Genomic DNA, 57,671 nt, shown 5'->3' on the forward strand with positions numbered 1-57,671 from the left:
GCTGTTTGCGCTTCAGTTCCCAGGCCATCTGACCTTCTTCGTGGGGCAGGATCATGAATTCGCCCTGGGCAACCTGTTTGAAGATGCACTCGGCAATATCGGCAGCGGTAATGGGTGATTTTTCCAGTAGCCTGCCGATCTGCTCTTTCATCGCCGGGGTCGGCCCACGGAAGGAGTCCAGCAGGTTGGTCTGAAAGAACGACGGACAGACGACATGCACGCTGACACCCTGATCACGCAACTCGACCAGCAGGCTTTCGGAAAGCGCTACAACGCCCGCCTTGGCAACGTTGTAGTTGCTCATGGCCGGTGCCTGCATCAGCGCCGCCATCGAGGCGATGTTGATGATCTTGCCCTTGCTCGCCTGCAGCATCGGCAGGAATGCCTTGCAGCCCTTGACCACCCCCATAAGATTGATCGCGATCTGCCAGTCCCAGTCTTCCAGTGACAACTCGTTGAAGAAACCACCGGATGCCACGCCCGCGTTGTTGACGATTACGTCGATACCGCCAAAGCGCTCTTCGCACGCCTGGGCGAATGCGGTGAGCTGGCTGTAATCACGAACATCGCAGCGCTGGACGAAGCCGTCACCGCCCGCCTCGCGTACGCTCTTGAGGGTCTCCTGCAGACCGGCATCATTGATATCGGACAACGCCAGCCGCCAGCCTTCGCGTGCCCAGCGCAGTGCCATTTCACGGCCCAGCCCTGAGCCGGCGCCAGTAATCATGATGCGGTTATGCATAGCCGAATGCCTTGTGAGGTGCAGGAGTCGCTTGAGTGTAAACACAGCCGAAGCAATGTAACTCCACCATCAAGGCGCTGAATGACTGGAGCAAACCTGCGGCCTCAAGGGCGCTTGAGCCGGCTCAGGCAGCGCACAAGCAAAGCACTATAAACGGACACATTGACCAGCACGACGATACCGCCGAGCCAAAGCTGTATATCCGGCGTAAGCCCTGCGGGGTAGATCAGAGGTATCAGGTAATGCTCGACGAAACCGCCGTCATAACCCTGCTCTCCGGCACGGCTGCGCAGCGCGTTTTCCAACGGCGTCAATGGGCAATAGAGATGCAGGAATTCGACTGCAGCCCCCCACGCAATGGCCGGGATATGCAGCACCGCCAACCAGGGTCTTCTCAGCACCAGCAGACCGCCGAACAACACGAACAGAATAAAAGCCAGGTGGAATACAACCACTGCATCTGCGCCCATTCGATACACCATCTGCACCGCCTCCAGCGGGTATTCGCTTCATCGGGGCACGAAGTAGCCCGGATACCCAATCGGTTTTTTAGTTCAACTCTTTTTAAGACCGTTTAGTCTGAAAAATGGCAAATAACCCGAATATATTGTCGGAAAAAATCACACTAAGCCTATGATTTTGATGATTTTTAAAATGTGTAAGGTTTTATTTAAAATACCCCGAACCTTTCCCGAAAGAGCGCAGTCGGATACGTCAAGCTGATCTACTTCATACCCTGTGGTATGGAAAGCTGAATGGCATTTTATTTACCTGGATTTCAAAGAAGGAACTCATCCCATGGGCATCGGCACTATTCTTATCATCGTTCTGATTCTGCTGCTGGTCGGCGGTCTGCCAGTATTCCCTCACTCGCGCAGCTGGGGCTACGGTCCGTCGGGCATCATCGGTACTATCCTGGTGATCCTGCTGATTCTGGTGTTGCTCGGCAAGATATAACGGCAGCACCTGCCACAGGCAGTAAAAAAGAAACCCCGCGTTCATACGCGGGGTTTTTTATTGTCCAGGAAAAAAGCAGCCGTAAGGCTGCTTCTTTCGGACACATGCAACTTAGTGCGAAACCGCACCACTGGCACCCAGCCCAGTCTGCGAGCGGACGAATTGCGGGTAGAACAACGCGCGCTCGCCCTCTGCTGCTTTCGACTTGTCGGTGATGGAGAAGAACCAGATACCCACGAATGCGATGGCGATGGAGAACAGCGCCGGGTATTCGTAAGGGAAGATGGCTTTCTCGTGATGCAGGATCTGCACCCAGATGGTCGGACCCAACACCATCAGCACCACGGCGCTGATCAAGCCCATCCAGCCGCCGATCATGGCGCCACGCGTGGTCAGGTTTTTCCAGTACATGGAAAGCAGCAGTACAGGGAAGTTACAGCTGGCCGCGATGGAGAACGCCAGGCCCACCATGAACGCGATGTTCTGGCTTTCGAAAGCGATGCCCAGAAGTATTGCTACGACTGCCAGAGCGATGGTAGTCATCTTCGAGACACGGATTTCGTCCTTCTCGTTGGCCTTGCCAGCCTTGATCACGCTGGCATACAGGTCGTGAGACACAGCAGAAGCACCGGCCAGGGTCAAGCCGGCAACCACTGCCAGAATGGTGGCGAACGCGACTGCCGAGATGAAGCCCAGGAACAGGCTGCCGCCGACTGCATCGGCGAGGTGAACCGCCGCCATGTTGTTACCCCCCAGCAAAGCACCCGCTGCATCCTTGAACGCCGGGTTGGTGCTAACCAGCAGGATCGCGCCAAAACCGATGATGAAGGTGAGGATGTAGAAGTAGCCGATGAAGCCTGTGGCATACAGCACGGACTTGCGGGCTTCCTTGGCGTCGCTCACGGTGAAGAAGCGCATCAGAATGTGTGGCAGACCAGCCGTACCGAACATCAACGCCAGACCCAGCGAGAACGCCGAAATCGGGTCTTTCACAAGACCGCCAGGGCTCATGATCGCTTCACCTTTGGGGTGAACCTTGATGGCCTCGGAAAACAGCGTGTTGAAGTCAAAGTTGACGTGTTTCATGACCATCAGTGCCATGAACGACGCACCGGAGAGCAGCATCACCGCCTTGATGATCTGTACCCAGGTGGTGGCCAGCATGCCGCCAAACAGCACATAAAGGCACATCAGGATGCCGACCAGCACCACAGCAACGGTGTAGTCCAGACCGAACAGCAATTGAATGAGCTTGCCGGCACCGACCATCTGCGCAATCAGGTAAAACGCCACCACCACCAGCGAACCGCAGGCAGACAGAGTGCGAATCTCTTTTTGCTTGAGCCGGTAGGACGCCACGTCGGCGAAAGTGTATTTGCCCAGGTTGCGTAGGCGTTCGGCGATCAGGAACAGAATGATAGGCCAGCCGACCAGAAAGCCGATCGAGTAGATCAGACCGTCATAACCGGAGGTGTACACCAGCGCGGAAATCCCCAGAAAGGACGCTGCCGACATGTAGTCACCGGCAATCGCCAGACCATTCTGGAAACCGGTGATCTTGCCGCCAGCCGAGTAGTAGTCCGACGCAGTCTTGTTCTTTTTCGAGGCCCAGTAGGTGATGCACAATGTGAACGCGACGAACACGACGAACATGACAATCGCGGAGACATTCAGGGGTTGTTTCTGTACTGCGCCAGTCAAAGCGTCTGCCGCCCAGAGGGTCGGAGCGAATGCGGCCAGGCCAAGTGCTGCGAATAGGCGCCGGATCATTGCTGAGCCTCCTTGAGGATCGCATTGTTCAAGTCATCGAACTCGCCGTTTGCGCGACGAACATAGATGGCGGTCAGCACGAACGCGGAAAGAATCAGCCCTACGCCTATCGGCATGCCCCAGGTGATGGTTGAAGTGGGGCTTAGTTTGGCGCCCAGAATATGGGGTCCGTAAGCAATCAAAAGAATAAAGGCCGCATACAGGCCAAGCATGATCGCCGAGAGAATCCAGGCGAAACGCTCTCTTTTGGATACCAGCTCCTTGAAACGGGGGCTGTTTTGAATCGAGAGGTAAATGCTGTCGTTCATTGTTTTTGTCCTCGCAGCACAGATGAGATGTCACGTCATGCACTTTAGTCGGGTCCGGCGCGCACTCCAGACGACCTTAGTATTAGAACGACATTAGTCGTCATCGGGCCCCTGTCCACTGCTTTATCGCACCGTCAGTCAGCCGCGCATAAATTGGCGGGCGCAGGAAATGCAAAAGGCCATCTGGCGATAACGCCAGACAGCCTCGAGAGGGTTGTTGCAGAGAGCTTGTTGGTTACTTTGCGGTCCAGGCAGCAACACGATCAGGGTGCTTGGCCAACCAGTCCTTGGCAGCAGCTTCAGGTTTTGCACCTTCCTGAATCGCCAGCATGACTTCACCGATTTCGTCTTTGGATGCCCACTGGAATTTTTTCAGAAACGCAACGACGTCCGGTGCCTTCTTCTCCAGGCCCAGGCTGCCGACGCTGTCTACCGTCTCAGCAGCGCCATAGACGCCCTTCGGGTCGTCCAGGAAGCGCAGCTTCCATTTGGCGAACATCCAGTGTGGCACCCAACCGGTCACAACGATGGCTTTTTGTGCCTTCTCGGCACGGGTCAGTTCGGCGATCATGCCTGCACCCGAGCTGGCCTGCAGCTTGTAGCCATCCAGCGCGTAATCCTTGATGGCTTGATCGGTCTTGAGCATGACACCCGAGCCGGCATCGATACCGGTGATCTTCTTGTTGAAGGAAGCGTCGGTCTTGAGGTCTTCGATGCTCTTGGCTTTCACGTACTCCGGCACGATCAGGCCGATCTTGGCATCCTTGAAGTTAGGGCCGTAGTTGACGACCTGATCCTTGTACTTGGCGTAATACTCGCCGTGGGTGCCTGGCAGCCAGGCGGACAACATGACGTCCAGCTTGTCAGTGGCCACCGCCTGCCACATGATCCCCGCCGCCACGGATTGCAATTTGACTTCATACCCCAGCTTTTGCTTGATCACTTCAGAAGCCACGTAGGTGGTGGCAACGCTGTCGGACCAGCCTTCTACATAACCGATGGTCAGGGTCTTGGTTTCAGCAGTCGCCAGTGTGGAGCTGACAGCAAGTACCAGAGCGGCGCCCGCCCCCAGTATTTTTCGCATCATCATCGTCACTTCCCCGGAAGTCTGCACCGACGGTTGTCGGGCATGGTTAACGTTGTTCTCAAGACCGCGCCCACGCCCGTTTCTGGGGCACGCCGCGCCCTGCACGCTTTGATCGCCGATGTGCGTGGTAACACGCACTGCAACGCCACATTGATCATCGACCTGACGGACGAGCAGACATGCTCTGGCTGCGACACCGGGGCAACGGGAAACGACAACAGCGAGCCATCAGCGACACGCCGGCCAGAAAACGCCAGGATCCGGTCGTGGCTTTACCCATACTCATGACCACAAGTGTCAGGCCTTACAGGACAAAAGAGAGTTGGCGTCTGAAGGCACGGGGCTGGCCGCGCACCGTTCTGGCCCACGCGGTAAAAGAAACAGGATGTGTTACCGCAGGATGACAATGCCTGCGGAAACGGGTAACACGGAAACAGATTTTGCGACGCTTAGCGGGTCAGACGCCTATAACGCCAATTAAGCCTATGTTTTTTAAAGAGTTTTCAAAACTGGCACGGCTCCTGCTATATCTCCTGTACAACAAGAACAATAAATGATGCAACACCTCAATAAAAACAAGACGTAACGGCTCTGATACAACAAGAACAACACGGACAGAGACGCAGCTAACAGATTTTTTTGGAGTGGATCAGCTTTACAGGGACCTTTCAGTGAAAGGCCTCGCGATCGGACAGAGAACAATAAAACTACCTTCAGGTAGCGACGAAGCCGATGGGATCATGTGTTGTGCAGACAGATGATTAAAGCAAGTCAGCGCTCAAAAAAATACGTTTGCTCTTGACCCTGAATGGGGGTCGCGCAAGAACGCTGTAAAGGGCTTGGCCGCCAACAACAATAACAGGCCGCCCTACAACAATAAAAAGAGCACGTGAAACGCATTGGAGGAGAGCCTTGGCTCTCCTTTGTGTTTTCTGCCCTTAAACGCCCGGTTTGTCGCTGTATGCAGCGGCGTTGCCTCGCGCGAACCAAGGGGCTCCACAGCCGCGCATTCGGCTCCGCGTGAAAAATAAAGCGCCGGCCTGCATTGAAATTTCCCCAGACCGTGTATTGTTCCGTCATATTTACTCGGTTAACCGGTGGATGCGGCACTTTGGCACTACACCTTGGTCATAGCCTGCGTATCTCATCAGCACTTCTTTCCCAAGGGATTTAGTCATGCTCCGTTTTCTGCGCTTCGCTACCGTAATAGGTGGCTTGTGTTTAAGTGCGTCCGCTCTGGCGACCAATGTCGACCCCGCCACCTATGGCTACCCGCTGACTAATCCGTTTGAAGCGACCATTGCTACTACACCGCCCGATCTGCGTCCGGACTTGCCTGACGATGAAGACATCGATCAGGACGTGTATACGCTGAACCTGCACCCTGAACGCGAGTTCACACTGCCCGACAACTTCTGGGCCGTAAAAAAACTGCACTACCGTCTGGCCAAACAGGACCATGCCGCACCGCTGATCTTCCTGATCGCCGGCACGGGCGCGCCTTACAACAGCACCATCAACGAGTTTCTGAAAAAGCTCTATTACGGTGCCGGTTACCACGTTGTGCAACTGTCTTCGCCGACCAGTTATGACTTCATGACGTCGGCGTCACGCTTCGCGACCCCTGGTGTATCGTCAGACGATGCAGAAGACATTTACCGTGTCATGCAGGCTATTCGTGCCCAGCAGGCACAGTTGCCGGTGACTGACTACTACCTCACCGGTTACAGCCTGGGAGCGCTGGACGCAGCCTTTGTCAGCAAGCTGGACGAGACACGACGCAGCTTTAACTTCAAGAAAGTGCTGCTGCTCAATCCGCCGGTCAATCTTTACACCTCGATCAGCAACCTGGACAAACTGGTCCAGACCAACGTCAAGGGCATCAACAACACCACCACATTCTATGAACTGGTGTTGGCCAAGCTGACGCGCTACTTCCGCCAAAAAGGCTACATCGACCTCAATGACGCGTTGCTGTTCGACTTCCAGCAGTCCAAACAGCATCTGACCAACGAGCAGATGGCAATGTTGATCGGCACTTCATTTCGTTTCTCGTCGGCCGACATCGCTTTCACGTCTGACTTGATCAATCGTCGCGGCCTGATCACTCCGCCGAAATTCCCGATTTCCGAAGGCACCAGCCTGACGCCGTTTCTCAAGCGCGCACTGCAATGCGACTTCGACTGCTACCTGACCGAACAGGTCATCCCTATGTGGCGCGCACGCACCGACGGTGGCAGCCTGCTGCAACTGGTGGATCAGGTGAGCCTGTACGCGCTCAAGGATTACCTGCACAGCAACACCAAGATCGCTGTCATGCACAACGCTGACGACGTGATCCTGGGTTCGGGTGACCTGGGTTTCCTGCGCAAGACCTTCGGTGATCGTCTGACCGTCTATCCTTACGGCGGCCATTGCGGCAACCTTAATTACCGCGTCAACACCGACGCCATGCTGGAGTTTTTCCGTGGCTAAACGTCTTTTATTACTTGCTGCTCTGCTCTGTGCCGGCACAGTCCAGGCCGCTGACGCGGATACCAGCAACAAAGCTCAGCACCCGGCCACCGTGGCCCGCCAGATAGACGCAGACGGCTTTACTCAGCCGCTCAAGTCGCTGCAGTTCAACCCCGGGCTGGATCAGCGCGAGTTCGAGCGCGCGTCCATCAACGCGCTGGAAGTCTACGACCCGCTGGAGTCCTGGAACCGTCGGGTGTACCACTTCAACTACCGCTTCGACGAATGGGTGTTCCTGCCTGTCGTTGACGGCTACCGCTATGTCACTCCGGGCTTTGTGCGCAGCGGCGTGAGCAACTTTTTCAGTAACCTGGGCGACGTCTCCAACCTGTTGAACAGCCTGCTGCAATTCAAGGGCGAGCGTTCACTGGATACCACCGGTCGTCTGCTGCTCAATACCACCATTGGCATCGCAGGCCTCTGGGACCCGGCGACCATGATGGGGCTGCCACGCCAACCCGAAGACTTCGGTCAGACACTTGGTTTTTACGGTGTTCCTGCTGGTCCTTATCTGGTGTTGCCACTGTTCGGTCCGTCGAACCTGCGGGACACCGGTGGCATGTTGTTCGACTACACGGCTGAAAACCAGATCAACTTCCTGAACGTCGCCGAAGTCAGTAGCGACCACCCGGAAATAACCGTACTGCGCGCGGTTGATCGTCGCTACGTGACCAGCTTCCGTTATGGTCAGTTGAACTCGCCGTTCGAGTACGAAAAGGTTCGCTACGTGTATACCGAATCACGCAAATTGCAGGTCGCCGAGTAACCGATACGCGGCACAGGAACGGCCAGCCGGAGTGATCGGGCTGGTCGTTTTTTTTATGGGCACTTTTACCTGCCTGGCTACTCACACTTCTCGGGCGCCCCTGCCTCGTTCTGTTAACAGATAAAAAGGAATTTCCATGCGGTCTTCTGGTTTCAAGGCAATAGCTGTATGTGTCGCGCTGGCTGCCAGCCAGGTTGCAATCAATGTGCAAGCGGCCACCAAGGCCGAGGCTGCTGCGCCTGCAACGGCACCCGCGTCGGCAGCGCAAAAGGTTTCATTGCTGGGCGGCAAACTGGCGTTTACTGTGCCTGCAGGCTATGTAGCGGGCGACATGCCTGACATTGATGAGAAAGCCAGGGCGCAGGGTGTTTATGGAAAGATGTACACAAATGCTGCCGAAAAACGTGTATTGATTGTCACCGAAACAACGCTGCCAATGAACGTCGAGGCAAGCGATAACGACGCGGCTTTGCTTGATGGCATCACCGACGGCATCGTCGACCATCAAAGTGCAGGCTACAAGGATTTCAAGAAACTGGGCGCACGCAAGATCGTCAAGAAAAACGGCTTGGGCGTGCGGCAAGTCGACAGCTCCGCAACAATGAGCGATGCAAAGGTATTGAGCACGTCGATCATTGCTGCGTCAGGTACACGTACCGCAGTACTGAACGTGGTATCCAGTGCGAACAACCCGAAAGAACAGGCAGCACTGGTTAAAACAGTCATCGGTCAATGAATCGAGTCACGGAGGTTGAAGCCGCATTCGGTCATCGGCTCAGTCAACTCGCAGCGCATCGGACAACAGCTCGACCAGCGCCTGCACCTTGGGCAGTGACTCGCGTTTGCGCGGCCAGGCCAGATGCAGATCCAGCCCTTGCGTGGCAAGTTGCGGCAGGATCTCCACCAGTTCGCCGCGTTGCAGTTGCTCCTTGATCAACCAGGTTGCCAGTTGGGCAATGCCCCACGCCGACGTTACGGCGGCGACCTGAGCTTCACCATTGCCGATGACCAGCCGCGCTTCGACAGCCCGGGTTTCCTGCTGCCCTTGTTCATCGACAAACAGCCAGGGGCTGGTGCTGCCGTCTCCCCGACCGAACAGAATGCAGGCATGACGGGCAAGGTCCTCGAACGTTTCAGGCGTTCCGTGACGGTGCAGATACGCCGGAGCGGCGCAGAAGATCACCCGCTCGGTGCCCAGGTAACGATGCGCCAGACCCGCTGGCCAGACTTGCGGCCCACCGATGCGTACGGCCAGGTCGATCCCCTCTTCGAGAATATCCACAAAACGATCAGTGAAGGTCACGCGTGGGCGCAGTTTGTGATGCTGGCCTGTGAAGGCGAGGATCAGCGGCAGCGCATGCAGGCGGCCAAAGGTAGCAGGCAGATCGATGCGCAGCTGCCCGGCGGGCTCCATACGCTGCGCCGCCAGAGCGGTTTCGGCAGCCTCCAGCTCGGCAAGCATTCGCATGCACACAACGTGGTAAGCCGCGCCCTCCTCGGTCAGCGTCAGTCGTCGAGTAGTACGCTCGAAGAGGCGCATGCCAAGACGACTCTCAAGACGCGCCACGCTTTTGCTGACTGCAGAATTGGTCAGATTAAGCCGCTCTGCGGCTGCGGTGAAGCCGCCTGCGTTGGCAACAGCAACGAATGTTTCGATGCCTTTGAGGCGATCCGTGGACAGCATGTAAACACCCATTAATGAATCTGAGTCCACAATGTACGGAATATTTGCCAAAGATAGGAATCGATTTCTGCAATAAGCTGGCGGACTTATTTTTTGGTGGGTTTGTACCATGGCGTCTCTGGAAACTGCTGCTTCCAGCACCACGAGCGAAAGCTCGTCCGGTGCTGGCTTGTCCATCGCGATTCTGGCCTTGGCCGGCTTTGTGATTGTGACCACTGAATTTCTCATTATCGGGCTGCTGCCGTCATTGGCCCGCGATCTGGGAATCTCTATCTCGACTGCTGGCTTGCTGGTCACGCTTTTCGCCTTCACGGTGATGCTGTTCGGACCGCCGCTGACGGCCATGCTTTCACACCTGGACCGTAAGCGGACGTTTATCGTCATCCTGCTGATATTCGCAGCCTCTAACGCACTGGCGGCTGTTTCGAGCAATATCTGGGTACTGGCGCTGGCGCGATTCATTCCGGCACTGGCCCTGCCCGTGTTCTGGGGCACGGCCAGTGAGACCGCCAGCCTGCTGGCCGGACCGAAGCGTGCGGGCAAGGCAGTCGCGCAGGTGTATCTGGGGATCTCTGCAGCGATGCTGTTCGGCATTCCGCTGGGTACTGTATTTGCCGACGCAGTGGGCTGGCGCGGGGCGTTCTGGGCATTGACCCTGCTGTCCGGCTTGATGGCCGTATTGTTGGCGCTGTCAATGCCACGCCTGGAACCCACTGCTAAAGTGGGTCTTGCCGAGCAGGCAAGAATCCTCCGTGACCCACACTTCATCGCCAACCTGCTGCTGTCGATTCTATTGTTCACCGCAATGTTCGGTGCCTACACCTACCTCGCCGACACCCTGGAGCGTATCGCCGGTATCGAATCGGCTCAGGTCGGCTGGTGGCTGATGGGCTTCGGTGCCGTCGGTCTTATCGGTAACGCGCTGGGTGGCCGTTACGTGGATCGCAGCCCGCTAGGCTCTACTGTGGCGTTCGCGATACTGCTGGCACTGGGTATGACGGCCAGCGTACCTGCTGCGGGTTCTATGCCGCTGCTGGCTGTGGTGCTGGTGATATGGGGCATCGCTCACACGGCGCTGTTCCCGATCTGCCAGATACGCGTTATGAAAGCTGCGCCCAAGGCGCAGGCTCTGGCCGGAACCCTGAACGTTTCGGCAGCCAACGCCGGCATCGGGCTGGGCTCGATCATCGGCGGCCTGACCATTGAACACCTGGGTCTGGGTGCTGTTGGGTACGTGGCAGCACTTGTCGCTCTGCTGGCCATCGCTGTCGCCTGGGTAACCAAACTTCAAGTAAAAAAGGCGGCTGCGTAACGCAAGTTACTCTTCACGCATTACCGGCCAACCTGGTTGTCGACACAGCCAGATTGGCCTGATGTTCAATCGTGCATCTTCCTGCATGTTTCGTCATATTTTTGAACCGCTTTAAAGCCATATTATGTCAGTTAATTGACTCTAAAACAGTCAAGCCTCTGCAATATGCAGTTATTTGACGCTCTTCGGCAAAATACTCTTCCCATGACACTAACGAACGCTCAAACTCCTGCCTTTCGGTCACGGAGCAGGAAAGTCGGGCCGATTCAAAAGCAATGTCCGGTAAGAAACCATGAGCACATATCACCGCAGGGGACTGGCATTCGCCAAGCGGATTTATGCCCCGAGGATACTCGGTGTCAGCGTTGGCTTTTTTACTGTCGCCGTGTCTTTGTATTACGTCAATGTTGCGCACTGGGTCTGGTATCTGGCGCTGCTCAATGCATTGATGTGGCCGCATATCGCCTATCAGATCGCACGCCGCTCACATAAGCCCTATGAAGCCGAATGGCGCAATTTGGTGATCGACTCGCTGTTTGGCGGCTTCTGGATGGGTGCAATGGGCTTCAGCCTGCTGCCCGTGGTCACGATCGTCGCGATGATGGCCATGCACAACATGGCTGCCGCAGGTCCGCGCCTGATGTTCCAGGGTATATTCGCACAGGCCTTGGGGGTGCTGATCTCGCTGGCCCTGCTCAACCCGGTCGTCAACCTGCAAGGCAACATGGCGCAGATCTACGCCTGTGTACCGGTGCTGGTGATCTACCCTATCGTCATCGGCTGGCTGAGCCATCAGGTCACCCTCAAACTGTGTGAACACCGCAACATCCTGCGCAAACTGAGCCGTACCGACAGCCTGACCGGACTTCTGAATCATGGCGCCTGGAAAGACCTGCTTGATCTGGAGTTCACCAAGAGCCAGAACGCTTACCAGCATTGCGTGATTGCGCTGATTGATATCGATCATTTCAAGGTCGTCAATGACACCTATGGCCACATCATGGGCGACACGGTGTTGCAAAATATCAGTGAAGCGCTGCTCGATAACCTGCGCGATTCCGATTTGATAGGGCGCTGTGGCGGGGACGAGTTTTGCGTCATTCTGCCGGATACCAGCCTGATCCAGGCGAGGGAAACTCTCGAACGCATGCGTCAGGCCATCGACAAGATGACCCACTCACGGCATTGCGATCTCAAGGTCAGCCTCAGCATCGGCATTGCCGCCTACATGTCGGAAATGTCCGACGCAGCCTCATGGCTGCATGAGGCCGACAAGGCGCTTTACCTCGCCAAAAGCACCGGCCGCAACCGCATTGTCAGCGCCAAAGATGCCCCGCAGGAATGCCAGGTCGTCAACGCCGGAATCTGATCAGTCAGCGCTTGTTCTTGAACAGCAGTTCAAATAGAGAAGAGAAGCTTTCAACCCCCATCGCCTTCAGGAACGACTTGCGCATGTCTTCACGCAGGCTTTCCAGGGTTATTTCTTTTGGCTTTGTGGTTTTCCGAGCCGAAGCGCTTTGTTCTTGAGTGTCGCTGTCGGGTTGGCGTTTTTCCCCGGAGCCAGCCAGTCTTAATCCGGGCGGATCAACATACGTCAGGTCAGTGCCTTGATCTTGAGCCCGCTCATAAACGCTACCAGGAAAACGCCTGTCATCACGATTCAAAAAAGCGATGCTCTGGAGATTCCTTCCAAACAGTTCTTTACCTGGCATTGGTGCAGCGCGATTGGGGTCTGCCAGGCCGAAGACTCTTTGTTTGAGAAGAGCCTCGCCGCTGATGGTGACAGAAGAGCCCGAAGGTTTTACAGGGGCTGAAGAAGTAGCAGAGGCGGGCATTTTCATCGCTATTTTTTTATCAAGTTGCCGTGCTGCTATTGCCGCCTCTGTCCCAGAGCTTATCACTCGCATGGTGTTGACTCCTGATCTATTTTAGAACACATGACGATTATCGCCAGACGTCGAACTCACTCTATTGAATTAAAACCAACTGACACTTCTGGCAAGAAAAACCGCTGATGCATTTAGAAAGACAAACGCCATGCAACACTTTCCACTGCCATGTATGGAGATGCTTGACCGTGCAAAAGCCCTACATTCCTTAAATGATATAAGCAGGGAGAACTGCAACTTGCAGAGCGCCTCTTTAATCAATCGAAAATTCAAAAGAGGAAAGATTATTCAGCAGCCACTCGGGTGTATGCGCTTCCAGCAACGCCGTGATGGGCTGTCCCATGATCAGCTTGCCGTACAGTGCTTCTTCCTGTTCCAGATGGGCCAACTGGACAGCGCGGTAATCAAATGGGTAGATACTCTTCTCGATGGGCAGCAGCCGGTCAAAGTGCTCGAGCAACCCGTGAAAGACGATGCGTCGCTCGACGGTGTTTCGGGTGGTGGCGATGAGTTTGACGAAGTACTCGCTGTCCTGACGCCGCAGGGCTTCACTGGCAGCGTAGCGCTCGACCAGCGTGTGCAGCGATGAATCATCGAACACCATGCAGCACAGGTCCTCTCGCAGTATGTCCTTGAAAGGGTTGTCCACCCCGGGTCGGCGGGAGTTCTTGCCCAGTGCGAATTGCACTGCCCGCTCGGCCAGCCACTGACGCTTGCGCCCTTTCAGCCTTTCTGTGTCCTCCAGCAGCGGCGACTGGCGCCCCAATGACCGAAGCTGTCGAGAAAGCTTTACGAACAAGCCAACGGGGCCACACAGCCTTGCTTGCTGCTCGACCAGCTGCGCCACGGAAAGTGCGGCCTGCCGGGTTGCGAGGCGATGGAAGTTGTTCGTCAGATTCAAGCCTGGCCGATGCGGGTCCAGCCGCAATGACTGATCGGATTCTGATTCGCTCCGAAGAAAACAAACAGTCATGAGTTGCTCCTTTTAACGTTGACGGATTGATCGTACAGGCTGGTTTTTTAACGCTACGTTCTTCGAATAACCCGCCGTATGGCTGCCCGTGCAGCGGCCATACAGCCAGTTTTTTCATACCTGCCTGACAATGTTGGCACTGCGCTGGCCGCACTAACAAGCCACAGGGATGGCAGGACTTATTATGGAGGGGCTGAGACGCGACACAATCCTACAGATGTAGGGGGTCAAAGTTTTTCTGAGGCAGTAATACAGAAACACACCGCGCCATGAGCTCAACGCGTGTTCTTACCTGGTTTTTTCTGAGCAGCGAAGACACGTGATCACGCACCGTATAGTCACTGATACTAAGTTGCCTGGCGATCTCCTTGTTGGTACAGCCCTGCAGCAACAGACCAAGCACTTCTTGTTCTCTGATTGTCACCGACATGATATTCCCTCTCACCATCGTTTTGCCTGAAGGCAAATTTTTGTAGGATGCTTCTTACATCTGTCCTCCATGACTTGATTACTGAATCGGCACAGAGATCACTTTATTTAGAATTGTTTTCGCAGGTCGATCTGCGGCTTGGCTAGCCATCCAGAAACCATACTTCTGAAGGTAAGAAGGTTCTTACAAGCAGCCATACAACAAAGAAAGCTCCTACATAACACCAAGCATAATGACTACGAGCACACTTATAGACGTCGTGAAAAAGCAGCCAGTACAAGTAAATCCTTACTGTACCGATTCTGCACTACAGCCATTTGGAAACATGCGTAAATAGACAGGCGCAAGATAGACTTGAGCACTCGGAATTACAATCAGTTGTTACAATTGAATAACGATTGAGACGTAACGTTGTTGATATCTGTTATGTGACGACTACTCTCACGAAGGAGAGCAGTTGGCGTCACATGTTCAAGCGGACGCCAAGACTGTCGCTAATTCGCCTGCTTTTATCGGGCGTTGCAGCTTGCGGAGTCATCTACCCAGGTTCCATGATGCAGCCCGAACACTGCAGCAGTGACCAGCCCCACAATGCCCATGATCAGACTGAACAGCACGCAGATCCACAGATTCCAGGGCATCAACGCGATGAGCATCAGCGGCGTGATACTTGCCCAGAAGGCGTAGGCGATGTTGTAAGTGAAGGAAATACCCGATACACGGATGTGAGCAGGGAACAGTCCGACCATTACCGAGGGCACCACACCGACGATTCCACAACCGAGGCCGGCAATGGCGTAGGCGATACCCAGTGGCAGCCAATTCTGGATGAGGCTTGCGTAAAGCACGCCGATCCCCACAGGCAGCAGCAGGCTGTAGATCATCACCCCGCGCCAGGCACCGATACGATCGACCAGCATGCCGGCCAGCACGCAGCCAATATTGAGAAAGACGATGCCCAGAGCGCTGAGGGCGAATGTCTGGCTTGCGCTGATAGCAAAACGCTGTTGCATGACAGTAGGGGTAATGACTACCAATATGACCACTGCAGAAGTCAGCACGAAGGTCAGCAGTGCGGCGGGCAGCAGGGAGCGTCGGTGGTTGCGCAAGACCTGGCTCAGCGGCAGTTCTGTCATGCCTTCACGCTGGGCATGCATGGCCATGAACACCGGCGTTTCACTCAACCAGCGACGGAGCCAGACACCCACCACTCCAAATACGCCCCCTAACAAAAAAGGGATACGCCAGGCCCACTCGAGAATTTCTGCGGGGCTGAAGACCCGCGCCAGCCAGGTTGCGGTCAACGCACCGAGCAGATACCCGAAGGTCAGGCCCGCCTGCAGCACCCCGAGTGCATAACCCCGATGCCCCGTGGGCGCGTGTTCCGCCACGAAGGCCCAGGCACTAGGCACTTCGCCACCGACCGCCGCGCCTTGCAGGATACGCAATGCCAACAACACTACGGGTGCCCAATAGCCTATCTGTGCGTAGGTGGGCATGATGCCGATCAACAGGCAAGGCAGCGCCATCATGAGGATGCTGAGGCTGAATACCCGTTTGCGTCCCAGGCGGTCGGCAAAATGCGCCATCATTATTCCGCCAAGCGGCCGGGCAAGATAACCGGTCACGAAGATCCCGAAGCTTTGCAGCAGGCGGAGCCACTCCGGCATGTCAGGCGGGAAAAACAGCTGGCTGAGGGTCAGCGCGAAAAATACGAAGATGATGAAGTCGTAGATTTCCAGTGCCCCGCCCAGTGCTGCAAGGCTCAGGGTCTTGTAATCGGCTTTGCTCAAGGGTTGGGGAGCGGATTGAACGATGGCCGTCATGAAGACCCCGAAACATGGCTGAAAAGAGCGCATGGCGCTCACAGGGCGCGAAGAATAGCAAAGCTTGCAAGCGTGTGTGCCGCGAAGTTCCGGTGCGGGCCTCAGCCCATGCCTCCGCACATACAAGGCTTAGAAATTGATCGACGCAGACAGCCTGGCGGTTCTGGGGGCGCCCATGAACAGATAGTCGTCGCCCAGGTACTCGCCTGCATCGCGCCAGTAGCGCTTGTCGAACAGGTTGTCGATGGTAAGGCGCAGCACGGTGTCATACCCGCTCACCTTGGTGCTGTACCGACTGCCGATGTTGAACAGCGCGTAGTCGCTGACCTGTACCGAGCCTTCACGGTCAGCGTATTTGCTGGCGCTGTACTGCACTCCGCCGAGCAACGCCAGGCCGCGAATCGGCAGACTGTAATCGGCTTGCAGCGTACCCCGGTACTCAGGCACGTTGAGCGTTTGATGACCTTCATAGGCCTCAGTACCACTGCTGTCGACTCTGGACCGGATGGCCGCTGCGCTGGCTGAAATCTGCAGGCGCTCGGTCAGCCAGCCACTCGCGCCAAGCTCCAGCCCGGTGTTTTTCTGCTCGCCCTGCTGGACGTAGGTAAACGTGCCGTCGTCATTGGGCCGGGAATACTGATAAGCCTGACGGGCCTGAAACAGCGCAGCAGTCAGGCTCATGCGTTGCCAGTCGTACTTGATGCCCGCCTCCAGCTGCCGCGATACAGTCGGCGCGAGGATTTCGCTGGCGTTGGTGGTGAACCACGCCGCTGTCCCGCCCAGCGAAAGGCCCTTGCTGTAGCTCGTGTAGAGCGAAACATTGTCGACCGGTTTGTAGATCAGCGCCGCCTGCGGCAGGAACACATAGCGCTCGGTGTGGCGCGCTTCGCTGCCGTCCTCGGCAAACGCCTGCTCGTCGAGCCGCACCTGGCGCCCGCCCAGCACGGTTTGCCAATGCTCGTCGAAGCTTATCCGGTCAATGACAAAAAGCCCGTACTGGCGGCTGTCCAGACGCCGCTCGGTGTGCGGCAGTGGCAGGCCGGACGGTTCGACCGGCACTGACGATTGATTGATGTTGCCAGAGCCCACAAGCTCGTTGAAGGTTCCGCGCGTGTCCACGGTTCGGCGGTAGGCGCTGCTGCCGAAGGTCAGTTGATGCGCCAGCGAACCGGTGCTGAACACTCCGGACATGGCCGCCTCGATCTCGTCATTGCGACGCGTATCGTCAGGGCTGCGGAAATCATAGATGTCATAACCCCCCTCGGCGCTGAAGTGGTTGGGCACCGCCTCAGCCGCACAACTGGCCGAACCATAGCAACCCCAGGCAAAGGCGCTGTAGTCATCGATCACCACCCGGCTGCGCGTTGCGCTGAGACTGCCCTTCCAGCTGTCGTTGAACTGGTATTCGAAGCGCCCGTTCATGTTCAGCGATTCCATACCCACCGGACTGGACCAGTTCTGATAGCCCAGCAGTTTGCGTGGCGAGGCATCATGGGGCAGCGTTGTACCGCCCAACAGTTGATAACCGGGCACCGAACGCTGTTCCTTGTTCTGGTATTCGACGTCCAGTTGCAGCAAGGCGCGTTCGCTGATGTTCCAGTCGAAGGCCAGCGAAGCGAAGTCACGCTGACCGTCGGCGTGCTGCACGTAGGAACGAATATCCTCATGCGCCAGATTCGCGCGCAAGCCGAACTGCTGCTCACTGCCGAACCAGCCACCGACGTCGGTCGCGAGGTAACGCTCACCGTGCTCATTGGTCGAGACCGTTACGGAGCGAACATCCTGCGCCCGTTTGGTCTGGTAGTTGATGACTCCGCCTGGCTCTGAAACGCCACTTTGCAGGCCAGACAAACCCTTTAGCAATTCGACCTGCTGCTTGTTCTCCAGCGCCACGTTCTGTTCACCGGCAATGCTCCGGCCATTGATGCGATAACTGTTGGCCGCATTCAGCGAAAAACCGCGCACCACGAAATTTTCGTAATACCCCACCGGCGCGTACCCGTCGCCCACCGAGGCGTCGTTGCGCAGCACATCACTCAGCAGTTTTGCCTGACGGTCCTTGATCAGCGCTTCGGTGAACACCGAAACCGACGCAGGCGTGTCCAGCAATGATGCCTGCTCAAACCCGCCGACCGAGGCCCTGCCGGCCCTGTAATCGGAAGTACTGTCCTGCTCGCTGAAGCCGGTCACATTGACTGCCTCCAGACTGATCGGCTCGGCCGCCAGCAACGGCGACGCGACGGCCATGCCCAAAGGCAGCAGATGCCAGGCGTAACGCACGGCAGGTCGGTTGGACGCACTCATCGATAAGACTCCGCAAGGACAGCGCCTGGACAGACGCGATGCACCTTCCGGCAGGGGGCAACCTTTTACGTTCACTGCCGGTTTTTTTCAACCTTTACGTGGCGATCGACTATAAACAAAGGGCACTGAAAACGTGGCTGACACAATAGGCAACAAACACGGACGCCACAAATGATACGCGGCAGAATAATTAAGCGTGAATTAAGTAAGTATGGCTAATCTGGACGCAACAAAACCGCTGAACGAATCAGCGCGTCATGAATCAATTAAAAACAGATCAATCAGAAGGAATACCTTATGAAATTTATGCCTGCCCTCTTCGCTGCCGCCGCCCTCACTGCGGCTGCCGGTGTTGCCCAAGCCGATATCGGCCCCGATGAAGTAGTACGCCTGCACAAGGCTGGCACAGTGGGCGACTTTGAACAGTTCAACAAACAGGCCCTCGCAGCACACCCAGGCTTCACGATCCATGATACCGAGCTGGACAAAACCATCACTGGCCAGCTTGTCTACCAGATCGAACTGAAGGGCCCTAACCGTGTTGAATGGAACTACGATGTTGATGCCAAAACCGGCAAAGTAGTTCGTGACGCAGAAGACCATTGATCCAGCGATCTTCTAGTTGCCTACAGAACAGATAAGAAAATTCCCACGTTATTGTGGGAATTTTCAGTTAAAGCCTTAGCGTTCTATTACTTAATCATCATGAGTTATTATTTAGCCAGCCCGACCTTCAGTACGCTGCCATCATCTTCATCGGTCAACACATACAAATAACCGTCCGGCCCCTGACGCACGTCTCGAATACGCTGCTTCATGTCTTTCAACAGTCGTTCTTCATGAACAATCTTGTCGCCGTCAAATTGCAGCCTGATCAACTCTTGAGTGGCCAGCGCGCCGATGAACAGATTGTGGTCCCATGCCTTGATAAGGCTGTGGTCGTAGAACGCCATGCCGCTGATGCCCGGTGACACTTCCCAGACCTGAAACGGCACCTTGGTGCCTTCGACAAACTTGCCCTTGGCCTCAGGGATCGGCTCACCCGAATAATTGATACCGTGAGTCGCGAGCGGCCAGCCGTAATTCTGACCCCGCTCGATAATGTTCAATTCGTCGCCGCCCTTGGGGCCGTGTTCGTTGATCCATACAGTCCCGGTCCACGGGTTGAGCGCTGCACCCTGTGGGTTGCGATGGCCATAGGACCATATCTCAGGCCGGACGTTTTTCTGCCCCACAAAAGGGTTGTCTTTCGGCACGCTGCCGTCCGAATAAAGGCGCACGACCTTGCCTTGCAGCTTGTCCAGATCCTGTGAGGCAGGTCGATTATTGTTCTCGCCCAACGCGATAAACAGGTAGCCGTCGCGATCAAAGACCATTCGCGCGCCAAAATGGTTGCCGACCGACAGCTTGGGCTCCTGGCGGAAGATGACTTCAAAGTCTTCCAGTCGGGTCATGTCAGCCGAAAGACGACCACGACCTGCCGCCGTGCCAGCAGTGTCGCCCTCGGCGGGGGTCTTGCCGCTGCCTTCGGAGTAAGTCAGGTACACCATGCGGTCCTTGGCGAATTCTGGCGACAACACAACATCGAGCAGGCCTCCCTGCTTCTGCGCCCAGACTTCCGGCACGCCGGAAAGCGGACCGGACAACTTGCCGTCAGCCGATACCAAGCGCAGGTTGCCGGATCGTTCTGTCACCAGCATGCCCTGTTTGTCCGGAAGAAACGCCAGCGCCCATGGATGGTTCAGCCCTTCAGCCACAGAGCTGACCGTCACTGTGCCCTGCTCGCTTTTGTATTCTTGCGTAGCAGCGCTGGCCGTCATCGGCAGGCTCAGAATGGCAGCGGTACACCATGTCGCAATCAGGGTTTTTCTAAGCATGAGCATTTCCTTAATGCATTGAACGGGTGCCGCGCCGGTCGGCGGGCGCGTGATCAGAGAGTCAGTTACCGCGTTTGGGGTCGGTTGTCGGTGCAGAGCGACGCGGAGAGGTCTGGCGCGTCGGGTAGCCGTTACCGATACCGCCGTTCTCCAGCGTTGGCCTGCGCACCGGTGGCGCAATATTGGGGCCGGGCGCGCGTGGCGTACTCGATTCCGTGCCCTGACGGCTATTGGGGTTGGAGCGTTTGGTCGGGCTGTTGTAGGGGTTGCTGCTGGCGCCATTATTCAGGGTGCTGTTGGGCAGGGTCTGAGCGTGAACGGCGCTGATGCCGGACAACGCCACAAGCACACCGCCTACAAGATTGCGCACAAAACTGTTCATGACATACCTCTGGGTACAGGTGAAGTCTCCGGGTACGACGAAGGAGACTCAGGCCTTTGATGCCAACCGAGGCTGCAGGTTCGTTCCGACGATGCCGATGAGCAAGTAAAGCGGTGCGAGAGTTTGTAACAAAGATGGTCAAAGCACGGCGATGTTGAACAGCGAGGCATCGGCAAACGCAGCGTTCTGCGAGGCCTTAGAGGGCGTCAGGCGATCCCGCGCCATTGGTTTTCAGCAATCGCTGGCCGACTTCAACGGCATGCTGAAAGTGAATACGGTGCCACCTTCATGCGTCGAGCACACCTCAAGCACGCCGCCATGAGCTCGGGCTATCTCGCTGGCAATGTACAAACCCAAGCCCAGTCCGGCCTGCGGTTCGTTGGTAATCGGCCGTGAGTATGGAAGGAAAAGCTGCGAACGCATCGACTCGGGGATCGGCTCGCCCTGGTTGGCAACGCTGAGCACAAACAGATCACCGCGCACGCCGGCATTCACCTCGACCGAGCTTTGGGCGTAACCATGAGAGATTGCGTTGGACACCAGATTGGACAGCAATTGTGCGATTCGCTCATGGTCGCAGCGAATAAGCTCGAGCGCTCCGATACTCGAGCGAATCAGCCGGCCAGGATGCACACGCTGCACCTCGGAGATCACATGTTCAAGCGTCTTGTCCAGGCCATGAGCGTCGTGAATACTCAACGGAATGCCGTGCCCCATGCGACCACGGGCAAAATCCAGCACGTCATCGACCAACTGCGAAGCACGCTGGCCCGAGGTCAGGATGTGCTGGACGACTTGCAGGGTCTTGTCATCCAGCGGGCGGCGCAGCAACAGCTCGGCACCTGCATTGATGGCAAACAGCGGGTTACGCAGGTCATGCCCCAGAACGGCGATGAATTGATCGCGCAGTTCGGCCACCTCACGCTCGGCCAGAAGATCGGCCTGCACCCGCTGCATGTTTTCCTCGGCCTCTATCTGCAATGCCAGAAGGCGCGCGAATGACACCATCATCGCCTCGATAGGCGTGCCGGTCAGTTTGGCGGGCTTGGGGTCCAGCGCGCAAATGGTGCCGAAAAAGCTGCCATCCGTGAGAAAAATCGGTATCGATATGTAGCTCTGAAAGTTGTAACGACGCGGGGTGTGATGCGCGCAGAACATCTCGTCGTCAGCAACGTGATCAATCACTACCGGTTTGTGAGAGGAGCGTATCTCGTGACAGATCGTACTGGTCACTTCCAGCTCGCCACCGGGCTTCAAACCGAAATTAAGGTTGTCGAGGACTGCGCAGGCCGTCCAGGAGTCTTCGGTAACGCGCGCCACTGCCGCGAAGCCCAGGCCAGTGGACTCGGTAATGACTTGCAGGATAGCCGGCACCGCGCTGATACGGCTGATCGTGGCTACATCATTTGAAATGGAATGCCGCATGTAAGACCTGTCTAGCCTGGAGGTAATGGCGCAGCGCGACATTCTACGTGCCTGACGCGTCTTTGTGCGCCAGGGATCGACCTGTTTGAAGATTGCCCCGACGAGTAGCCGTGGTTACGTAGACTTCAGCTTTTTGCAGTGGGCCGCGGAAAAGCGACAGTGAAGGTCGTGCCGGCCTGCGCCGAAGAATTGACCGTCACGTCTCCCAGGTGCGCACGGACGATTTCGCGCACGATAAACAGCCCGAGCCCAACCGTGCGGGTTTCGTCGCTGTCACTGACCACACGAACCACCGGCTCATACAGGTCATCGACCTTTTCCATTGGTATGGGCTCGCCTTCGTTATGCACTGACAGCTTGATCAGATACGTCTCGAATGACGATGTGATCAATACCTCACTGTGATCGGCGCCGTAATTGACGGCATTGCTCACCAGATTGCTCAGCATCTGCAGCAAACGGTCCGGGTCAGCGACACAGGCGCCCTCACCTTCGCTGCGGTGCGTCAAGACCCGGTCGGGGAACGCCTGACGCAACTCCTCGACACCCTTAGCGATCAGCGCATGCAGGTCAACAGGCTGAGGGACAACGGTAATGCCGCTGCCGACGCGGGCATGGGTGAAATCCAGCAAGTCGACGATCATGCGCTCGGCACGGTCGGTAGAATGGTGAATGTGACCCAGAATTCGCTCCTGGCGCGACTCCAGCGGGGTACGCTCCAGCAGGCCGGCGGCCATCTTGATGGCCGCCAACGGGTTGCGCAGGTCGTGGCTGACGATACCGATCATCTGCTCGGCAAAAATCGCGCGTATCTCTGCTTCGGCATGGGCCAGACGCAGGCGGTTGCGCGCCGAAGTCAGCTCGGTCTGAACCGTCATCTGCTGCTGCAGCAACTCTTCGGCCATCTTGCGCGATGCCAACAATTCGCGCTCGTACTTGTTGCGCTCTTCGGCGAGGAACACCGCCACTTCATGCAGAAACCCGGACGGGTATTCGCGGCGCACGGCGTTGAGCATCATGGGCACCGGGTGGCCATCGGCGTGCAGCAGCTCGACCTTGACCTCGGCGATCGAGCCCTGGCTCTGCAGCAGCGGTGCCCAGTGGGTCTGCAAAAAGACCTTGCCGGCAAGGTTCAGCAAATCCTGAAAACGGCGACCCACGACAGCCTCGCGCTCCAGCCCCAGCCAACGGCAAAAAGTCAGGTTGACACGCTCTATGGTGCCGTTCGGCAGGGTCACCACCAGCCCGCAGGCGGCGTGCTCGTAAAGGTCTTCCGTAAGCGGCAGAGTCACTTGTTCAAGCGACATGTTCGGCGCTCTCGTAGAACGCCAGAAACTGGTTCATGGCAGTGATGCATTCGTGCGGCGCACTCATGTGCGGGTAATGCCCGACGTTGTCGATCATGTGCAGCGTGCTGTCGGTGATGACCCGATGCAGGTATTCACCCACCTGAACTGGCACGACAAGGTCATCGCTACTCTGCAGGATCAGCGTTCGGGTCTTGAGCTTTTCGACATCAGCACGATGATCGGAGAGAAAGGTGACACGGGCGAACTGCCTGGCAATCTCGGCATTGGTGCGGCAGAGGCTGCTGGCAAGTTCTTCACTCAGCTCAGGCGGGTTCGAGGTGCCCATGAGGGTCGGCGCCATGGTGCTGGCCCAACCCAGATAATTGCTTTCGAGCGTTTCCAGCAGTGAGTCTACATCCGCCCGCGTGAAGCCACCGACGTAGTCACCGTCGTTGAGGTAATGAGGTGACGGGCCGACCATGACCTGGCCGTCGAAACGGCCAGGGGATTCAAGCTCGGCGAGTACCGCAATCATGCAACTGACCGAATGCCCGACATGAATGACGGGGCCAGCGCCCGCATACTCGCTCACCAGCTCAAGCAAGTCGGTCGCGTAGCCCTTGAGTGATGCGTATTTATGCGGAAACCAGGTCGAAGTATCCGACTGGCCGCTGCCCACCAGATCAAACAGCACAACCTTGAAGCGCTCTGCAAAGTGCGGGGCCATGAACCGCCACATGTGCTGATTGCAACCAAATCCATGAGCGAAAATCAGGGTGGCCGGTCCCTCACCCATAACGTTGACGTTGTTGCGCTGCTGGACCGACATATCGGGCTCCGAAAAATGACCACGGTACCACCGTGGTGTGCATGCACTAAGGACAATGAGAGAAGATTATCATCGTTAGCGGCACACTAGTGGCACAAACCGCAGTCAGCGATTTAAATTCGGAGCGTCGCAGTACTCAGGGCAGGTACAGGAACAATTGACAACCAGCCGTTACTCGCCGATGTCTTCGTTCCACAGGTCAGGCTTGTTGTTAATGAAGTTCTGCATCATGTGTTTGCATGCTGCATCATCAAGTACATCGATCTGCACCCCTCGTGAGCGCAATAAGTCTTCTTCGCCCATGAAAGACTGGTTCTCGCCCACAATGACCTTGCGAATGCCGTAGAGCAGAATCGCACCGCTGCACATGGCGCAAGGCGAGAGCGTTGTGTAGAGCACCGCCTCCCTGTACACGCTGGCAGGTTGGCGACCGGCATTTTCCAGTGCGTCCATTTCACCGTGCAGCGTGGCACTGGCATTTTGCACCCGACGATTGCGACCACGACCGATGATTTTGCCGTCGTGGACAATAACCGAACCGATCGGGATACCACCCTCTTCCTGCCCACGCTGCGCCTCTTCGAATGCCGCTCGCATGAATGCGTCCATGATTTTGCCTCGCGTCGTTAACGTTAAGTAGGTGTCAGTGTTGCAGCGTCATTTGAGTATTGCCCAGTGCGCGTGCCACAAATTGTTCGAGCAGTTCAGAGGATCGAGCTTTCATATCAGTAATGACTCTTGCATTTCTCACTCTGAAGCTGTTTGCCAGTGATAGCGAACTCTCGCCCTGATCGAGCGAGCGCAGTTCCTCGGCAGTGAATGAGTGCGCGTAAGAGGCCGCAAGATTGCGATCCCACTGGCTCTGGTAATCAGGCTGCAAATAGCGCAGTTCGTTCTGCACCAAGGTCTGGGCCTCGATCCTGCCGACCGATTTCACCATAGCGGCAAAAGCGGCAGTACGCGAGGCGGCCTGATAACCCAGCCAGGCCAGCCCCTCGCCCAGATTTCGCTGCTCTACCAGTGCCAGCGCCGTGTCGTCGACATCTTCGGCACTCACCGGCCGCAGGGCATCCAGCCCCAGACACGCAACCAATGCCAGCCCGGTATGCCACACCCTGCGCGAGCCTTGCATATGTCCGGTTTACCTACTTACAACGCGCTACTGACGCGCGCTGCTACATCGGCAGGCAGCCAGGCTTTCCAGACATCCGGGTGTTGCTTGAGAAATGCCTTGGCGACAACTTGCGGGTCCTGGTGTTTTTCGCTCATTTCAGCCAGCGTCTGGTTGAGCAGATCGATAGGGAAATCCACTTGTTTGAAGAAACTCACCAGTTCCGGGTACTGCTTGCTGAACGCTGCGGACACGCCGATAGACAGCGTGGCGTCCAGCGAAGAGGAACCACGCGGGTCAGGATTGCTGGCATCGGTCAGGGTTTTCCAGGCATCGGCGTCGAAAGGGGGTTCTTCAAGCTTGATCAGCTTGTAACTGCCCAGCAGCGGGGTTGGCGACCAGTAGTAGAACAGCACCGGTTTGCCACGGCGGATGGCCGACCCGATCTCGGCATCCAGCGCAGCGCCCGAGCCTGTACGGAAGTTGACGAAGCTGTCGCTCAGCCCATAGGCCTTGAGTTTCTGGGTGTTGACGATCTCGGAGGTCCAGCCGCTCGGGCTGTTGAGAAAACGTCCTTTGTCAGGCGACTCCGGGTCTTTGAACACATCCTTGTAACGGGCCAGGTCAGCCACCGACTTCAGGTCCGGCGCCATCGGTTTGATGCCTTTGGCAGCATCGCCCTTGACCACGTATTCAGGTACCCACCAGCCTTCGGTCGCACCTTTGACGATATTGCCCAGACCGAAAACCTTGCCGTCAGCTTCGGCCTTGACCCATACCGGGCTGCGTCCGGCCCACTCTTCGGCGATGACCTGAATATCATTTTTGGCCAGCGCAGTTTCGAGGCTGACGGTACTACCGGGCAACGTGTCGGTCGGGTAGCCGTAGCCCTTTTCGACCAGCGTGCGCAATACCTCGGTAATCAGACTGCCGCTTTCCCAAGTCAGCGCGCCGAACTGGATCGGCGCGTTTTTTTCAGCCGCCATAGCTGGCGGACCGAGCAGCCCCAGCGCCAGCAGGGAACAGCTCAGCAGTCGTGTTATTGATCTCATGCTCACCTCGAATGGCGGGTAAAGAAAACATAGCTGACAGTATCGACATCGTTACGCGGTCATTAGTTGTAACGAGATGAGCCTCTGTATGATGCAACCCCTCCATTCCGTGCCGGCGAGTTCGCTTGCGATGTCAGAAATTCAGTATTGCCTGTTACCCGATACGTGTCGCCCGCTGCTGGGCAAGTTCTATCGCGAACACCAGTCGTCGATGCGACCCGCCAGCAAAGGGCATATCTGGGTAGCAAAGCAGGGCGAGATAGTCGGGGCTTTGTGCCTTTCGCCCGCGGCGGAGGGCCACTGGCTGACGGGGCTTTTTGTCGCCCCGGCACAGCGTGGCCAATCCGTGGCGAAACGCTTGATAGAGGCGGCGCTGCTGCCACTCTCGGGGCCAGTCTGGTTGTTCTGTCACCCTGACTTGCTAGGGTTTTATCAGCTCACAGGGTTTGAAACAGCGCAGCGTTTGCCACAAGTACTGGGCGAGCGATTGATGCGCTATAGCCGCAGCAAGGCGCTGATTGCGCTGTCTCGGGAAGCCTGACGGGCTGAAGGGAGCAGCAAGCTGTCATTCATCAGCATTGGGGTCCATGTCCGGAAACATCACGTCCATGAAGCCGAACTTGCTGAAATCGGTGATACGCGAAGGGTATAAGCGTCCGATCAGGTGATCGCATTCGTGTTGCACAACCCGCGCATGGAAGCCGTGAGCAACCCGCTCGATGGGCAGGCCATCCGGGTCGAAACCCTCATAACGAATACTTTGGTAACGATCAACCATACCGCGAAGCCCCGGCACTGAAAGACACCCCTCCCAGCCTTCTTCCATGTTCGGGCCAAGCGGGGTAATCAGCGGGTTGAGCAGGATTGTCTGCGGGACGGCCTCGGCTTCTGGATAGCGTTCGCTGCGCTCGAAACCGAAGATCACCAGTTGCAGATCGATACCAATCTGCGGCGCCGCCAGGCCCACGCCGCCCACGCTGTGCATGGTTTCGAACATGTCGGCAATCAGCGTTTCGAGTTCGCTGCTGCCGAACATCTCTGTCGGAACAGGTGGAGCGATGCGCAACAGACGCTCATCGCCCATCTTGAGAATATTACGAATCATGGCTGCTGGTCCTTCGCATAAAACGCCATCTTGTCATACATGGCCATCAGGTTTCTTCAGCCTTGGGCATTGGTACGGAATGATCACGCCCCAACCCGGAAACATGCTGTTTGCCACCCGCCTCTTCCTGCTCATCGCCCAGACCGTCGCCCGGCTCTTTCTCGCCCGCTTCCTTACCCTCGGCAGACATATGCTCGATCACCGCATTCATTTCCGCGCCCAGCAGCAGCACGGCGGCCGAGATGTAGAAATACAGCAACAGCACGATGATCGCACCGATACTTCCATACATGGCGTTGTAGTCGGCGAAGGTCTTGACGTAGAAACCAAACGCCAGCGAAGCCACAATCCACACCACCACAGCCAATACCGAACCCGGTGTGATAAAGCGAAACTCTTGTTTGACGTCAGGCATCACGTAGTAGATCAGTGCCACGGCGACCATCAGCAAGATAATGATCGCGGGCCAGCGCAGGATGGTCCACAGCGTCACGATGATCTCTTCCATCCCGACCTGTACAGCAATCCAGTTCATCACCTGAGGCCCCAGCACCATGAAAGCCGCTGCTGCCAGCAACATGCCGGCAATGCCGACGGTGTACAGGATCGACAGCGGAAAACGCTTCCAGATGGGACGACCTTCGACCACATCGTAGGCCGCGTTCATGGCGCTCATCATCAGACGAACGCCAGCCGACGCTGTCCACAAGGCGATCACGATACCGATCGAGAGCAGACCGCCCTTGGACTGCTGCAACTGATCAATAACCGGGTTGACCTGTTCGAGCGCCTGCGGTGGCAACAGAAACTCGGACTGCAGGCGCAGCCAGGAGAAAAAATCCGGAAGGTGCAGAAAGCCGATCAAGGCGATCAGAAACAGCAAAAACGGGAACAAAGAAAACAGCATCTGATAAGCCAGTGCCGACGCATAGGTGGACATCTCGTCGTCGAGAAACTCGTTGACGGTGCGCACCAGTACTTTACCGACTGACAGTTTACGCAAATGGGGGAAAATCATGGCGCTTCCTCTTGCTCCCGAACTGGAACACCTAACATCCTGAAGACCGGCATTTTCTGCATCGCAGGCCTTGTGTAATCACAAGGTTATACGCAAATACCGATGGCACATTGACTGGACAGGTCTTGAAAGGTTTCAGTCCCGCAAGGCAGAAAGCATAACGGCCATCCGTGGATGACCGTTATCGGCGTCGCTCATTCCCGTGCAGAAGGCGACGGGAACGCTCCGTTTACGCCTTGTCGACGCCTTTCTTGATCGCGTCTTTCACTTCGCCTTTGGCCTGTTGGCCCTCGCCCTTCAACTCTTGAACCTTGCCTTCAGCCCTCAAATTCGTGTTATCGGTGGCCTTGCCAACAGCCTGCTTGACGTTACCAACGGCTTCGTTGGCCATGCCTTTGACTTTATCGCTGGTACTGCTCATCGAAAATCTCCTGGGTCTGAAGACCGCACTGGAATAGGTTGTCGTAATCGACACAGAAGTTGACCTTCACCGAGAACGAAGAGTTTCATGAATATCGCGACCGACGCCGCCGCTGGTCCGCTTGCCTGCACACCTGCATTTCAAGCGTAGAAACGAGCGCACGCCGGACTTTGTGCGAGAATACGCGGCACCGTTGTCCGGCAAGGCCGACACGCTGAACAAACCGATTCTCAGGAACGCTATGAAACTCGATAAAAAGCTGGCCATTGCACGCAGAAACCAGGATCTGGGCGGCGCAGTGCTCGGCGTCAACAACACCCATTTCGCTGTGCTCGACCCGAAACGCAATATCTGGTGGTTCGACCTGCCGGTGCCGCGCCTGCAGGTAGGCCAGTACGAATGGCTGCATCTGCTGCTGCACACGCCTGAAACAGACCAGTTGCTACACCTCAAAGTGACCACTGTATTCATGCGCGATCACATGGAAGGTCTTGAAGTGCGCAATGCCGACAAGCGCAAACCGACCGTCAGCCTCGAACTGAGCGCCGACAAGGACTCATTTCTCAAAGACATGCGCCCCAAGGGCAGCAATCTGGGTTTTGCCGGTTTTCTGCAGAACTGACCTGCTTTTAATGGCAGCAGCGACTGAACAGCGCGCCTCAGTGACGTTCATCGCTGCGCGCAGTCCTCAGGCGAAGCGTCGCACCGCCAGGTAGCCTGCCGTACCGGCCAGCGCGGAGACGACAGTACCCCACGCTAGATCGATCAGCGCCAGTTGCGCAGACCAGCCCTGTAATGTCGCCCAGTTGGTCAGGTCATACGTGCCGTAGGCAACCAGCCCCAGCAAGCCGCTGAACAGCGTGGCACGGCTCATCCGCCGTTCCCTGACAGCAGGCATCACGCCGAACACCACCACGCCAACACCGTAAAGCAGATAGAACGCCACGGCGGGCCCGACCACAGGTGTCGCCAGCATCAGCGGCCCAAGCCATTCCCGATAGACAGGCCCCATTAACACGCCAAGCCATAGCCCGTCGAGAATCAGGAACGCCAGCAGCGTGCCGAGGTAAGCCGTAAGCATTTTTTTCATGAGAATCCTTGATGCCGTTCCGGGCCTGAAAAAGGCCGCACAGGGTTATGACCCGTCAAGGATGGAAATTGATCCTTCGATAGAAACGCTTTCGGCCTGGGCATGAGGTGCATTGGCTGCGCTCAGGCGTCAAGGCTGCAAGTTTTATCAGACCAGGTCGATACGATCGGCGTGAATCACGATCTGACCTTGTTTATACAGCGCACCAATGGCCTTCTTGAAATTGCCTTTGCTGACGCCGAACAGTCCGCTGATGACCTGTGGGTCGCTTTTATCGCTGACTGGCAGCGAGCCGTTGTTCTCACGCAGCTTGGTGAGAATCTTCAAGTTCAGACTGCTTGCCGCCTCGGCCCCGACAGGCTGCAGGCTCAGGCTGATATTGCCGTCGGCGCGGATCTCCTTGATGAAGCCCTTTTCCTGCTTGCCGGCACGCATGAACTTGAACACTTCGTTCTTGTGAATCAGGCCCCAGTGCTTGTTGTTGATGATCGCCTTGAAGCCCATGTCGGTCGCTTCGGCCACCAGCAGATCGACTTCCTGCCCCACGCTGTAGTTCGCTGGAGTCTTGTCCAGGTAACGATCCAGACGTGCAGTGGCGGTGATGCGACGGGTGTGCTTGTCGAGGTAGACATGAACCACGCAATACTCGCCAGCCTGCAAGGTGCGTTTTTCTTCGGAGTAAGGCAGCAGCAAGTCCTTGGGCAGGCCCCAATCGAGGAACACGCCGATGCTGTTGACTTCAACCACTTTGAGGCTGGCGAACTCACCAACCTGTACCTTGGGCTTTTCAGTGGTGGCGATCAGCTTGTCTTCGCTGTCCAGATAGATGAACACATTCAGCCAGTCCTCATCTTCGGTGGGGATATCCTTGGGGATATACCGGTTGGGCAGAAGGATTTCACCGTCCTGCGCACCGTCCAGATACAGACCGAAGTTCGTGTGCTTGACGATTTGCAAGCTGTTGTAGCGCCCGATTAAAGCCATTTCCAGATACCCTCATTACGTGGGCGGCATTCTACCCGACTTTGTGTCCGGGTTCGCACTGTGTCTGCGCACGCACAGGCGGGCGCTCCACTCGTCAGTTTATGCCTCGCCCCAAGGCTGGCAGCTATGCCAAGGTTAGAATGGCCAGCCTATAACTTGCCATTCAAAACAGCCAGTTAGCACACCTGATGGCTGACGCTTTCTCTGCAGAACATTTATATGTCACTCGACAGGCCGCATATTTGCCACGCAAAGACCGGGCATTTCCTGTATTCTGGCTGGCCGTATTACGTTTATGAAGGTAAATGGCAGCCATGCGTATCAAAGCATCCCACTCGAAAGCCAAACCCGCCCCAGCCGTTGAAACGAGCGACTCGATCAACGCGCAGATTGCGGCTTTCCTGAAGTCCGGCGGCGAAATTCAGCAAATTGCCAAAGGCGTGAGTGGCCAGACTTTCGCACCGTCCAAGCAGATCAATCTCGGTAAAAAATAAACTGCGTCCTGCCTGTCGATCTCTATGCGCCTTGACGCTCAAGGCGCTAGATTGACCATCCTTCGCTGGATATTCTTCCGGTCACGCTGCTACTCTCTCCTCTGATATCACTATGACCACGAGCTGGTTCACGCTCTGGAAGTTGTCTCCTTTGTGGAATGCTCGAATGAAGAACTGGATGCTTTTCGGCGCACTTATCTACCTTGGCGGCTGCGCATCGCACAATTGCGAAAACGGCCCCAACGACAGCCAGCCTTCCAACGGCAATTGCCGGGCCGAGCATTTGCTGTACCAGAACGACATGCTTCAGGCCAAGCTGCTGATCAGCGAAGACAATCGCGAAAACTACGAGCTGGCCGAAGCGATACTGCGCCGCGCCGGAGCTACCGATGCATCGGGCGAAGCCGAGTTCTACCAAGCCGTGCTGCTGATTCGCCAGCAGGCCGATCAGGAGCAGATCATCCAGTTGCTGAAAACCGCAGCAAACAATCGGCATCCACTGGCCATTGCCCTGCTCTCCCAGCAGCTCAGCGTGAGCGACCCGAAACTCGCCGAGCATTATCGGGCCGAGTACGCCCAACTGGACGTCGCCAAGAGCGGCTATCCCTCGTTTGAACAGGCGCTGGTGGTGATTCGCGGGCTGATAATCCCACCCACTCACACGGCTACCGCCAATCGATAACCTGCGATCTGACGAACGGTTCGTCCCGGCAGTATTTCACCGGTATCCTTGCAGCGCTCTAGCTCGCGGTTTGTGTCGGCTTACGGGCCACTTTCGATACGCCATTCCTGACCACACTCCTCGCCGATCAAGGGAGTGAGCCATGCTCAGCCATCGCTTATACGTGCTGTCCTTCAGTGCCTTGCTTGTCTGTAAGTCCGTCTCTGCCCAGGTCATGGAGCGGGATTTGGGAGCGTTCGACCTGAAACTGGCCACTACGCCCACACGCAGCATGGCGCAAGGCCTGGTGACACCTACCGGCGGTTCGGACTCGTTTCACGGCGGGCTGGACCTGACCCATGAAAGCGGTTTTTACTTCGGCCAGTGGACGCCCAACGTGGGCTTCGCTTCCGACTCCGGCATGGAGCTCGATTCATACATGGGCTTCAAAAAACCGTTCGATAACACCTTGGGCTATGAGCTGGGGATGATCCGCTACAGTTACCCGGACACCGATCAGGTCGACAGTCACGAATTCTATGCCGGGTTGCGCATGCTCAACAGCCGAGTCGGTGCGGCCTTCAGCAACGACGTGGGCACCCGCGACAGTACTGTGTTCGTCGACCTCGGCGCCATCGAGCGACTGGGGGTGGGCGTGCGCATGCAGTATGCCAATCACCAATTCGACATGCCGCAAGCCTCTACCGACGGCAGCATGATCAACGGCTTCAACGACTGGTCGCTGAACCTTTCACGGCCATGGCTGGGCATCGATATGAACCTGATCTACAGCGGCTCAAGCCTCAGCGGCGGTGATTGCAGCGTGTACAGCGGTCATAATGCGCGCTGCGACGGGACATTTACCATCAAGGCTGTGCGTTCGTTCTTTTAATGGCTGAACCCGGTTGAACTGCCAGCCGCTACACTCCTCTACTGCACGTCAGTACGCCAAGGAGTTGTCATGCCGTCTTTCTTCAAAGCCCTCATTTCGCTGTTAATGACCGTACCACTGCTTGCCGGATGCAATCAGGTAGGTTTGGCGTATCGCAATCTTGACGTGATCATTCCCTGGACGCTCAGCGACTATCTGGACATGAACTCGGAACAGAAAGGCTGGCTGGATGTGCGCCTCAAGGAACACCTGAGTTGGCATTGCAGCACCCAGTTACCGAGTTATCTGGCCTGGCTGGACAAGCTTGAAGGCATGGTCAGGAACGATCAGGTGACCTACGAGGGGCTTGAAGCCCGCACCCGCGAGGCCAAGGAAGCGATTTCTAAAATCTCTCAGGAGATCACCCCGTCCGCGGTGGAATTGCTCTCACGCTTTGACGACAAGCAAGTGCAGGAGATGCAGGAGTCGTTTGCCAAGGACCAGCGCAAGCGCGAAAACAAATACCTCGACCAACCTCTGGACCGGCAGATTGCCGAACGCGCCGACCGCATGCAAAAACGTCTGACGCCCTGGATCGGCAAACTGAGCCAAGAGCAGAAAGACCGTATTCAGGCTTGGTCCGCTTCGCTTGGCGAACAGAACAAAGCCTGGATCGACAACCGCACGCGCTGGCAGAACCTGTTTCTCGCTACTGTTCAGCAGCGCCAGGCCAGCGATTTCCCGCAGCGCATCGCCGCGCTGCTGCAGGACCGCGAGACCTTCTGGACGCCCGAGTATCGCAAAGCCTACGACCAGACCGAGAAAGCCGCGATATCGCTGATTGTAGACATCACGGCGATGAGCACCCCGGAACAACGCACCCGCTTGCTAAGCCGGATCGCCGACATGCGCAAGGACTTCACTGAACTCGATTGCCTGAAGTCGCAGAAGTGATCCGCCCCCCCGGTTATCTTGCCCACGCTCCGCGTGGGCATGCAGTTCCGGACGCTCTGTGTCCTGCCCTGGATAAACATGTTGAGTGTCGGCGGGTTTAGGCGATCTGCGGCTTTTTAGCGATCATATCGAAGATCGCCGGATCAAGCGGATCGCCCGCCTGCTCATTCAGCACCTGACGCGGGTGATCATTACCCGGAATGCTGCTGTCGATTAAAGACAGCAGGCTCGAGCCGCGCTTTGTCAGCATGTAGGTCGAGCCATCCCCGCCTTCCTCGCGAGGCAGCGGTTCGATAAAGCTACGATTCAGAAGCGTCTCAAATTCGGTGGATGTCGATTTGGCGCCCGTGTTCTGCACCTCGTGCAACAAACGCTCGATAAGGTCCCAGTTGTAAGTCATTTCTCTAAACCTCCGTCCAGCATGGAATGATCACCCATGACATCCAGTCACGGGCATGCGACTCAGAGTGTGTGACCTGCGGGGGTATGTAGCGGTTCAGAGAAGCTGCCGGACGGCGTGGCGAAGGGTGGTACACATGAGGGCAGACGATGCAGAAGTGGATCGCTCCCGCCTATGCGCGGGAGCGATCAGGGCAATCACTCGGCAGCCGGGGCCGGCGTACTGCGTTTTTTCAGAGGGGCCATGCCGTCCTGACTGACAAGATCCGACTTGGGACGGTTGACAGTCTTGCGCTTGGTAGGGCCTTTGGCCGCTACCTTTTTCTTGTCGCCCTTGGCGTCGGTCTTTTTCTTCTTGACGCCTACCGCCTTGCCCGACGCCTTGACCTTCTTCGGCCCGCCGTAGGTGCCTTTGACTTCCTTGATGACGCGACGCTCGAAGCTCTGCTTGAGGTAGCGCTCAACGCTCGACATCAGGTTCCAGTCGCCATGACAGATCAGCGAGATCGCCAGGCCGTCGCTGCCTGCACGACCTGTGCGGCCGACGCGGTGAACGTAATCGTCACCGCTGCGTGGCATGTCGAAATTAACCACCATGTCCAGACCTTCGACATCAAGACCGCGGGCCGCCACATCGGTAGCGACCATGATCTTCGCACCGCCCTGCTTCAGGCGGTCGATAGCGGCCTTGCGATCCTTCTGATCCTTGTCGCCATGCAGCACGAACGCCTTGTATTCCAGCGCAACCAGACGGCCATACAGACGGTCGGCCATTGCCTTGGTATTGGTGAAGATGATTGCTTTCTGATACGTCTCGTTGGCCAGCAACCAGTTCAGAACCTGCTCTTTGTGAACGTTGTGGTCAGCGGTGATGATCTGGTGGCGTGTGCCGGAAGCCAGTTCGCTGACACTGTTCACTTGCAGGTGCTGTGGGTCCTTGAGCACCTTGCCGATCATTTCCCGCAGGCCGGCACCGCCAGTGGTCGCCGAGAACAGCATGGTCTGCTCGCGACCCGCGCATTCGCCCGCCAGACGTTCGACATCCTCGGAAAAGCCCATGTCCAGCATGCGGTCGGCTTCGTCCAGCACCAGCACTTCAACGTGCTTGAGGTCGAGGTTGCCTGCGTTGAGCTGCTCCAGCAGACGACCCGGCGTGCCGATCAGGATGTCCGGCACCTTGCGCAACATCGCCGCCTGAACCTTGAAGTCCTCGCCACCGGTGATCAGACCTGCCTTGACGAAGGTGAACTGGGAAAAACGCTCGACTTCCTTGAGCGTCTGTTGCGCCAGCTCACGGGTCGGCAGCAGGATCACTGCGCGAATGTCGACGCGTACTTTGGCCGGGCCGATCAGGCGGTTGAGGATCGGCAACACAAAGGCCGCAGTCTTGCCACTGCCGGTTTGCGCAGTCACCCGCAGGTCGCGCCCTTGCAGTGCGAGCGGAATGGCGGCCGCCTGCACAGGCGTAGGCTCGACAAATTTAAGCTCGGCCACAGCTTTAAGCAGGCGTTCGTGCAGGGCGAATTCGGAAAACACGGGTGCTACCTCGACGAAAAACAAAAATACAGCTGCATAGCCTAACGGTTTCGAGCGCCGGGGCCGAGTTTCTTTACCACCAAAGGTCGATTTTGTTTACGGATTGGTCAATAACCGCCCGCCGAAAGCAGCCTGATCAAGCAGAGGAATGGCAATCAGGCAGGCATAGATGCGTTTTTGCAGCAGACCGCCAATCAGGTAGGTGCCGACCAGCCCGCTGGCACCCAGCAACAGCAGCATCAGCGACAACGTGGTGACGCTTACGCCGGTGACGTCTTCCAGAAACGGGCGCAAATAGGTGAAGACGGCGAACCGGCCCATGAACAGCAACAGAATGGCGCTCATGCCGATAGCCACTTGCGGGTTGCGCAGCAGTCGAAAAGGATTGCGCGCCCTGCCGTTCGGCGAACTGCTCATGGCCGGAAGGCTTAGCCACTGCCAGGCAAATGCCAGAGCCGCCAGCGGAGTGACCAGAAAGAACACGCCACGCCAGCCGATGTACTGCCCCATGAAGCTACCCAACGGCGCAGCCACCGTGGCAGCCAGCGCGTTACCACCGCTGATCAGCGCCAGGCCTCTGGCGACGGACTTTTTTAGCACCAGCCTCATCACGGTGGCTGTCGACATCGACCAGAAGCCGCCAATGGCCACGCCCAGCAATGCACGGCCCGCCATGAACATCCAGCCATTGGACGCCAACGTGACGATTACCGCAGAGCCCAGCAACAGCAGGCTGAAGCCAAGCAGGACCTTCTTGCGATCAAGATGGCCGGTCAGCGGTGCATTGAGCAGGCTGATCAGTACTGCGAAGAAGCCAGAAATCGAAATCGCCTGTCCGGCCTGGCCCTTGCTGACGCCCAGATCCTGAGCGATCGGAGTCAGCAGGCTCACCGGCATGAACTCCGATGCGATCAGCACCACTACACACAACGCCATCGAAAACACGGCGCCCCAAGCAGGCGGATGAGTGGTCGTGGCGGGCTGCTTCAGAGTTGAATCAAATGCTTGCATGCGTCGCTGACCTGGCGGTTATCAAAATAGTCGGCACAGGTTAGGGCAAAGGGATTAGCATTATTAGACGCCGTAATTTCCACGCTTTTGTGAGAGATACTCAGCAATGAGCACACCCAAACTCAATGACCTGCAAGCCTTCTGCTGGTTGCCCGGGAGCAAAGCTTTACCAAGGCCGCCACAAAACTGGGCGTGACACCCTCTGCGTTGAGCCACACCCTGAGGGCGCTCGAAGAGCGTATGGGTTTGCGCCTGCTGGCGAGAACCACACGCAACGTAGCCCCGACCGAAGCAGGCGAACAACTGATGCGCTCGATAGGGCCGCTGCTGGATCAGATCGCAGCAGAGGTCGAAGTATTGGGCGAACTGCGTGACAAGCCCGCTGGCACCATCCGCATCACCTGTTCCGATGACGCCGCAGAAGGCATCATTCGGCCCATGCTTGCGGGGTTTCTCGCGCAGTACCCGGATATCCAGATCGAAATCTGCATCGACTACGGCTTCACCAACATTGTCAGCGAACGTTTCGACGCGGGCATTCGCCTGGGGGAATCCATCAGCAAGGACATGATCGCCGTACGCCTCGGCCCGGACTGGCGACTGTCGGTAGTCGGGTCACCCGCATACTTCGAGCGACATCCCGTACCCTTGCAGCCGCAGGACCTGACTCAACACACCTGCATCAACATCCGCCACTCACCGAATGGAAGTTGCTACGCCTGGGAGTTTGAAAAAGACAGTCGCAAATTGAACATTCGGGTCAATGGGCAGTTCACGTCCAACAGCATGATCCACGTCCTCAATGCTGCCCTGGACGGCGTAGGGCTTGCCTATGTGCCAGATTCCCTGGCACAACCGCATATCGCCAGCGGCCGCCTCAAAGAGGTGCTGGTTGACTGGAGCCCCTACTTCGAAGGCTTTCACCTGTACTACCCGAACCGGCGACAGGCGTCGCCGGCATTCAGTACGTTTGTCGAGGCAGTCAGGTATCGCGGTTAGTGCATTGATTGCTACTGTGCGGCTTTCAGGGCCTCTGCGACTTTTTTCAGCGAGCCTTCGGCAGGCCCTGGAAGCAATTTCAGTTCCGTGGTTTTGCCTCGCGCCACCACTTGCATGCCTTTTGCCGCGCCCGTTGCGTCGGCCACCATCCGGTAAACGGTGTCGCCGCGCGCGAAGCTCAACACGTGACTGGCGTCGTCGTACTTAAGTTGCTCGCCGTCGGCCTGCGGGTACAACAGGCCCACCTGATTCTTGCTGTCTACAGCGGCATAGAAGACCGGGCTCGCGGGCCCTGAACGAAAGAGAACGACTCGCTTGCCGGACGGCGCGAGCCTGAACGACCAGAGAATTTCTCGCTGTTCGTCTTCCTCCCAGACGATGCTGGTGGTGTGCATCATCTTTCCATTCTGATTACGGCTTACGGTTTCAGTCGGCAGCCCTGAACCGCCGGTGTGGTCAATCACCGTCTGCGTCTCCAGAACCGGTTCTCCGTTACGAATGCTGTACGTAGAAGTCTGGTGCCAGCAACATCCATCCTTGGTCATCGTGTCGATCTTGTGGTTCTTTTCATCCACGTTGAACATGCCGCAGTTGTTCTGCGCCAGTTTGGTAAACGAATCACTGTGACGAAAACCATCGGCCGTGCCGAGGAATACCTGAAACGAGGCGCCGTGGTAGCAGCTGTTCTGGCCGTCCATCAACGCCAGGTCCTTGATGCCGTCAAAGTTGAAATCCTGATAGATCAGTACGCTCTGCTCTCCGTAGGGCAGTTCATGCACATTGGTTTTGACCTTGCCGGTTTTCGGATCGGTACCGAGCACCAGTTCATCGGACTGCACGCGGATCAGCGAAGCACCGCTGGCCTTGTCATAGACATTGATCACGCCGGGACGAAACACATCGTCTTTGGCGGAAATCTCCAGCGTGGCACGGTATTTATCGGAAAAGTCCTGCAGGGTGTAGGTGTCCCTGGGCGATTTCTCGAACGCCTTGGTATCCATCTCGCCATAAGTAGTCGGCACAGCGGCAACACTGGTCAGTGTTGCCAGCATCAGCCCTGCCCCTGCAATCCACGAACGTGCCCGAGACCACAACATTGAATCTTGAATGATTGAAACCTGCACGCTGCCACTCCTGCGATGAATAATTGGGGGCTTATAAAAGTCGTCATATTCCGTGTCATGCCCGGACGTTATGCTGCGCCACCCTGCGCGCGCACTGATTTTGCCAGTCTTCGCCCGACAGGACACCGTTAATGTTTTAATCGCGCCCCCTCTTCCCGCAGGAGAACTCCGTCTCAATGGATATTCACGCGCTTTGGCTCAAGACCCAGGAACTCTGGGACATGCTTGATCAGCATCCATGGGTGCGCACCGGGCTGGCCCTGATTCTCCTGTTGACAGCTGCACTGGTGCTTGGCCGTGTGGCGCGGTTTCTGGTGCTGTACACGGTGAGGATGCTGGGCCGTCAGCCTTCATTGCACTGGGTCAACGACTTCCGTCATAACAAGGTCTTCCACCGACTCGCGCAGATGGTGCCGTCACTGGTCATACAATTCGGCCTCACGCTGGTGCCCGGTTTGAGCACCGCAGGCAGGAACGTGATCGGCAATATCGCCATGGCCTTCACCATCCTGTTCATGACCCTGGCCATCGGAGCCTTGCTCAACGCCCTGCTGGACATCTACGCCCGCACCGAACACGCCCGCACCCGCTCCATCAAGGGCTACGTGCAACTGTCGAAGATGATCCTCTACGTCTTCGCTGCAATCATCATCGTCGCCACGCTGATCGACCGTTCGCCGCTGTTGCTGCTGTCCGGCCTTGGCGCCATGTCGGCGGTCATCCTGTTGGTCTACAAGGACACCCTGCTGTCGTTCGTTGCCAGCGTACAGTTGACCAGCAACGATATGCTGCGCGTCGGTGACTGGATCGAGATGCCGCAAGTCGGCGCGGATGGCGACGTGGTGGACATCACCCTGCATACCGTCAAAGTGCAGAACTTCGACAAAACCATCGTTTCCATCCCGACCTGGCGCCTGATGTCAGAGTCGTTCCGCAACTGGCGCGGCATGCAGCAATCAGGCGGACGTCGCATCAAACGCAGCCTGTTCATCGACGCCAGCGGCGTGCGCTTCGTGCGTGACGATGAAGAACAGCAACTCATGCAAATCCACCTGCTCACCGACTACATCGGTCGCAAACAGGCCGAACTGCTGGCCTGGAACCAGGCACAAGGCAACGTCGCACAAATGTCCGCCAACCGCAGGCGCATGACCAACATCGGCACCTTCCGCGCCTACGCCCTGGCTTATCTGAAAAGCCACGCCGAGATCAACCCCGGCATGACTTGCATGGTCCGCCAACTGGAACCCACTTCACAGGGCATCCCGCTGGAAATCTACTGCTTCACCCGCACTACCGTGTGGGTCGATTACGAGCGGATACAGGGGGATATTTTCGATTATCTGATTACGGTGATGCCGGAGTTCGGGTTGAGTTTGTATCAGCAGCCCAGTGGGGCGGATATGCGGGCGGGGTTGCGGGGAGAGTCACAGCGGGTCGTGTCTGAGCAGGGATAGCTGCCTGTTAGCGGTAGGGATCTCAAGATCAAACTCGCCAGGTGGCTTCGCACAGCGGCTTCTTGAAGTTTGAAAGTCCTTGCACAGAGTTAAGCGTTTGGACGTATCGGCCGACCTCGGCCGTATCACGACGGGTCATCCTTCGATCTCACCAAGCTACGTGTTCGTGATGAAGTGGCGCGCCTTGCTGTTTTGCGGTTTCAGCCGAATCCAAGGTCGAGGTTCGCGTTGAGGCTGTGGTTAAGCGCGATGCGGGCAATAGAGGTTCCGGGCTGTGCGCACTCTTGAATGACTTGGGCTTGAGCGACCAGGAACAGGAACATTGTTGTCACTGCATGAAAAGCCCTTGTGAAGGCCACACGTGGTGCCCACTGCAAATTTGAGGTGGACACCAACGTCGCTCTGGCGCGGGCAGGCAGGTGTGCTGGAGGGTCGATTAATATTTATTCATGCAAGCTGCACTTAAGATTCATGGGGCTCGGCCGATTATATTATATTGCTGAGATTAAGTTCACTCTAATCACCGTCGGGCAAGAAAGTTATTATACAGTCGGAGTTGACACGTGACGTTACGCCTGCGCTGCAAAGCTATACTTATTACACTGTCTTTTGCCCTGGCGAATGTGGCGGTTTCTGAAGAGCTTAAAGTCTATAATTTTTCGCCTGTCAATCAGTACAATCTTAATCTGTCAGCCAGTTTCTGGAACCCAATCATAAAGTATGTGTCCGAAAAAAGCGGGGTGAATCTCACGCTGAAATTAGGACGAACATCCTCTGACACAACAAGCTACGTGCTCGCGCAAGAAGTTGATTTCGCATTTACCAACCATCTTTTTAGCCCGGAACGCGATAAAATGGGCTGGACAGTGTTTGGTCGCCGTGACGCGCCTGCCCTCGAAGGGCAGATCGTGGTACCTGCCGACTCGCCCATTCACAGCCTTTCGGAACTAGAGGGCAAAGAAGTCGTTTACCCAGGACCCGAAGCGTTCATTGCTTATAAAGTCACAAGCTCGGAATTGGTAAAGAAAGGAATCAACACGTCTACTGTGTTTGCCGGAAACATGGATGGTGCTTTTAGCCAAATCCTTAGTTGCAAGGCTCAAGCGATGGGGGCCAACTCACAGCTTGTAAGCGGTTACACTGAGAGAGAAGGAAAGTCGTTCCGCGTACTGTGGAGTTCGGCCTCGTTCAATGATTTAGCCCTCATGGCATCCCCTCGGGTGTCTAAAAAAGAACGTGATGCGGTAGCCAACGCTTTTTTTAATATGCAACATGATGCTGACGGCAGCAGAATCCTTCGTGAGGCGACCGAGTTGGTTCATGCCCCGGTACCGATTACTTTCATTCCTGCGACAGAAGCGGATTATGCTTCCTATCGGGACTTTTATAATAGCTTGCCAGCAAGCCGTAAGTAACCAATCCCACCTTTAGCTGGAGAGGCTGTTAATGAGTTTCCTTAAAAGCCTGCTGCCCAAATCACTGACATCGCGAATACTGGCGATGCTGTCTATTCTGATACTGACTTTTCTGACGACAGGTCTGGTTCTGTTTTATAAAAACCAGTTGCTTCAGCACATTGAAGAGATACAAGACACCGCTAACATGCTGATAGAGGTTGCCGCGCAAGCGGTAGAGGAAAGTGTCGTCATCGGCGATTACGACACCATCAAAAGAACCCTCGAAAAAACCCTGGCTCGCTCGCCGTTCAAATCGGCCATGTTTATTGACCTGTCGGGGGGCGTCATTCGCCTTGAGGCAGCCAGCGCGCCCGTTGGGAGAGTCCCTGCGTGGATAGAGTCCGAGGTCGCTGCAAGATTATTCGATGTCAATCGCCCCATCACTATTGGCGGGAAAGATTATGGCGTTATGCGCTTGTCTTTTAACGCCGAAAAAATTGCTGCAGAACTTTATAGCCTGGTGATCCAGGCCACACTATTTGCGGTATTTTTTTTACTGATAAGTTTGATTCTGATGGGGTTCATGATCAAGCGTTCGCTTGCCCACTTGGGCAAGCTTCACTCTTATGAGGCAGAAATCGCTTCAGGCGCAGTGGCAGCAGAAGCCATGTTGGTCGCTGATGCTCCCATGGAAATACAGGAGGCTATAAAAGCAGTAAACCGTACTGCCGCGAGCATGCGCAATCACTTTGGCCTGCGTATCGAATCGTTGATGAATACGCTGGTGCAGCATAAAAATGCCCTGGATGAGGTTTCAATCGTTTGCGAAGTTTCGGCCTCCGGACGTATCACCTACGTTAACGAACGATTCGTAACAAGCTCACAGCATTCGCGAGCCGAGCTTTTAGAGTTGACGATCGATGAAGTCTGGACCGGTATGTCTTCAGCCACTGAGCCGTGGCGATGGGCACCGGAAAATGAGGTGTGGAACGGCGAGGTCAGGCTTTCAGGTCGTACCGGTAAGGATGCATGGCATCGACGCACTATCATCCCTATTCTCGATGACATGGGTGGCGTTGAAAAATATATTTGCATCGACATCGATATTACAGACCGAAAAGAGTTTGAGGTCGCAATTCTGGATAACGCCAGAAGGCAAAACCTTATCGCCTTGTTTGGCCAGCAGGCATTGACAGAAGAAAACGTCAGTACGCTAGGAGAACGGGCAGCACTGACGGCGGCGCAAGGATTAACATTGAGCAAGGCCGCTTTATTAGTTGTTGATCGAGTGAGCCACGCGGTTATCCTCAAAGCGGAGGTCGGCTTTACCCACGTTGAAACCCGCGGCAGTTATCACGATGATTTCTTGAACGGCACTGCTTCTTTTGCCGGGTTCGTCATTCACTCTGATGCGCCTGATAACAGCTACGCACTGCTTCCTGATAGCACAGTGGAAATGTACAATATTAGAAGTAGCCTGGAGGTTGATATCTCTTGCCGGGAAGTATTCAAGGGCGTGCTCGGCGTGTATGCCAGCGCTGACTACTCATTCACACGTGAAGACGTTAGCTACATTCAAACACTGGCCAACCTATTGGCTGCCGCGCTTGAAAGGTATGACGCAAAGAAAAAGCTAACCTACCTGGCCGAAAATGATTCGCTCACCCATCTGCCTAATCGCTGGTTCCTCAACAATTATCTGCGCGAGTTAATTAGTCGAAAAACGTCAGCGCCAGATGCAGTAAGCGTCATATTTATAGATTTGGACAGGTTCAAAGCCGTGAATGACACCATGGGGCATTCAGTAGGCGATCAATTGCTTATCCAGGCGGGCCGTCGCTTGAAAGACTGCATTGATGAGAACAGTGTGGTTGCACGGCTGGGAGGCGACGAATTTTCGATCGTCGTCACACACCGTGCCTATTCCGAGAGCCTCATAAAATTGCTTGCGACCCACGTTATTGATGCGTTAGCAAAACCGTTTGATCTTGGCGGCCAGGATATATTTGTTTCCGCGAGTGTCGGTATCGCTAATTATCCGTTCGATGGGCGGGATACGGGTGTCATCTTAAAGAATGCAGACACCGCCATGTACCATGCAAAAAAAAGCGGCCGTAACAATTTCAAGTTTTACAACGCCAGAATGAACGAAAGTTTAATCAAGCGCTTGCAGACTGAAACGCTACTGCGGGGCGCACTTGATCGCGACGAATTTATTTTACATTTTCAGCCGAAGGTCAGCCTCACCGATGGCAGGATAAGTGGTTTGGAGGCTTTATTGCGGTGGAATCACCCGGAGCAAGGCATGGTTTCTCCGGCTGACTTTATCCCAATTCTTGAGGACACTGGGCTGATAATTCCTGTCGGCCTGTGGGTTATCCGCAAAGTCTGTGAAACTATAAAAAGCTGGGAAGAGAACACTATCAGGCTGGTCCCGATCGCCATCAATCTTTCAGTCAGGCAGCTTCAGGTGAAAGGCCTGGCAGAGACGGTCAAGCACATTGTTGAAGAATACGGCGTCAACCCCGCTCTTTTAGAGTTCGAACTTACCGAATCGATGCTCATGATCGACCCCGAGTCGGCGGTTGAAATACTTAAAGATATAAAGTCGTATGGTATAAGCCTGTCGGTCGATGATTTTGGAACGGGCTATTCCAGTCTGGCCTACTTGAGGCGCTTCCCTCTTGACGCCCTCAAAATCGACAGGGTGTTCATAAAGGATATAACAAGCAATCATGAGGACGCCGCCATCACCAGGGCGGTAATAGTACTGGCGCACGAATTGGGCCTTAAGGTCATTGCAGAAGGCGTCGAAACAGTCGACCAGTTAGAGCTGCTTGTGACGTATGGCTGCGATCAAATGCAGGGGTATTTCTTTAGTAGACCCGTCATCAGTGACGAGTGTGCTGCCATGATTAAATCGTCACGAAGTCTGGATATAAGATTTCCTGAAAGTGGTGTGGCATAAAGTAGCATTGATAGTGTCTGCAAGAGCCGTCATGGCAGGCGCTATATTAAGCCGCCGCTTTTGGCCGATTTTGTTGAAAAAGTAAATTTCCTGCCTGGCCTGCGGCAAAATCAGGTCCTCGGCCAGCGGAAGATTTGCAGCATGATGTCGAGCGGACAAAAGCGACTGCTTTGCTCGTTTGACATTGAAGGCCATATCCCAGCCAATCGCCTCCTGCGCAGCATTGATAAATGCCTCGATCCAAGAGATATACGCCATTATATTGCCGATTTTTATAGCCCAACCAGGCGTCCATCAATTGATCCTGACCTGATGATTGCCTGTTGGTCGTGGGCTCATGATTGCTGCCTCCCGTTCTCCTCTAGATAGCGAACCTGCGAAGAGTCAGTTCTGTAAGCGCCTGCTAATCGCACACTGTGATTTTCGAGCTTTTAGCTGGTGCTATTCATTGGGTAAAAGTTGTTCGGTGATCATCGCCACCGCCTGAGCTGGAGATGTCAGGGCAGTGTCTATAGTCAACAATGGCCGCAAAGGTCAGGATCAAAACTCGAAGAGCCAAGCCCGACTTCAACTGGGCTTGCTCAACACAACTTGGCCGCTTTCAACAGCGAAATTGCGTCCCCCTGCAACGGCTGCCGCTTCGCTAGAGCAACCCAGCCACACGAGGCCCCGTTGTTCCCCGCCTCGAGTTATCGTGATTTGGGATATGGAACCGCTGGAGAGTTTTAGCCACTCAGTGGTTTTCTTTTTTGAGGCCACATGCAAACGAGTGTCAAATTGTTCAACACCTGTGATCGAACATAACACTCAACATGTGCTGCTCGCTTGCCCTGAGCATTGTCGTAATCGAAATCCAGGCATCACATCACAAAAAGAAAATAAACCAGCGCACCCTATGTATCAGCCACATAAGGCGTGGCAACGACCACACTACCTTTTCGGCTATGTCGCTGTGACCTTGGATAACCCTCCATTAAAGAGAGAACCGTTATGGGGCTATGTGTTTCAAAACATTCTGGTAGCAGCTACAGCTACAGCTACAATGACAGTGACCACTGGGAAATGGCTGCAAGCTCTCCAAACGCCAGGCCTGTATCCAGCCATCAAACAGAATCTGCGAGCTACAACACATCAGGCGAGGTTGACGAACGTCCGGCCACATTTTCTCATTTTCAACTCGCACGGTGCGGTGGAGATTATACGCTTAGCATGGTTTCTTTAGCGGCGTATCAAGCAGAAAGACGGCATCGCGGTAACTTAATAAAGGACCGTAGTCAATCTATACTCCCATGGGTCCATGGTGTATCACTCTAGAGCAGGTTTGGATTACAGTTTCCAGATCGACAGGACCACGACTGTCAAAGTGGCTGGATTCAACTGCTCTGTGCCCAATGATGAAGGGACTCGGCATTTATACAGTGCTGGCACGAGCCAGGTAAATATGCCTGTTATCGCAGACAACATGAGTGCGTGTATTGCTGTCGCGTGTGCGGCGAAAAACGTGGATGCTGGTACGGGTGAACGTATGCCGGGCGCGAAAGTCCGCGTATTCCATCTGCTCCCTTTTCGTCGCAAAGACCTTGTGCCAGAAGAAGTTTTAGCCTCTGTGCGCGATTATCTGCGAACGACTAAAGAGCAGGGGCTGACACTGCGCGTAGCCATGCACGGGGGGAATACAGAGGGTGATTTCTCAGTCAGCACTGCGGATGCATTGAAAGACCTGTTCGCCAATGAAGGGATCCCGCTTGAGTTCGACGAGACTTGTGCGAACCGAACTTCTGAAACACTGCTTGGCGCCGTGATCTTGTATGACAACTCGACTCACTTCATAAAACATCTGGTCGCTTCATGATTGAATAATCGCCACCTGTAACACTCTCAGATAAAACGTACCCTCCTGCAATCGACATGTTTCATGTGCAGGCGTTTCAGATGAAACTACTGGCCCGCGCTGTGCGAGCCAAGCCAATAACGGAGGCGTGATTCTCGCGTCTTATAAGACTTGAGGATAACCGATGCTCTGGTAGAAAGCAGGTGATCGATGATCCCAACATTCCAAGCACGCATTTGATCCCCGATGCTGCGCTCCGGACCTCTTTCTTGAGTCAGCATGCCTTGGCTTGGGAACCATTCTGCGATTCCTGCCACTCAGATCCGATTCTTCGTTCAGGGTCGTGTCATCCAAACAGTCCTTTCCAGTCGTTTGAGCGTTTGATCTGTTGACTCTCCCACTGGATCGACTCAGTTACTGACGAAAAATTGCCTGTCTCCAAACCTTAAAATCCAGCACAGACGATGATTCAGGGACAGTCAGACCGGGTCATTGAAATCTCGGCAACTCGATCATGTGGAGACCTGGGCGGGCACGACTCTACCCTCCGATAAAAGACCTGATCACGAGAAAAGGTACATATTGATATGCCAGTAGAGAATCTGATTGGTGTGGCGATCATCGCGCTGGGCATGGTCATGACGCCGGGGCCGATCATGGTCTACCTGACGTCCAGAGCGATTTCACAAGGACGTCTGGCAGGCATGATCTCGCTGGCAGGGGTCGCATTGGGATTCGGCTGTTACCTGGTTGCTTCAGGACTGGGTCTGGCAGCATTGTTCAAGGCCTTCCCGATGGCCTATTACGTGGTCCGAATCGGGGGGGCATTCTACCTCGGATATTTAGCCTGGAATATGTTCAGGGGCGCGTCACCCTTCCAGCCGCGCGAACTTCCCCCGCACTCACCTCGAAAGCTTTTCACCATGGGGCTGGTAACTAACTTGCTCAACCCGAAGATAGCGCTGATGTATTCCGCGCTGATCCCCCAGTTCATTGATCCCTCGAAAGGTTCGACCCTGCAACAGTACATACAGTTGGGGCTGGTACAGATATCCATCGCACTTACATTGAACGGCCTGATCGTCCTGGCTGCCGCGCGAGTCAGTCGCTTCCTTACCGCCCGCCCGAATGCCATGCGCGCGCACCGCTGGGCGTCCGGTGCGCTACTGGGAGTGTTCGCGATCGATATACTTGTGCGCAATCCGCTGGCTTAAGTCCGCATTGCTGACGTTGTGACTACAAGATGCGCGCTGAGCTGTCTCTATCTCCACGTCAGAAGCTTAACCTTGGACGTCGGAATATCTGGTCGCTTCAGCGTCGCTTTTTATAAGCGTGCTAGCCCGGTTGCTTGCTGATCAATCCCGGTTCCTTCATCAGGCAACGTCACGTGAACCGCCAATCTGCTCATACTCTTCCTGCATCATCGACACGCTACTGCAGTTGCCAGCGGCGCTTCAAATTTGCGTAGACAGCTCCTAGCGACACCCAACCAAAGTCGCATGCAATGGTCTAAGTGGCATGTTCGAGATACATCAGGGCTTTGTTCTGCGGGGTTATTGTACCGTTACGCTCCTGTTGAAGCCGGTTAGCCCAGCGACGTAGCGCAGACTCGCAAACTACCAGGAGGCGAGAGGCCTCAATGTGGCTATAGCCTTGGATCAAGCACGAGGTCTGCAGCCTCGCGTTTGCATTCAGCGGAAAAGATACGGCGTCGCCCCCTACAAACCGCCTGAATGCTGAAATTGAAGGTCGGCTCTCGGAACGCTTAAAAATTCATGAGAACTGAACAAGCTGCGGGCTATGCTTGAAGCCTTTTGGTCTGTACAAGTCACTGCTATAAGAGAATCAAAAGCCATCTATAAAAAAAGACAAATTGGGGGTAAAGATGAATCGCCTATTTCAGGCTGCAGCGTTTACAAGCTTCATGATGATCGCTGCAGCACCCGCCCAAGCCCGTATTACACAAGTGGAGATCCTGCGGACCGAGCCCGCATTCGGAGGCGAAAGTTTCGGGCATACAGGAGCTTACGTACGCATCTTTGCGCGTGCTCATGGTGAATTAGACCCAGGAGCTTCTGGTAATAAGATTATTCAAGACATCGAACTTGCACCCCGTAACGGTCGTGGAATGGTTGAATATACTAGTGATATTGCAATCCTGCGTCCCGCCGACTTGGCTAAATCGAATAACATCCTTCTATTTGATGTGCCCAATCGAGGCTCTAAGCGAGCGATGTTATTGTTCAATGCTGATATGCGGGGCGATCCAGCAACGTTCAACAACTTCGAAGTCTCCGGGGACGGTTTTCTACAACGGCTAGGGACGACGCTGATCGCGTTTGCCTGGCAAGGGGACGTTGCCCCAGGCGACAACCGCATGATGGTGCAATTGCCGACAGCTATAAATAATGATGGGTCGCCGGTAACAGGTGTGGTGCGCAGTGAGTTGACTACGCTCTCACCGACCGTCAGCCTCAACATATCCGCAGGTTGGTTCACCTCCACGCCCCCTCATACGAGCTATAAATCGGTTGAAACCGACAATACTAAAGTGCTTGCGAATGGCTTTCGTCCGACGTTGACGGTGCGTTCGCGGGCGAATGCGCCTAGACAGGAAATTCCAGTAACTGAATGGAGTTTTGGCGATTGCGATACGCCGAACGAAACCCAAATTTGCCTATCCGCTGGTTTTCAACCCGGTAAGCTTTACGAGCTGATTTACCGGGCCAAGGAGCCAACGGTAATGGGTATTGGTTTTGCTATTGCCCGGGATGTGGGTGCGTTTTTTCAGCAGGCTGAGCATGACGATACAGGTGTGCCCAACCCTGTAGTGCATGGGCATAAGGTCAAGTTGATTATCACTGGCTCATCACAAGCAGGGCGATTCATCCGCAGCATGATCGCACTGGGTTTCAACCGCAACGAGGAAGGTCATCGGGTCTACGATGGTGCAATGCCGCATATCGGTGGCGGCCTGATGCCGCTCAACATACGATTTGCTCAACCTGGTCGGGCGTGGGGTCAGCAGGTCGATCATGACTACCCTGCTTACGATTTTCCGTTTACCTATGGCCGGGAAACCGATCCTGTTACCGGACGCTCGCAGGGTTTGCTGGATCGCTGCAGCGATAACAATACTTGCCCTTTAATATTCCACATGGCAACAGCCCTCGAGCTTTGGGAAGGACGCCAGTCGCTTGGCCTTACCGACCCACTCGGCTTGCGCGATGCAGATGAACCGGAAAACGTCCGCACTTTTATTATGGCAAGTACGCAGCACGCCCCGCCATCTTTGCCGCTCCCGGTTAACCCACCCTTTGGGCTTTGCCAAGTGCAATCAAATCCAAATCCACACACCTGGACAATGCGCGCAGCGTTCATCAATCTCGTTGGCTGGGTTCGTGATGAGACAACACCGCCAGCTTCGATAAAGCCTTCTGTGGCGAACGGCACCCTTGTGCCCGCGGACAGGGTCATTTTCCCGCTCATCCCCGCGACCAATTATGGTGGCGTTTCACGCCCCGCGCTCCGCTACACCGGTGTCGTCAATAGCCTTCAAGTGCTTGATTTTGGGCCTGGTTTTCGTCCCGAAGACAGCTCTGGCATTCTCACAAGCGAGCCGCCGAAATCGGGTGTCGGTAGTTACGGCCTCTTGGTACCTCAAGTGGATGCAGACGGAATTGATGTTGGTGGCGTTCGGGATGTGTATTTAGGTGCTCCCATCGGGACTTACACAGGTTGGAACACCTTCCGGCCAGAGTTTTTTGATGGCGGCTTTTGTAACTTCCAAGGCAGCTTCCTCCCGTTTGCCGCGACGAAGAAAGAGCGAATCATGGCCGGAGATCCTCGCCTTTCCCTGGAGGAACGCTACCCCACGAAGGAGGCTTATGTGTCTGCAGTGAGTAAAGCCGCAGACTCGCTGGTTGAAGCGCGAATGCTGCTTCCTGAAGACCGTGAGCGGCTTGTAAAGGAAGCACAGGAGAAAGGTGTGCGTGCCGGGCCTTGAGCAGAGGTGATCTGCGCTGCGTCGCTGGGTAAGCCAGCTCCAGCAGGAGCGCAGTGGCGTAACGCCTCAGAGCAAATCGGTCGGCTCAAAGTGCGTGGTCTGATGCGAGGAACTGGGATTAATCAGCAAGCAATCGGGTTCGCATGCTTATATAAAAACAACAGTGAAGCGACCTGATATTCCGAATATTTTGAATCGGGAGTTCGATGTAGCCGCGCCCAATCAGATCTGGTGTGGCAACATCACCTAGATCTGGGCGCAAGGAATAACGCTGCCGTTAGCCCTGCTATAGGGACAGCGTTTCAGGGATAGTAAACCAGCCCATTATCCCCACAAAAACCAGCGTCATTTCCTACAAACAATTAAGGTTTGGAGGCGCAGACAACAAATAGACTAGCGCCTAAGATAGCCGCATCCACATTGCATATGATCAAGTTATTCCTGAAACACAAGCATATTTAAGAACGAGACAATACGCAACATACTTGCTGTTAAGCATCCGATAAAAATATGTAACCAAACGGCAAACCTGAAAAAATTTCGCGTCGTCTAACTGCACCCAAAAACCCGCATGCAAGCCTATCCACACTTCAAGAATCAACTATTCAACCAAAGGAATATCATGAAAAAAATATTACTCATCACTACAATTACGACTTCCCTACTGGGAATATCCATGACCTCTCAAGCGGCGGAAAACTGCCCTGCCGTCTCGAAGATCGAGCAGGTCTCACCCGGCGTGTACCGCGCGAGCGGCAATGACGGCGAGTGGACAGGTGTATTGCAAGGCGTGGTGACAAAAAAAATGCCTGTGCAGTCCTTTGGCCTGGCCATCGCTATTCAAGAGGGCGCAGGCGCACCTGAGATGTTCCAACACTGTACCTACAACATCGGTGGGCGCGAGGCGCTGGACATGCGTTTCATCGCTAAAAACAATAAGGACTTCACTGTAAAAACTTCAGGCAGCACCTGGAAAAAAGAAGATGGGCCTTTTGGCCTCACCTATAACGTATGTGAAAAGACCTCCCCCGAAAACTGCACATTCACTACCGAGAATAAATCGATGTAATCATGTCGCTCTTCAACTGGCCTGTACGTACCGGTTGAAGAGCAATTCATGTCAGATCATGCAAATCCTTGCCCAGTGCAGGCATCACTTCAAAATGAGAGAACACCACTTCCAGCCCTCCCCGCTCCGGGCTGCAGCACATTGGCCCTACGGCATAAGACTCGCTGACGGGAAATGGCGCCAGGCGCAGCAATGGCCAGCGCAGCCCGTCGCTGGAGTGCTGAATACGCATCACACCCTTGGCGACAGTGACTCGCAGCCAGAGGCTGGATGATGACTCATCAAACGCACCCGTTGCCCAATCCGACTGCCCGCAGGTCAAAACGCTACCCAGCATCAGGGCTCCGTCGCTGACTTCAACGCCGGTTTTGACCCAGTTGTGCTCGTCAATGCGGACCATCAAGCCCGCCTGATCGTAAAGCGTCTTGAAGTCACCCTGTACATGCACTTGAGCGGTGAAATCACCCGACACCGAAACGCCCAGAAAATGACCCGTGTCGCGGCAGAAGCCGTAGTGCGTGTGCTGCCAGAAATCGGTTTGCGGATCTGTGGTGACTGTCAAACACTCGTCTGCCACGCTCCAGTGTCGGGGTTCATTCAGCCAGATGCTTTTCTCAAACATGCTGCCTCCTGTGCAAGTTAATGCTGACGTTGGTGATTGGCTGACAAACACGATATCCCTGCCAGCCGCCTCATGCCAGTGAGCAATCACTGCGCTGTCATTGACACTCCACCCACCAAAAAACATGATGCATCCATCCAATAAAACCGGAACGCACTCATGGGCGACAAGAAAAAGCTTTTGCTGACTGGCGCAAGCCGGGGTATCGGTCATGCCACGGTCAAGCATTTCAATGCCGCAGGCTGGGAAGTGTTCACGGCTTCAAGGCAAAACTGGGTCGCTGACTGCCCGTGGGCCGAGGGTCTGCTCAACCATATCCATCTGGACCTGGAAGACATCGACAGCGTCAGCGAGAGCATGGCGGCGATCAAGGACAAGCTCGGTGGACGTCTCGATGCGCTGGTGAACAATGCGGGCGTTTCGCCGAAGACCGAAGAAGGCGGTCGCATGGGTGTGCTTGAGTCGGATTACAGCACCTGGATCAAGGTGTTCAACGTCAATCTGTTCTCCACCGCGCTGCTGGCGCGCGGGTTGTTTGACGAGTTGAAGGCGGCCAAGGGCAGCATCATCAATGTCACCTCGATCGCCGGCTCGAAGGTCCACCCGTTTGCAGGCGTCGCCTATGCCACGTCCAAGGCGGCACTGTCTGCGTTGACGCGGGAGATGGCTTTTGATTTCGGTCCGCACGGGATAAGGGTCAATGCCATCGCACCGGGCGAGATCGATACGTCGATTCTGTCACCCGGCACCGCAGAGATTGTCGAGCGACTGGTGCCGATGCATCGTCTGGGCAAGCCCGAGGAAGTCGCTTCGCTGATCTACTTTTTGTGTACGGCTGGCGCGTCGTATGTGAATGGTGCAGAAATTCACGTCAACGGAGGCCAGCACGTCTGACTCAACGTGTGCCGGAAACACCCTCCGGCACACCCAGGCGACTGATCCATACCGACGCCACGATCACCCCGCCGCCAATCAGCAGGCGGGTGAAGTCCTCATACTGGTTCCAGATCAGCAGATTGATCAACAGCCCCAGCGGCACATGCAGGTTATTCATCACCGCCAGTGTGCCGCCGTTGACCATGCACGCCCCTTTGTTCCACCAGTACATGCCCAGCGCCGTCGAGCACAGGCCGAGAAACAGCAGCACGACCCATTGGGTAGGTGCTTCGGGCAGGTGTTGCGGGTTGCCGAACATCAGGAACGCAGGCAGCACCACCGCCAGTGCGCCGAGATAGAAGTAGCCGAAGCGTCGGTAATGCGGCAGGTCGCTCGGGTGGCGCGCCACCAGATGCTTGTACAGCACCTGCCCGGCGGCGTAGGTGAAGTTGGCCAGTTGCAGGAGCAGGAAGCCGCCGAGGAAGTCGCCGCTCAGGCCGTCATAGCGAATCACTCCCGCACCCAGCACAGCAACCATTGCCGCCAATAACGCCCAAGGGTTGAAGCGCCGGTTCAGCGCATCTTCTATCAACGTTACGTGGAGTGGCGTGAGGATGGTAAACAGCAGCACTTCGGGCACTGTCAGCACGCGAAAACTCAGGTACAGGCAGACATAAGTGACACCGAATTGCAGCGCGCCGATCAGCAGCATGCCGCGCATGAATTGGGGCTCGACCTGACGCCAGCGGGTCAGAGGAATGAATACCAGACCGGCCAGCACCACGCGGACAAGCACCGCGAAATAGCTGTCGACGTGCCCGGCCAGATAGACACCGATCAGGCTGAAAGAAAACGCCTGGATCAGCGTAACGAAAAGTAAATAACCCATGCCCGCCCCCATTTTTGAAGGGCGCGACCATAGCGGTTGCGTCACTTACTGTCCACTCGAAGGCCGCCGCTTTTTGACGCCAACCTGTCGCCGCGCCCCGCGTTACCCGTCACAAATATGACAGCTGCATTATTGACGCACATGTCGTCGGTTTCGCCGAAAATATAGCCTATATCAAGCAACTTTCCTTGAATAAAAGGTCTTATCATCCCGACGCTGCAATATTGACTCAATTCTTCAAAATTCGTCGTCGCCTGGAGTAACACCATGATATTCAACACAAAAGACTTCGGAGCACTGGGCGACGGCGTCACTGACGATACAGCAGCCATTCAGGACGCGATCGACGCAGCCGCTGCGGCAGGTGGCGGGGAAGTGGTCATGGGGGCGGGGACATACGTCGTTTCCGGCGGCGAGGAACCTTCCGACGGCTGCCTGATGCTCAAGAGCAACGTGACCCTGTCCGGTGCCGGCATGGGCGAGACGGTCATCAAGCTCGCGGACGGTTCGGACACCAAGGTCACCGGCATCGTGCGCTCGGCGTACGGCGAGGAAACGCATGACTTCGGCATGAAGAACCTGACGCTGGACGGAAACCGTGACGCAACCACCGGCAAGGTGGACGGCTGGTTCAACGGCTACATTCCAGGCTCTGAGGGCAAGGACTCGAACGTCACCCTCGACAGCGTCGAGATCAAGGATTGCTCGGGCTACGGGTTCGACCCGCACGAGCAGACTGTCAACATGGTGATCAGGAACAGCGTCTCGCATGGTAATGGTCTGGACGGTTTCGTCGCCGACTACCTGAGCGACAGCGTGTTCGAAAACAACGTGGCGTATGACAACGATCGTCACGGCTTCAACGTGGTCACCAGCACCCACGACTTCACCCTGAGCAACAACGTGGCATACGGCAACGGCAGCACCGGCATCGTGGTGCAGCGCGGCAGCGAAAACATTCTCTCGCCGGCCAACATCACCATCACCGGCGGCGCGGTGTACGGCAACGGTGCAGAAGGCGTGCTGATCAAGCTGTCCACCCAGGTGTCGGTCAGCGGTGTGGACATTCACCACAACGGCAGCGCTGGCGTGCGCATTTACGGCAGTTCCGGCGTGGATGTTTTCGATAATACGCTGAGCAACAACTCCCTCGGCGCGCCGGTGCCGGAAGTCATCATTCAGTCCTACGATGACACTTCGGGCGTCTCCGGCAAGTACTTCAATGGCAGCGACAATCTGATTCGCGGCAACGTGATCACCGGCAGCGACCACTCCACCTACGGCGTGGCCGAGCGTGACGAAAACGGCACCGACCGCAACAGCATCGTCGGCAACACCATCAGCCATACGAGCAAGGGCCTGACCCTGGTCTACGGCGAGGGCAGCTTTGCGGGCGATGCGTTTCCATTGGTCACCGTGCAGGGCACCGATGCCAACGACACAATTACCGGCGGCGCAGCCAACGAACTGATCCTCGGCCTGGCGGGCAAAGACACTCTGAATGGCGGCGCGGGGGACGATATTCTGGTCGGAGGGGCCGGAGCCGACAAACTTACTGGCGGTGCAGGTGCCGATACCTTTCGCTTTGATCAATTGACCGACAGCTATCGCACGGCCACTAGCAGCGCTACGGACCTGGTGTCTGACTTCGATATCAGCCAGGACCGCATCGACCTGTCGAACCTGAGCTTCACCGGATTGGGCAGCGGCAAGGCCGGCACGCTGAACATCAGCTATAACGCCACCCTAGACCGCACCTACATCAAGTCGCTCGATGCCGACGCCAGCGGCAACCGGTTTGAGCTGGGGCTGAACGGCAACCTGAAGGACACGCTGAATGCCAGTCACTTCATCTTTCAGCGTGTTGCCGAGGGCACCGCTGGTGGCGATACCCTGACCGGTACGGAAGGTAATGACATCATCAACGGTAACGCCGGCGCAGACCGCATAAATGGCGGAGCGGGTGCGGACACCCTCACTGGCGGGGCCGATGCCGACATCCTGACGGGTGGCGCTGGCGCGGATGTTTTCATCTACACCTCGCGACTGGACAGCTATCGCAATTACAACGCCAGCGGCACCAAGCAAAGTGACACCATCACAGACTTCAATACCGCCGAGGACCGCATCGACCTGTCCAACATCGGTTTGCGCGGGCTGGGCGATGGCAGCGCCAATACCATTTACCTGTCGCTCAATGCCGACGGCAGCAAGACCTACGTCAAGACCAACGCAGTCGACACCACCGGCAATCGTTTCGAGATCGCACTGGAAGGCAACCTGCTCGACAAGCTGAGCGACTCCAACTTCGTCTTCTCCAGCGCTTCAGCCACCAATCAGCCGCCTGTGCTCAATACGCCGCTGATGGATCAGAACGTCACCGAACTCAATGCATTCTCCTACGCGGTGCAGCCCGGCAGTTTCAGCGACCCGGACAGCTCGGCGCTGACCTACAGCGCGACCCTCGCCGACAACAGTGCCCTGCCTGACTGGCTGAAATTCGACAGCAAGACCCTGACTTTCAGCGGCACGCCAGGTGGCACGGCCTCCGGGCTCTACTCGGTGCTGCTGACGGCCAGCGACGCGACAGGCGCGTCTGTGGCTGACAGCTTCGCCATCATTGTGGGCAACGTCGCGCCAGGCATCCTTACCGGCACCGAAAATGCCGAAGCGCTGTATGGCACTGAGGGTAACGACACGCTGCTGGGCCTGGGCGGCGACGACACCTTGCGCGGCGATACCGGCGACGATGTGATCAACGGCGGTGCGGGCCGCGATGCCCTTTACGGAGGAGCCGATGCCGACACGTTCGTGTACAGCGCCCTCACCGACAGCTACCGCGATTACGACGCTGGCGGGCTGACCGCCACCGACACGATCTATGACTTCACCCCCGGTCAGGACAAGATAGACGTCTCCGCACTGGGCTTTCTGGGGCTGGGCAACGGCGAGAATCACACCCTGTACATGACGCTAAACGAGGCTGGGGACAAGACCTACGTCAAGTCCGCCGACTCGGATGCGGATGGCAATCGCTTTGAAATCGCTCTGAGCGGCAATCTGATCGATACCCTGACCAACGCCGACTTCGTATTCGGTCAGCGTGAGTCTCAGGAGATCCTCTATCTGCCAACACTGGGCCAGTCCAATGCGCGCCTGCTGCGCATGACTGAAGACGACAACCAGTCCGGCACCTCGGAAATGGTCAAGGACCTGGCCCGCTACACCGATTACGACGTGCGCAGCCAGTTCAATGATGCCAACGGTGATGGCATCGACCTCGCCGTGGGCGGCAGCACGGTGGTGGGCTACTCGACCGCAGGCCCGGAAGAGCAGCGTGTTTCGTGGTGGCTGACCGACAC

At 56.0% G+C, this 57,671-nt stretch carries 51 protein-coding genes and 6 pseudogenes (2 of these 57 running past the window's edge); 25 read left to right on the forward strand and 32 right to left on the reverse strand.

Features of this window, described 5'->3' with window-relative positions; genetic code table 11:
* Together I9H09_RS17545 and I9H09_RS17550 are read right to left on the reverse strand one after the other, a co-directional pair.
* Positions 1–742: the 5' portion of an SDR family oxidoreductase gene (locus I9H09_RS17545; protein WP_024669952.1), read on the reverse strand. It extends 74 nt beyond the left edge of the window; 742 of the gene's 816 nt are visible here — the first part of the coding sequence; its start codon is at positions 740–742; its stop codon lies beyond the left edge, outside the window.
* Positions 743–846: 104 nt separating this feature from the next.
* Positions 847–1,224 (reverse strand): DUF2784 domain-containing protein, encoded by a 378-nt coding sequence (locus tag I9H09_RS17550; protein WP_005889569.1) that lies wholly within the window; start codon positions 1,222–1,224, stop codon positions 847–849.
* 316 nt (positions 1,225–1,540) lie between these two features.
* Between I9H09_RS17550 and I9H09_RS17555 the strand changes: the two genes are divergently transcribed.
* Positions 1,541–1,699 (forward strand): DUF3309 family protein, encoded by a 159-nt coding sequence (locus tag I9H09_RS17555; RefSeq protein WP_002552554.1) that lies wholly within the window; start codon positions 1,541–1,543, stop codon positions 1,697–1,699.
* A 111-nt stretch (positions 1,700–1,810) separates the two neighbouring features.
* Here the strand turns inward: I9H09_RS17555 and I9H09_RS17560 are convergent, their stop codons facing one another.
* The 3 genes from I9H09_RS17560 to I9H09_RS17570 form a co-directional block, all read right to left on the reverse strand.
* Complete coding sequence (locus I9H09_RS17560; protein WP_122346748.1) at positions 1,811–3,469, reverse strand: cation acetate symporter; 1,659 nt, start codon at positions 3,467–3,469, stop codon at positions 1,811–1,813.
* Positions 3,466–3,777 carry a DUF485 domain-containing protein gene (locus tag I9H09_RS17565; RefSeq protein ID WP_002552552.1) on the reverse strand — a complete coding sequence of 104 codons (312 nt, stop codon included), beginning with the start codon at positions 3,775–3,777 and terminating at the stop codon, positions 3,466–3,468. The genes I9H09_RS17560 and I9H09_RS17565 overlap by 4 nt, the downstream gene beginning before the upstream one ends.
* 235 nt (positions 3,778–4,012) lie before the next feature.
* Positions 4,013–4,867: a glycine betaine ABC transporter substrate-binding protein gene (locus I9H09_RS17570; protein ID WP_005889567.1), complete on the reverse strand. Its 855-nt coding sequence runs from the start codon at positions 4,865–4,867 to the stop codon at positions 4,013–4,015.
* Between the two features lie 1,173 nt (positions 4,868–6,040).
* On the opposite strand from I9H09_RS17570, the gene I9H09_RS17575 reads away from it, so the two are divergent.
* The 3 genes from I9H09_RS17575 (at position 6,041) to I9H09_RS17585 (ending at position 8,880) form a co-directional block, all read left to right on the forward strand.
* Entirely contained in the window at positions 6,041–7,339 is a 1,299-nt protein-coding gene (locus tag I9H09_RS17575; protein ID WP_005889565.1) for an alpha/beta fold hydrolase family protein, read from the forward strand.
* Positions 7,332–8,144: an MlaA family lipoprotein gene (locus I9H09_RS17580; protein WP_005889563.1), complete on the forward strand. Its 813-nt coding sequence runs from the start codon at positions 7,332–7,334 to the stop codon at positions 8,142–8,144. Before I9H09_RS17575 ends, I9H09_RS17580 begins: the two co-directional genes overlap by 8 nt.
* A 136-nt stretch (positions 8,145–8,280) precedes the next feature.
* Complete coding sequence (locus tag I9H09_RS17585) at positions 8,281–8,880, forward strand: DcrB/PsbP domain-containing protein (RefSeq protein ID WP_005889561.1); 600 nt, start codon at positions 8,281–8,283, stop codon at positions 8,878–8,880.
* Positions 8,881–8,919: 39 nt separating this feature from the next.
* On the opposite strand, the gene I9H09_RS17590 is transcribed toward I9H09_RS17585, so the two are convergent.
* Positions 8,920–9,828 (reverse strand): LysR family transcriptional regulator, encoded by a 909-nt coding sequence (locus I9H09_RS17590; RefSeq protein WP_053931428.1) that lies wholly within the window; start codon positions 9,826–9,828, stop codon positions 8,920–8,922.
* Between the two features lie 109 nt (positions 9,829–9,937).
* Here I9H09_RS17590 and I9H09_RS17595 point away from each other — a divergent pair, with 109 nt between their 5' ends.
* Together I9H09_RS17595 and I9H09_RS17600 are read left to right on the forward strand one after the other, a co-directional pair.
* Complete coding sequence (locus I9H09_RS17595; protein ID WP_005889558.1) at positions 9,938–11,140, forward strand: MFS transporter; 1,203 nt, start codon at positions 9,938–9,940, stop codon at positions 11,138–11,140.
* A 292-nt stretch (positions 11,141–11,432) separates the two neighbouring features.
* Positions 11,433–12,509 (forward strand): diguanylate cyclase, encoded by a 1,077-nt coding sequence (locus tag I9H09_RS17600; RefSeq protein WP_122346747.1) that lies wholly within the window; start codon positions 11,433–11,435, stop codon positions 12,507–12,509.
* Between the two features lie 4 nt (positions 12,510–12,513).
* Here I9H09_RS17600 and I9H09_RS17605 read toward each other — a convergent pair whose 3' ends face one another.
* The 5 genes and pseudogenes from I9H09_RS17605 to I9H09_RS17625 form a co-directional block, all read right to left on the reverse strand.
* On the reverse strand, positions 12,514–13,047 hold the full coding sequence (locus tag I9H09_RS17605) for a hypothetical protein (protein ID WP_122346746.1): 534 nt from the start codon (positions 13,045–13,047) through the stop codon (positions 12,514–12,516).
* A 235-nt stretch (positions 13,048–13,282) separates the two neighbouring features.
* On the reverse strand, positions 13,283–14,002 hold the full coding sequence (locus I9H09_RS17610; protein ID WP_122323960.1) for a hypothetical protein: 720 nt from the start codon (positions 14,000–14,002) through the stop codon (positions 13,283–13,285).
* 182 nt (positions 14,003–14,184) lie between these two features.
* Positions 14,185–14,432, reverse strand: a pseudogene (locus I9H09_RS17615) (helix-turn-helix domain-containing protein).
* A 509-nt stretch (positions 14,433–14,941) separates the two neighbouring features.
* On the reverse strand, positions 14,942–16,258 hold the full coding sequence (locus I9H09_RS17620) for an MFS transporter (protein ID WP_236502375.1): 1,317 nt from the start codon (positions 16,256–16,258) through the stop codon (positions 14,942–14,944).
* A gap of 129 nt (positions 16,259–16,387) precedes the next feature.
* On the reverse strand, positions 16,388–18,562 hold the full coding sequence (locus I9H09_RS17625; protein WP_122323964.1) for a TonB-dependent siderophore receptor: 2,175 nt from the start codon (positions 18,560–18,562) through the stop codon (positions 16,388–16,390).
* A gap of 297 nt (positions 18,563–18,859) precedes the next feature.
* Here I9H09_RS17625 and I9H09_RS17630 point away from each other — a divergent pair, with 297 nt between their 5' ends.
* On the forward strand, positions 18,860–19,168 hold the full coding sequence (locus I9H09_RS17630) for a PepSY domain-containing protein (RefSeq protein ID WP_024669961.1): 309 nt from the start codon (positions 18,860–18,862) through the stop codon (positions 19,166–19,168).
* A 107-nt stretch (positions 19,169–19,275) separates the two neighbouring features.
* On the opposite strand, the gene I9H09_RS17635 is transcribed toward I9H09_RS17630, so the two are convergent.
* The 8 genes from I9H09_RS17635 to I9H09_RS17670 all read right to left on the reverse strand — a co-directional run bounded on the left by I9H09_RS17635 (position 19,276) and on the right by I9H09_RS17670 (position 26,527).
* Entirely contained in the window at positions 19,276–20,439 is a 1,164-nt protein-coding gene (locus I9H09_RS17635) for a PQQ-dependent sugar dehydrogenase (protein ID WP_122346745.1), read from the reverse strand.
* A gap of 61 nt (positions 20,440–20,500) precedes the next feature.
* Positions 20,501–20,821 (reverse strand): hypothetical protein, encoded by a 321-nt coding sequence (locus I9H09_RS17640; protein ID WP_122323966.1) that lies wholly within the window; start codon positions 20,819–20,821, stop codon positions 20,501–20,503.
* A 231-nt stretch (positions 20,822–21,052) separates the two neighbouring features.
* Positions 21,053–22,246, reverse strand: a complete 1,194-nt coding sequence (locus I9H09_RS17645) for a GAF domain-containing sensor histidine kinase (protein ID WP_122346744.1) — start codon at positions 22,244–22,246, stop codon at positions 21,053–21,055.
* A 125-nt stretch (positions 22,247–22,371) separates the two neighbouring features.
* Positions 22,372–23,553 (reverse strand): PAS domain-containing sensor histidine kinase, encoded by a 1,182-nt coding sequence (locus tag I9H09_RS17650; RefSeq protein WP_122323970.1) that lies wholly within the window; start codon positions 23,551–23,553, stop codon positions 22,372–22,374.
* Entirely contained in the window at positions 23,543–24,364 is an 822-nt protein-coding gene (locus tag I9H09_RS17655; protein ID WP_122323972.1) for an alpha/beta fold hydrolase, read from the reverse strand. Before I9H09_RS17655 ends, I9H09_RS17650 begins: the two co-directional genes overlap by 11 nt.
* 171 nt (positions 24,365–24,535) lie before the next feature.
* A complete protein-coding gene (locus I9H09_RS17660) occupies positions 24,536–24,973 on the reverse strand; it encodes a nucleoside deaminase (RefSeq protein ID WP_024669965.1) in 438 nt (145 codons plus the stop codon).
* A 34-nt stretch (positions 24,974–25,007) separates the two neighbouring features.
* Entirely contained in the window at positions 25,008–25,496 is a 489-nt protein-coding gene (locus I9H09_RS17665) for a hypothetical protein (RefSeq protein WP_236502376.1), read from the reverse strand.
* Between the two features lie 17 nt (positions 25,497–25,513).
* Positions 25,514–26,527: an ABC transporter substrate-binding protein gene (locus I9H09_RS17670; protein ID WP_122323974.1), complete on the reverse strand. Its 1,014-nt coding sequence runs from the start codon at positions 26,525–26,527 to the stop codon at positions 25,514–25,516.
* Positions 26,528–26,657: 130 nt separating this feature from the next.
* Here I9H09_RS17670 and I9H09_RS17675 point away from each other — a divergent pair, with 130 nt between their 5' ends.
* Positions 26,658–27,068, forward strand: a complete 411-nt coding sequence (locus tag I9H09_RS17675) for a GNAT family N-acetyltransferase (RefSeq protein WP_042932212.1) — start codon at positions 26,658–26,660, stop codon at positions 27,066–27,068.
* Between the two features lie 24 nt (positions 27,069–27,092).
* On the opposite strand, the gene def is transcribed toward I9H09_RS17675, so the two are convergent.
* The 3 genes from def to I9H09_RS17690 all read right to left on the reverse strand — a co-directional run bounded on the left by def (position 27,093) and on the right by I9H09_RS17690 (position 29,071).
* Positions 27,093–27,632: a peptide deformylase gene (gene def, locus I9H09_RS17680; RefSeq protein WP_024669969.1), complete on the reverse strand. Its 540-nt coding sequence runs from the start codon at positions 27,630–27,632 to the stop codon at positions 27,093–27,095.
* 46 nt (positions 27,633–27,678) lie between these two features.
* Entirely contained in the window at positions 27,679–28,650 is a 972-nt protein-coding gene (locus I9H09_RS17685; protein WP_236502377.1) for a YihY/virulence factor BrkB family protein, read from the reverse strand.
* A gap of 229 nt (positions 28,651–28,879) precedes the next feature.
* The gene (locus I9H09_RS17690; protein WP_005889522.1) at positions 28,880–29,071 is read right to left on the reverse strand and encodes a CsbD family protein; all 192 of its coding nucleotides are present in this window, start codon (positions 29,069–29,071) and stop codon (positions 28,880–28,882) included.
* 241 nt (positions 29,072–29,312) lie between these two features.
* Between I9H09_RS17690 and I9H09_RS17695 the strand changes: the two genes are divergently transcribed.
* Complete coding sequence (locus tag I9H09_RS17695; protein ID WP_005889521.1) at positions 29,313–29,693, forward strand: hypothetical protein; 381 nt, start codon at positions 29,313–29,315, stop codon at positions 29,691–29,693.
* Positions 29,694–29,759: 66 nt separating this feature from the next.
* Here I9H09_RS17695 and I9H09_RS17700 read toward each other — a convergent pair whose 3' ends face one another.
* Positions 29,760–30,161 carry a DUF2177 family protein gene (locus tag I9H09_RS17700; RefSeq protein ID WP_122346743.1) on the reverse strand — a complete coding sequence of 134 codons (402 nt, stop codon included), beginning with the start codon at positions 30,159–30,161 and terminating at the stop codon, positions 29,760–29,762.
* 147 nt (positions 30,162–30,308) lie between these two features.
* On the reverse strand, positions 30,309–31,145 hold the full coding sequence (locus I9H09_RS17705) for a CvfB family protein (protein ID WP_122346742.1): 837 nt from the start codon (positions 31,143–31,145) through the stop codon (positions 30,309–30,311).
* Positions 31,146–31,450: 305 nt separating this feature from the next.
* Between I9H09_RS17705 and I9H09_RS17710 the strand changes: the two genes are divergently transcribed.
* The 4 genes from I9H09_RS17710 to I9H09_RS17725 all read left to right on the forward strand — a co-directional run bounded on the left by I9H09_RS17710 (position 31,451) and on the right by I9H09_RS17725 (position 34,125).
* Complete coding sequence (locus I9H09_RS17710) at positions 31,451–31,639, forward strand: hypothetical protein (RefSeq protein WP_002554403.1); 189 nt, start codon at positions 31,451–31,453, stop codon at positions 31,637–31,639.
* A 166-nt stretch (positions 31,640–31,805) separates the two neighbouring features.
* Positions 31,806–32,321, forward strand: a complete 516-nt coding sequence (locus tag I9H09_RS17715; RefSeq protein WP_183142417.1) for a hypothetical protein — start codon at positions 31,806–31,808, stop codon at positions 32,319–32,321.
* 142 nt (positions 32,322–32,463) lie between these two features.
* Positions 32,464–33,192, forward strand: coding sequence for a TorF family putative porin (locus I9H09_RS17720; protein ID WP_122346741.1), 729 nt, complete (start codon positions 32,464–32,466; stop codon positions 33,190–33,192).
* A gap of 69 nt (positions 33,193–33,261) precedes the next feature.
* Positions 33,262–34,125 (forward strand): DUF6279 family lipoprotein, encoded by an 864-nt coding sequence (locus I9H09_RS17725; protein ID WP_122346740.1) that lies wholly within the window; start codon positions 33,262–33,264, stop codon positions 34,123–34,125.
* A gap of 97 nt (positions 34,126–34,222) precedes the next feature.
* Here the strand turns inward: I9H09_RS17725 and I9H09_RS17730 are convergent, their stop codons facing one another.
* The 3 genes and pseudogenes from I9H09_RS17730 to I9H09_RS17740 all read right to left on the reverse strand — a co-directional run.
* Positions 34,223–34,525, reverse strand: a complete 303-nt coding sequence (locus I9H09_RS17730; RefSeq protein ID WP_024669973.1) for a hypothetical protein — start codon at positions 34,523–34,525, stop codon at positions 34,223–34,225.
* Positions 34,526–34,722: 197 nt separating this feature from the next.
* Complete coding sequence (locus I9H09_RS17735; RefSeq protein ID WP_005889507.1) at positions 34,723–36,060, reverse strand: DEAD/DEAH box helicase; 1,338 nt, start codon at positions 36,058–36,060, stop codon at positions 34,723–34,725.
* Positions 36,061–36,198: 138 nt separating this feature from the next.
* A pseudogene (locus I9H09_RS17740) lies at positions 36,199–37,071 on the reverse strand (MFS transporter); the annotation flags it as partial.
* Between the two features lie 106 nt (positions 37,072–37,177).
* Between I9H09_RS17740 and I9H09_RS17745 the strand changes: the two are divergent.
* Positions 37,178–38,070: pseudogene (locus tag I9H09_RS17745) on the forward strand (LysR family transcriptional regulator).
* 11 nt (positions 38,071–38,081) lie between these two features.
* On the opposite strand, the gene I9H09_RS17750 reads toward I9H09_RS17745, so the two are convergent.
* Positions 38,082–39,194: an XAC2610-related protein gene (locus I9H09_RS17750; RefSeq protein WP_122346737.1), complete on the reverse strand. Its 1,113-nt coding sequence runs from the start codon at positions 39,192–39,194 to the stop codon at positions 38,082–38,084.
* Between the two features lie 176 nt (positions 39,195–39,370).
* On the opposite strand from I9H09_RS17750, the gene I9H09_RS17755 reads away from it, so the two are divergent.
* From I9H09_RS17755 to I9H09_RS17780, 6 genes and pseudogenes are all read left to right on the forward strand, one after another.
* Positions 39,371–40,651, forward strand: a complete 1,281-nt coding sequence (locus tag I9H09_RS17755; RefSeq protein WP_122323983.1) for a mechanosensitive ion channel family protein — start codon at positions 39,371–39,373, stop codon at positions 40,649–40,651.
* Between the two features lie 563 nt (positions 40,652–41,214).
* Positions 41,215–42,066, forward strand: a complete 852-nt coding sequence (locus I9H09_RS17760; protein WP_236502557.1) for a phosphate/phosphite/phosphonate ABC transporter substrate-binding protein — start codon at positions 41,215–41,217, stop codon at positions 42,064–42,066.
* A 31-nt stretch (positions 42,067–42,097) separates the two neighbouring features.
* The gene (locus tag I9H09_RS17765; RefSeq protein WP_122323987.1) at positions 42,098–45,016 is read left to right on the forward strand and encodes a putative bifunctional diguanylate cyclase/phosphodiesterase; all 2,919 of its coding nucleotides are present in this window, start codon (positions 42,098–42,100) and stop codon (positions 45,014–45,016) included.
* A gap of 195 nt (positions 45,017–45,211) precedes the next feature.
* A pseudogene (locus tag I9H09_RS27335) lies at positions 45,212–45,334 on the forward strand (hypothetical protein); the annotation flags it as partial.
* 979 nt (positions 45,335–46,313) lie between these two features.
* Positions 46,314–46,868, forward strand: a complete 555-nt coding sequence (gene xopAF, locus I9H09_RS17775) for a XopAF/AvrXv3 family type III secretion system effector (RefSeq protein WP_283108488.1) — start codon at positions 46,314–46,316, stop codon at positions 46,866–46,868.
* Positions 46,869–47,434: 566 nt separating this feature from the next.
* A complete protein-coding gene (locus tag I9H09_RS17780; RefSeq protein WP_005889492.1) occupies positions 47,435–48,061 on the forward strand; it encodes a LysE family translocator in 627 nt (208 codons plus the stop codon).
* Positions 48,062–48,380: 319 nt separating this feature from the next.
* On the opposite strand, the pseudogene I9H09_RS17785 reads toward I9H09_RS17780, so the two are convergent.
* A pseudogene (locus tag I9H09_RS17785) lies at positions 48,381–48,582 on the reverse strand (transposase); the annotation flags it as partial.
* Positions 48,583–48,732: 150 nt separating this feature from the next.
* Between I9H09_RS17785 and I9H09_RS17790 the strand changes: the two are divergent.
* The 3 genes and pseudogenes from I9H09_RS17790 (at position 48,733) to I9H09_RS17800 (ending at position 51,922) form a co-directional block, all read left to right on the forward strand.
* Positions 48,733–50,853 (forward strand): alpha/beta hydrolase domain-containing protein, encoded by a 2,121-nt coding sequence (locus I9H09_RS17790; RefSeq protein ID WP_236502556.1) that lies wholly within the window; start codon positions 48,733–48,735, stop codon positions 50,851–50,853.
* Positions 50,854–50,922: 69 nt separating this feature from the next.
* Positions 50,923–51,100 (forward strand): annotated as a pseudogene (locus tag I9H09_RS17795) (IS3 family transposase); the annotation flags it as partial.
* A 375-nt stretch (positions 51,101–51,475) separates the two neighbouring features.
* On the forward strand, positions 51,476–51,922 hold the full coding sequence (locus I9H09_RS17800) for a DUF3757 domain-containing protein (protein ID WP_183136744.1): 447 nt from the start codon (positions 51,476–51,478) through the stop codon (positions 51,920–51,922).
* A gap of 46 nt (positions 51,923–51,968) precedes the next feature.
* Here I9H09_RS17800 and I9H09_RS17805 read toward each other — a convergent pair whose 3' ends face one another.
* Complete coding sequence (locus I9H09_RS17805; protein ID WP_122323993.1) at positions 51,969–52,544, reverse strand: DUF1349 domain-containing protein; 576 nt, start codon at positions 52,542–52,544, stop codon at positions 51,969–51,971.
* A 159-nt stretch (positions 52,545–52,703) separates the two neighbouring features.
* Between I9H09_RS17805 and I9H09_RS17810 the strand changes: the two genes are divergently transcribed.
* Positions 52,704–53,438 (forward strand): SDR family NAD(P)-dependent oxidoreductase, encoded by a 735-nt coding sequence (locus tag I9H09_RS17810; protein WP_005889482.1) that lies wholly within the window; start codon positions 52,704–52,706, stop codon positions 53,436–53,438.
* A 1-nt stretch (position 53,439) separates the two neighbouring features.
* Here I9H09_RS17810 and I9H09_RS17815 read toward each other — a convergent pair whose 3' ends face one another.
* Positions 53,440–54,309, reverse strand: coding sequence for a carboxylate/amino acid/amine transporter (locus tag I9H09_RS17815; protein ID WP_122323995.1), 870 nt, complete (start codon positions 54,307–54,309; stop codon positions 53,440–53,442).
* A 41-nt stretch (positions 54,310–54,350) separates the two neighbouring features.
* Positions 54,351–54,590, reverse strand: coding sequence for a hypothetical protein (locus tag I9H09_RS17820; protein WP_147468028.1), 240 nt, complete (start codon positions 54,588–54,590; stop codon positions 54,351–54,353).
* Between I9H09_RS17820 and I9H09_RS17825 the strand changes: the two genes are divergently transcribed.
* Positions 54,577–57,671, forward strand: the 5' portion of a protein-coding gene (locus I9H09_RS17825; protein WP_122323997.1) for a M10 family metallopeptidase C-terminal domain-containing protein. Its footprint extends 1,738 nt past the window's final position; only the first 3,095 of its 4,833 coding nucleotides appear in the window; the start codon lies at positions 54,577–54,579; its stop codon lies off the right edge, out of view. The two genes, I9H09_RS17820 and I9H09_RS17825, sit on opposite strands and share 14 nt — an antisense overlap.

The organism is Pseudomonas tremae (genome assembly GCF_023278125.1).
Classification (GTDB): Bacteria; Pseudomonadota; Gammaproteobacteria; order Pseudomonadales; family Pseudomonadaceae; genus Aquipseudomonas; species Aquipseudomonas tremae.

Bases quoted from the DNA above. Each gene is read 5' to 3' on its own strand.
- I9H09_RS17550 (WP_005889569.1), bottom strand. From the start codon at position 1,224: ATGGTGTATCGAATGGGCGCAGATGCAGTGGTTGTATTCCACCTGGCT.
- I9H09_RS17555 (WP_002552554.1), top strand. From the start codon at position 1,541: ATGGGCATCGGCACTATTCTTATCATCGTTCTGATTCTGCTGCTGGTC.
- I9H09_RS17560 (WP_122346748.1), bottom strand. From the start codon at position 3,469: ATGATCCGGCGCCTATTCGCAGCACTTGGCCTGGCCGCATTCGCTCCG.
- I9H09_RS17565 (WP_002552552.1), bottom strand. From the start codon at position 3,777: ATGAACGACAGCATTTACCTCTCGATTCAAAACAGCCCCCGTTTCAAG.
- I9H09_RS17570 (WP_005889567.1), bottom strand. From the start codon at position 4,867: ATGATGATGCGAAAAATACTGGGGGCGGGCGCCGCTCTGGTACTTGCT.
- I9H09_RS17575 (WP_005889565.1), top strand. From the start codon at position 6,041: ATGCTCCGTTTTCTGCGCTTCGCTACCGTAATAGGTGGCTTGTGTTTA.
- I9H09_RS17585 (WP_005889561.1), top strand. From the start codon at position 8,281: ATGCGGTCTTCTGGTTTCAAGGCAATAGCTGTATGTGTCGCGCTGGCT.
- I9H09_RS17590 (WP_053931428.1), bottom strand. From the start codon at position 9,828: ATGCTGTCCACGGATCGCCTCAAAGGCATCGAAACATTCGTTGCTGTT.
- I9H09_RS17595 (WP_005889558.1), top strand. From the start codon at position 9,938: ATGGCGTCTCTGGAAACTGCTGCTTCCAGCACCACGAGCGAAAGCTCG.
- I9H09_RS17600 (WP_122346747.1), top strand. From the start codon at position 11,433: ATGAGCACATATCACCGCAGGGGACTGGCATTCGCCAAGCGGATTTAT.
- I9H09_RS17605 (WP_122346746.1), bottom strand. From the start codon at position 13,047: ATGCGAGTGATAAGCTCTGGGACAGAGGCGGCAATAGCAGCACGGCAA.
- I9H09_RS17610 (WP_122323960.1), bottom strand. From the start codon at position 14,002: ATGACTGTTTGTTTTCTTCGGAGCGAATCAGAATCCGATCAGTCATTG.
- I9H09_RS17620 (WP_236502375.1), bottom strand. From the start codon at position 16,258: ATGACGGCCATCGTTCAATCCGCTCCCCAACCCTTGAGCAAAGCCGAT.
- I9H09_RS17625 (WP_122323964.1), bottom strand. From the start codon at position 18,562: ATGAGTGCGTCCAACCGACCTGCCGTGCGTTACGCCTGGCATCTGCTG.
- I9H09_RS17630 (WP_024669961.1), top strand. From the start codon at position 18,860: ATGAAATTTATGCCTGCCCTCTTCGCTGCCGCCGCCCTCACTGCGGCT.
- I9H09_RS17635 (WP_122346745.1), bottom strand. From the start codon at position 20,439: ATGCTTAGAAAAACCCTGATTGCGACATGGTGTACCGCTGCCATTCTG.
- I9H09_RS17640 (WP_122323966.1), bottom strand. From the start codon at position 20,821: ATGAACAGTTTTGTGCGCAATCTTGTAGGCGGTGTGCTTGTGGCGTTG.
- I9H09_RS17645 (WP_122346744.1), bottom strand. From the start codon at position 22,246: ATGCGGCATTCCATTTCAAATGATGTAGCCACGATCAGCCGTATCAGC.
- I9H09_RS17650 (WP_122323970.1), bottom strand. From the start codon at position 23,553: ATGTCGCTTGAACAAGTGACTCTGCCGCTTACGGAAGACCTTTACGAG.
- I9H09_RS17655 (WP_122323972.1), bottom strand. From the start codon at position 24,364: ATGTCGGTCCAGCAGCGCAACAACGTCAACGTTATGGGTGAGGGACCG.
- I9H09_RS17660 (WP_024669965.1), bottom strand. From the start codon at position 24,973: ATGGACGCATTCATGCGAGCGGCATTCGAAGAGGCGCAGCGTGGGCAG.
- I9H09_RS17665 (WP_236502376.1), bottom strand. From the start codon at position 25,496: ATGCAAGGCTCGCGCAGGGTGTGGCATACCGGGCTGGCATTGGTTGCG.
- I9H09_RS17670 (WP_122323974.1), bottom strand. From the start codon at position 26,527: ATGAGATCAATAACACGACTGCTGAGCTGTTCCCTGCTGGCGCTGGGG.
- I9H09_RS17675 (WP_042932212.1), top strand. From the start codon at position 26,658: ATGTCAGAAATTCAGTATTGCCTGTTACCCGATACGTGTCGCCCGCTG.
- def (WP_024669969.1), bottom strand. From the start codon at position 27,632: ATGATTCGTAATATTCTCAAGATGGGCGATGAGCGTCTGTTGCGCATC.
- I9H09_RS17685 (WP_236502377.1), bottom strand. From the start codon at position 28,650: ATGATTTTCCCCCATTTGCGTAAACTGTCAGTCGGTAAAGTACTGGTG.
- I9H09_RS17690 (WP_005889522.1), bottom strand. From the start codon at position 29,071: ATGAGCAGTACCAGCGATAAAGTCAAAGGCATGGCCAACGAAGCCGTT.
- I9H09_RS17695 (WP_005889521.1), top strand. From the start codon at position 29,313: ATGAAACTCGATAAAAAGCTGGCCATTGCACGCAGAAACCAGGATCTG.
- I9H09_RS17700 (WP_122346743.1), bottom strand. From the start codon at position 30,161: ATGAAAAAAATGCTTACGGCTTACCTCGGCACGCTGCTGGCGTTCCTG.
- I9H09_RS17705 (WP_122346742.1), bottom strand. From the start codon at position 31,145: ATGGCTTTAATCGGGCGCTACAACAGCTTGCAAATCGTCAAGCACACG.
- I9H09_RS17710 (WP_002554403.1), top strand. From the start codon at position 31,451: ATGGCAGCCATGCGTATCAAAGCATCCCACTCGAAAGCCAAACCCGCC.
- I9H09_RS17715 (WP_183142417.1), top strand. From the start codon at position 31,806: ATGAAGAACTGGATGCTTTTCGGCGCACTTATCTACCTTGGCGGCTGC.
- I9H09_RS17720 (WP_122346741.1), top strand. From the start codon at position 32,464: ATGCTCAGCCATCGCTTATACGTGCTGTCCTTCAGTGCCTTGCTTGTC.
- I9H09_RS17725 (WP_122346740.1), top strand. From the start codon at position 33,262: ATGCCGTCTTTCTTCAAAGCCCTCATTTCGCTGTTAATGACCGTACCA.
- I9H09_RS17730 (WP_024669973.1), bottom strand. From the start codon at position 34,525: ATGACTTACAACTGGGACCTTATCGAGCGTTTGTTGCACGAGGTGCAG.
- I9H09_RS17755 (WP_122323983.1), top strand. From the start codon at position 39,371: ATGGATATTCACGCGCTTTGGCTCAAGACCCAGGAACTCTGGGACATG.
- I9H09_RS17765 (WP_122323987.1), top strand. From the start codon at position 42,098: ATGAGTTTCCTTAAAAGCCTGCTGCCCAAATCACTGACATCGCGAATA.
- xopAF (WP_283108488.1), top strand. From the start codon at position 46,314: ATGGTGTATCACTCTAGAGCAGGTTTGGATTACAGTTTCCAGATCGAC.
- I9H09_RS17780 (WP_005889492.1), top strand. From the start codon at position 47,435: ATGCCAGTAGAGAATCTGATTGGTGTGGCGATCATCGCGCTGGGCATG.
- I9H09_RS17790 (WP_236502556.1), top strand. From the start codon at position 48,733: ATGAATCGCCTATTTCAGGCTGCAGCGTTTACAAGCTTCATGATGATC.
- I9H09_RS17800 (WP_183136744.1), top strand. From the start codon at position 51,476: ATGAAAAAAATATTACTCATCACTACAATTACGACTTCCCTACTGGGA.
- I9H09_RS17805 (WP_122323993.1), bottom strand. From the start codon at position 52,544: ATGTTTGAGAAAAGCATCTGGCTGAATGAACCCCGACACTGGAGCGTG.
- I9H09_RS17810 (WP_005889482.1), top strand. From the start codon at position 52,704: ATGGGCGACAAGAAAAAGCTTTTGCTGACTGGCGCAAGCCGGGGTATC.
- I9H09_RS17815 (WP_122323995.1), bottom strand. From the start codon at position 54,309: ATGGGTTATTTACTTTTCGTTACGCTGATCCAGGCGTTTTCTTTCAGC.